Annotated in this window: 56 protein-coding genes, 2 tRNA genes, 1 pseudogene and 1 riboswitch (1 of these 60 only partly in view); of the genes and pseudogenes, 22 read left to right on the forward strand and 37 right to left on the reverse strand. The window is 71.4% G+C overall.

From position 1 onward, the window contains the following. Positions 1-156 precede the first annotated feature (156 nt). Both ACFVYX_RS02300 and ACFVYX_RS02305 read right to left on the reverse strand, forming a co-directional pair. A complete protein-coding gene (locus ACFVYX_RS02300; RefSeq protein WP_389679378.1) occupies positions 157-1,020 on the reverse strand; it encodes an ABC transporter permease in 864 nt (287 codons plus the stop codon). Beyond that, entirely contained in the window at positions 1,013-1,813 is an 801-nt protein-coding gene (locus ACFVYX_RS02305) for an ABC transporter permease (protein ID WP_389679507.1), read from the reverse strand. The genes ACFVYX_RS02300 and ACFVYX_RS02305 overlap by 8 nt, the downstream gene beginning before the upstream one ends. A gap of 211 nt (positions 1,814-2,024) precedes the next feature. On the opposite strand from ACFVYX_RS02305, the gene ACFVYX_RS02310 reads away from it, so the two are divergent. Then, positions 2,025-4,262 carry a transglycosylase domain-containing protein gene (locus tag ACFVYX_RS02310; RefSeq protein WP_389679379.1) on the forward strand — a complete coding sequence of 746 codons (2,238 nt, stop codon included), beginning with the start codon at positions 2,025-2,027 and terminating at the stop codon, positions 4,260-4,262. Here ACFVYX_RS02310 and ACFVYX_RS02315 read toward each other — a convergent pair. From ACFVYX_RS02315 to ACFVYX_RS02325, 3 genes are all read right to left on the reverse strand, one after another. After that, a complete protein-coding gene (locus tag ACFVYX_RS02315) occupies positions 4,256-4,576 on the reverse strand; it encodes a DMT family transporter (protein WP_389679380.1) in 321 nt (106 codons plus the stop codon). The genes ACFVYX_RS02310 and ACFVYX_RS02315 overlap by 7 nt on opposite strands. 33 nt (positions 4,577-4,609) lie before the next feature. Continuing rightward, positions 4,610-4,683: riboswitch (guanidine-III (ykkC-III) riboswitch) on the reverse strand. A 56-nt stretch (positions 4,684-4,739) separates the two neighbouring features. Then, a complete protein-coding gene (locus ACFVYX_RS02320) occupies positions 4,740-5,078 on the reverse strand; it encodes a GroES family chaperonin (RefSeq protein ID WP_389679381.1) in 339 nt (112 codons plus the stop codon). 46 nt (positions 5,079-5,124) lie between these two features. After that, the gene (locus ACFVYX_RS02325) at positions 5,125-5,445 is read right to left on the reverse strand and encodes a DUF3618 domain-containing protein (protein WP_389679382.1); all 321 of its coding nucleotides are present in this window, start codon (positions 5,443-5,445) and stop codon (positions 5,125-5,127) included. A 136-nt stretch (positions 5,446-5,581) separates the two neighbouring features. On the opposite strand from ACFVYX_RS02325, the gene bcp reads away from it, so the two are divergent. Beyond that, on the forward strand, positions 5,582-6,049 hold the full coding sequence (bcp, locus tag ACFVYX_RS02330; protein WP_266892300.1) for a thioredoxin-dependent thiol peroxidase: 468 nt from the start codon (positions 5,582-5,584) through the stop codon (positions 6,047-6,049). 106 nt (positions 6,050-6,155) lie between these two features. Then, a tRNA-Leu gene (locus tag ACFVYX_RS02335) sits at positions 6,156-6,239 on the forward strand. Positions 6,240-6,302: 63 nt separating this feature from the next. Here ACFVYX_RS02335 and rdgB read toward each other — a convergent pair. The 4 genes from rdgB to ACFVYX_RS02355 form a co-directional block, all read right to left on the reverse strand. Continuing rightward, a complete protein-coding gene (rdgB, locus tag ACFVYX_RS02340) occupies positions 6,303-6,905 on the reverse strand; it encodes an RdgB/HAM1 family non-canonical purine NTP pyrophosphatase (RefSeq protein WP_389679383.1) in 603 nt (200 codons plus the stop codon). A 26-nt stretch (positions 6,906-6,931) separates the two neighbouring features. After that, positions 6,932-7,312, reverse strand: a complete 381-nt coding sequence (locus ACFVYX_RS02345) for a hypothetical protein (RefSeq protein WP_389679384.1) — start codon at positions 7,310-7,312, stop codon at positions 6,932-6,934. A 99-nt stretch (positions 7,313-7,411) separates the two neighbouring features. Next, entirely contained in the window at positions 7,412-8,143 is a 732-nt protein-coding gene (rph, locus tag ACFVYX_RS02350; RefSeq protein WP_389679385.1) for a ribonuclease PH, read from the reverse strand. Positions 8,144-8,232: 89 nt separating this feature from the next. Next, entirely contained in the window at positions 8,233-8,466 is a 234-nt protein-coding gene (locus ACFVYX_RS02355; protein ID WP_189829817.1) for a PTS glucose/sucrose transporter subunit IIB, read from the reverse strand. Between the two features lie 233 nt (positions 8,467-8,699). On the opposite strand from ACFVYX_RS02355, the gene ACFVYX_RS02360 reads away from it, so the two are divergent. Then, positions 8,700-10,001, forward strand: a complete 1,302-nt coding sequence (locus ACFVYX_RS02360; RefSeq protein WP_389679386.1) for a PTS transporter subunit EIIC — start codon at positions 8,700-8,702, stop codon at positions 9,999-10,001. A 299-nt stretch (positions 10,002-10,300) separates the two neighbouring features. Beyond that, positions 10,301-11,566, forward strand: coding sequence for a PTS transporter subunit EIIC (locus ACFVYX_RS02365; protein WP_389679387.1), 1,266 nt, complete (start codon positions 10,301-10,303; stop codon positions 11,564-11,566). A gap of 70 nt (positions 11,567-11,636) precedes the next feature. Here ACFVYX_RS02365 and ACFVYX_RS02370 read toward each other — a convergent pair whose 3' ends face one another. Then, positions 11,637-12,389 carry an MBL fold metallo-hydrolase gene (locus tag ACFVYX_RS02370; protein WP_389679388.1) on the reverse strand — a complete coding sequence of 251 codons (753 nt, stop codon included), beginning with the start codon at positions 12,387-12,389 and terminating at the stop codon, positions 11,637-11,639. A gap of 203 nt (positions 12,390-12,592) precedes the next feature. Between ACFVYX_RS02370 and ACFVYX_RS02375 the strand changes: the two genes are divergently transcribed. After that, on the forward strand, positions 12,593-13,087 hold the full coding sequence (locus tag ACFVYX_RS02375) for a type II toxin-antitoxin system PemK/MazF family toxin (RefSeq protein WP_389679389.1): 495 nt from the start codon (positions 12,593-12,595) through the stop codon (positions 13,085-13,087). A gap of 123 nt (positions 13,088-13,210) precedes the next feature. Here the strand turns inward: ACFVYX_RS02375 and ACFVYX_RS02380 are convergent, their stop codons facing one another. The 4 genes from ACFVYX_RS02380 to ACFVYX_RS02395 all read right to left on the reverse strand — a co-directional run bounded on the left by ACFVYX_RS02380 (position 13,211) and on the right by ACFVYX_RS02395 (position 15,408). Further along, complete coding sequence (locus ACFVYX_RS02380; RefSeq protein ID WP_389679390.1) at positions 13,211-14,161, reverse strand: PLP-dependent cysteine synthase family protein; 951 nt, start codon at positions 14,159-14,161, stop codon at positions 13,211-13,213. 5 nt (positions 14,162-14,166) lie between these two features. After that, positions 14,167-14,445, reverse strand: coding sequence for a MoaD/ThiS family protein (locus tag ACFVYX_RS02385; protein WP_389679391.1), 279 nt, complete (start codon positions 14,443-14,445; stop codon positions 14,167-14,169). A 93-nt stretch (positions 14,446-14,538) separates the two neighbouring features. Continuing rightward, a complete protein-coding gene (locus tag ACFVYX_RS02390) occupies positions 14,539-14,655 on the reverse strand; it encodes a putative leader peptide (protein WP_389679392.1) in 117 nt (38 codons plus the stop codon). 114 nt (positions 14,656-14,769) lie between these two features. Next, positions 14,770-15,408, reverse strand: coding sequence for an HD domain-containing protein (locus ACFVYX_RS02395; RefSeq protein WP_389679393.1), 639 nt, complete (start codon positions 15,406-15,408; stop codon positions 14,770-14,772). A gap of 72 nt (positions 15,409-15,480) precedes the next feature. On the opposite strand from ACFVYX_RS02395, the gene ACFVYX_RS02400 reads away from it, so the two are divergent. Next, a complete protein-coding gene (locus ACFVYX_RS02400) occupies positions 15,481-16,422 on the forward strand; it encodes a GlxA family transcriptional regulator (protein WP_389679394.1) in 942 nt (313 codons plus the stop codon). Positions 16,423-16,446: 24 nt separating this feature from the next. On the opposite strand, the gene ACFVYX_RS02405 is transcribed toward ACFVYX_RS02400, so the two are convergent. The 4 genes from ACFVYX_RS02405 to clpS all read right to left on the reverse strand — a co-directional run bounded on the left by ACFVYX_RS02405 (position 16,447) and on the right by clpS (position 19,629). Beyond that, positions 16,447-16,872, reverse strand: coding sequence for a Mov34/MPN/PAD-1 family protein (locus ACFVYX_RS02405; RefSeq protein ID WP_389679395.1), 426 nt, complete (start codon positions 16,870-16,872; stop codon positions 16,447-16,449). Positions 16,873-16,979: 107 nt separating this feature from the next. Then, positions 16,980-18,407, reverse strand: coding sequence for an amino acid permease (locus ACFVYX_RS02410; protein WP_389679396.1), 1,428 nt, complete (start codon positions 18,405-18,407; stop codon positions 16,980-16,982). Positions 18,408-18,730: 323 nt separating this feature from the next. Beyond that, the gene (locus ACFVYX_RS02415; RefSeq protein WP_389679397.1) at positions 18,731-19,324 is read right to left on the reverse strand and encodes a DUF2017 domain-containing protein; all 594 of its coding nucleotides are present in this window, start codon (positions 19,322-19,324) and stop codon (positions 18,731-18,733) included. After that, the gene (clpS, locus tag ACFVYX_RS02420) at positions 19,324-19,629 is read right to left on the reverse strand and encodes an ATP-dependent Clp protease adapter ClpS (protein ID WP_073807902.1); all 306 of its coding nucleotides are present in this window, start codon (positions 19,627-19,629) and stop codon (positions 19,324-19,326) included. Before clpS ends, ACFVYX_RS02415 begins: the two co-directional genes overlap by 1 nt. A 101-nt stretch (positions 19,630-19,730) precedes the next feature. Here clpS and ACFVYX_RS02425 point away from each other — a divergent pair, with 101 nt between their 5' ends. Together ACFVYX_RS02425 and ACFVYX_RS02430 are read left to right on the forward strand one after the other, a co-directional pair. Next, positions 19,731-21,059, forward strand: coding sequence for a nicotinate phosphoribosyltransferase (locus ACFVYX_RS02425; RefSeq protein WP_389679399.1), 1,329 nt, complete (start codon positions 19,731-19,733; stop codon positions 21,057-21,059). A gap of 97 nt (positions 21,060-21,156) precedes the next feature. After that, positions 21,157-21,756, forward strand: a complete 600-nt coding sequence (locus ACFVYX_RS02430; protein WP_389679400.1) for a nicotinamidase — start codon at positions 21,157-21,159, stop codon at positions 21,754-21,756. A 76-nt stretch (positions 21,757-21,832) separates the two neighbouring features. On the opposite strand, the gene ACFVYX_RS02435 is transcribed toward ACFVYX_RS02430, so the two are convergent. Next, positions 21,833-22,144, reverse strand: coding sequence for a hypothetical protein (locus tag ACFVYX_RS02435; protein ID WP_389679401.1), 312 nt, complete (start codon positions 22,142-22,144; stop codon positions 21,833-21,835). Positions 22,145-22,266: 122 nt separating this feature from the next. Further along, entirely contained in the window at positions 22,267-24,729 is a 2,463-nt protein-coding gene (locus tag ACFVYX_RS02440; protein ID WP_389679402.1) for an immune inhibitor A domain-containing protein, read from the reverse strand. Between the two features lie 330 nt (positions 24,730-25,059). On the opposite strand from ACFVYX_RS02440, the gene ACFVYX_RS02445 reads away from it, so the two are divergent. Further along, positions 25,060-25,338 carry a hypothetical protein gene (locus ACFVYX_RS02445; protein ID WP_389679403.1) on the forward strand — a complete coding sequence of 93 codons (279 nt, stop codon included), beginning with the start codon at positions 25,060-25,062 and terminating at the stop codon, positions 25,336-25,338. Positions 25,339-25,356: 18 nt separating this feature from the next. Here the strand turns inward: ACFVYX_RS02445 and ACFVYX_RS02450 are convergent, their stop codons facing one another. From ACFVYX_RS02450 to ACFVYX_RS02460, 3 genes and pseudogenes are all read right to left on the reverse strand, one after another. Next, entirely contained in the window at positions 25,357-26,100 is a 744-nt protein-coding gene (locus tag ACFVYX_RS02450; RefSeq protein ID WP_389679404.1) for an RDD family protein, read from the reverse strand. 104 nt (positions 26,101-26,204) lie between these two features. Beyond that, on the reverse strand, positions 26,205-27,329 hold the full coding sequence (locus ACFVYX_RS02455; RefSeq protein ID WP_389679508.1) for an RDD family protein: 1,125 nt from the start codon (positions 27,327-27,329) through the stop codon (positions 26,205-26,207). Positions 27,330-27,593: 264 nt separating this feature from the next. Continuing rightward, positions 27,594-27,713 (reverse strand): annotated as a pseudogene (locus ACFVYX_RS02460) (DUF2510 domain-containing protein); the annotation flags it as partial. A gap of 311 nt (positions 27,714-28,024) precedes the next feature. Between ACFVYX_RS02460 and ACFVYX_RS02465 the strand changes: the two are divergent. After that, complete coding sequence (locus ACFVYX_RS02465) at positions 28,025-28,516, forward strand: SsgA family sporulation/cell division regulator (RefSeq protein WP_389679405.1); 492 nt, start codon at positions 28,025-28,027, stop codon at positions 28,514-28,516. Between the two features lie 29 nt (positions 28,517-28,545). Here the strand turns inward: ACFVYX_RS02465 and ACFVYX_RS02470 are convergent, their stop codons facing one another. Then, a complete protein-coding gene (locus ACFVYX_RS02470) occupies positions 28,546-29,913 on the reverse strand; it encodes an FAD-binding oxidoreductase (protein WP_389679406.1) in 1,368 nt (455 codons plus the stop codon). A gap of 98 nt (positions 29,914-30,011) precedes the next feature. Here ACFVYX_RS02470 and ACFVYX_RS02475 point away from each other — a divergent pair, with 98 nt between their 5' ends. Further along, positions 30,012-31,472, forward strand: coding sequence for a tetratricopeptide repeat protein (locus tag ACFVYX_RS02475; protein WP_389679407.1), 1,461 nt, complete (start codon positions 30,012-30,014; stop codon positions 31,470-31,472). Between the two features lie 202 nt (positions 31,473-31,674). Here the strand turns inward: ACFVYX_RS02475 and hppD are convergent, their stop codons facing one another. Then, entirely contained in the window at positions 31,675-32,820 is a 1,146-nt protein-coding gene (hppD, locus tag ACFVYX_RS02480; RefSeq protein WP_389679408.1) for a 4-hydroxyphenylpyruvate dioxygenase, read from the reverse strand. A 121-nt stretch (positions 32,821-32,941) separates the two neighbouring features. Here hppD and ACFVYX_RS02485 point away from each other — a divergent pair, with 121 nt between their 5' ends. The 4 genes from ACFVYX_RS02485 to ACFVYX_RS02500 all read left to right on the forward strand — a co-directional run bounded on the left by ACFVYX_RS02485 (position 32,942) and on the right by ACFVYX_RS02500 (position 35,784). Next, positions 32,942-33,415, forward strand: a complete 474-nt coding sequence (locus ACFVYX_RS02485) for an Lrp/AsnC family transcriptional regulator (protein WP_389679409.1) — start codon at positions 32,942-32,944, stop codon at positions 33,413-33,415. Between the two features lie 77 nt (positions 33,416-33,492). Next, positions 33,493-34,074: an ArsR/SmtB family transcription factor gene (locus ACFVYX_RS02490; RefSeq protein ID WP_389679410.1), complete on the forward strand. Its 582-nt coding sequence runs from the start codon at positions 33,493-33,495 to the stop codon at positions 34,072-34,074. Positions 34,075-34,267: 193 nt separating this feature from the next. Further along, complete coding sequence (locus tag ACFVYX_RS02495) at positions 34,268-34,459, forward strand: hypothetical protein (RefSeq protein WP_389679411.1); 192 nt, start codon at positions 34,268-34,270, stop codon at positions 34,457-34,459. Next, positions 34,456-35,784, forward strand: coding sequence for an MFS transporter (locus tag ACFVYX_RS02500; RefSeq protein WP_389679412.1), 1,329 nt, complete (start codon positions 34,456-34,458; stop codon positions 35,782-35,784). Before ACFVYX_RS02495 ends, ACFVYX_RS02500 begins: the two co-directional genes overlap by 4 nt. Here the strand turns inward: ACFVYX_RS02500 and ACFVYX_RS02505 are convergent. Then, entirely contained in the window at positions 35,717-36,511 is a 795-nt protein-coding gene (locus tag ACFVYX_RS02505; protein WP_389679413.1) for a S16 family serine protease, read from the reverse strand. The genes ACFVYX_RS02500 and ACFVYX_RS02505 overlap by 68 nt on opposite strands. 9 nt (positions 36,512-36,520) lie before the next feature. Continuing rightward, on the reverse strand, positions 36,521-37,684 hold the full coding sequence (locus ACFVYX_RS02510) for an alpha/beta fold hydrolase (RefSeq protein ID WP_389679414.1): 1,164 nt from the start codon (positions 37,682-37,684) through the stop codon (positions 36,521-36,523). Between the two features lie 86 nt (positions 37,685-37,770). Here ACFVYX_RS02510 and ACFVYX_RS02515 point away from each other — a divergent pair, with 86 nt between their 5' ends. Then, positions 37,771-38,748 (forward strand): ArsR/SmtB family transcription factor, encoded by a 978-nt coding sequence (locus ACFVYX_RS02515; RefSeq protein WP_389679415.1) that lies wholly within the window; start codon positions 37,771-37,773, stop codon positions 38,746-38,748. Positions 38,749-39,114: 366 nt separating this feature from the next. On the opposite strand, the gene ACFVYX_RS02520 is transcribed toward ACFVYX_RS02515, so the two are convergent. The 5 genes from ACFVYX_RS02520 to ACFVYX_RS02540 form a co-directional block, all read right to left on the reverse strand. Further along, a complete protein-coding gene (locus tag ACFVYX_RS02520) occupies positions 39,115-39,756 on the reverse strand; it encodes an IclR family transcriptional regulator (RefSeq protein ID WP_015033894.1) in 642 nt (213 codons plus the stop codon). A 472-nt stretch (positions 39,757-40,228) separates the two neighbouring features. Next, complete coding sequence (locus tag ACFVYX_RS02525) at positions 40,229-42,022, reverse strand: DEAD/DEAH box helicase (protein ID WP_389679509.1); 1,794 nt, start codon at positions 42,020-42,022, stop codon at positions 40,229-40,231. 129 nt (positions 42,023-42,151) lie between these two features. Continuing rightward, positions 42,152-42,523 (reverse strand): type II toxin-antitoxin system death-on-curing family toxin, encoded by a 372-nt coding sequence (locus tag ACFVYX_RS02530; protein WP_389679416.1) that lies wholly within the window; start codon positions 42,521-42,523, stop codon positions 42,152-42,154. Continuing rightward, positions 42,520-42,717 (reverse strand): hypothetical protein, encoded by a 198-nt coding sequence (locus tag ACFVYX_RS02535; protein ID WP_389679417.1) that lies wholly within the window; start codon positions 42,715-42,717, stop codon positions 42,520-42,522. Before ACFVYX_RS02535 ends, ACFVYX_RS02530 begins: the two co-directional genes overlap by 4 nt. A gap of 48 nt (positions 42,718-42,765) precedes the next feature. After that, the gene (locus ACFVYX_RS02540; protein WP_389679418.1) at positions 42,766-44,241 is read right to left on the reverse strand and encodes an MFS transporter; all 1,476 of its coding nucleotides are present in this window, start codon (positions 44,239-44,241) and stop codon (positions 42,766-42,768) included. A gap of 181 nt (positions 44,242-44,422) precedes the next feature. Between ACFVYX_RS02540 and ACFVYX_RS02545 the strand changes: the two genes are divergently transcribed. Further along, a tRNA-Cys gene (locus ACFVYX_RS02545) sits at positions 44,423-44,494 on the forward strand. Positions 44,495-44,555: 61 nt separating this feature from the next. Then, the gene (locus tag ACFVYX_RS02550) at positions 44,556-44,939 is read left to right on the forward strand and encodes a hypothetical protein (protein WP_389679419.1); all 384 of its coding nucleotides are present in this window, start codon (positions 44,556-44,558) and stop codon (positions 44,937-44,939) included. A gap of 9 nt (positions 44,940-44,948) precedes the next feature. On the opposite strand, the gene ACFVYX_RS02555 is transcribed toward ACFVYX_RS02550, so the two are convergent. Genes ACFVYX_RS02555 through ACFVYX_RS02570 form a run of 4 tightly spaced genes read right to left on the reverse strand, consistent with a single transcriptional unit; the run spans position 44,949 to position 49,066 of the window. Continuing rightward, positions 44,949-45,569, reverse strand: coding sequence for a hypothetical protein (locus ACFVYX_RS02555; protein ID WP_389679420.1), 621 nt, complete (start codon positions 45,567-45,569; stop codon positions 44,949-44,951). A gap of 55 nt (positions 45,570-45,624) precedes the next feature. Then, positions 45,625-46,302, reverse strand: a complete 678-nt coding sequence (locus tag ACFVYX_RS02560) for a hypothetical protein (protein WP_389679421.1) — start codon at positions 46,300-46,302, stop codon at positions 45,625-45,627. Beyond that, complete coding sequence (locus ACFVYX_RS02565; RefSeq protein WP_389679422.1) at positions 46,299-48,623, reverse strand: hypothetical protein; 2,325 nt, start codon at positions 48,621-48,623, stop codon at positions 46,299-46,301. Before ACFVYX_RS02565 ends, ACFVYX_RS02560 begins: the two co-directional genes overlap by 4 nt. A 14-nt stretch (positions 48,624-48,637) precedes the next feature. Continuing rightward, positions 48,638-49,066 (reverse strand): hypothetical protein, encoded by a 429-nt coding sequence (locus tag ACFVYX_RS02570; protein ID WP_389679423.1) that lies wholly within the window; start codon positions 49,064-49,066, stop codon positions 48,638-48,640. 320 nt (positions 49,067-49,386) lie between these two features. On the opposite strand from ACFVYX_RS02570, the gene ACFVYX_RS02575 reads away from it, so the two are divergent. The 3 genes from ACFVYX_RS02575 to ACFVYX_RS02585 are packed head-to-tail and all read left to right on the forward strand — an operon-like array spanning position 49,387 to position 54,675. Beyond that, a complete protein-coding gene (locus ACFVYX_RS02575; protein WP_389679424.1) occupies positions 49,387-50,277 on the forward strand; it encodes a serine/threonine protein kinase in 891 nt (296 codons plus the stop codon). Positions 50,278-50,325: 48 nt separating this feature from the next. Continuing rightward, a complete protein-coding gene (locus ACFVYX_RS02580) occupies positions 50,326-52,512 on the forward strand; it encodes a protein kinase (protein WP_389679425.1) in 2,187 nt (728 codons plus the stop codon). 60 nt (positions 52,513-52,572) lie between these two features. Continuing rightward, positions 52,573-54,675, forward strand: coding sequence for a PQQ-binding-like beta-propeller repeat protein (locus tag ACFVYX_RS02585; protein WP_389679426.1), 2,103 nt, complete (start codon positions 52,573-52,575; stop codon positions 54,673-54,675). Between the two features lie 95 nt (positions 54,676-54,770). On the opposite strand, the gene mycP is transcribed toward ACFVYX_RS02585, so the two are convergent. After that, positions 54,771-54,792: the final stretch of a type VII secretion-associated serine protease mycosin gene (mycP, locus tag ACFVYX_RS02590; RefSeq protein ID WP_389679427.1), read on the reverse strand. It continues 1,214 nt past the right edge of the window; the window shows 22 of its 1,236 coding nt (coding positions 1,215-1,236); the start codon falls outside the window, past its right edge; it ends in the stop codon at positions 54,771-54,773.

A 54,792-nucleotide genomic window follows, 5' to 3' on the forward strand; every position in this document is an offset into this window, starting at 1 on the left:
GGCTCCTTTCAGTCCTGCGGATTCCTTCGGCTTGCTTGGGCTTGCTCGGGCTTGCTCGGGCTTGCTCGGGCTTGCTTCGGCTTGCCTGGGCTTGCTTCGGCTGCCCAAGCAAGCCCTCTGCTGCCCTCAACTGCCTTCAGCTGCCTTCAGCTGCCTTCAGCTGCCTGTCGAGCGGTACGAGCGGATTCCCGCCCGCCACGCGAGGCCCGCCACCCCGCAGCAGGCCATCGCCACCAGCGGCGAGGCGAACACCGCCCAGCCCGGGACCCCCGCCGGGGCCGGCCGGCCGAGCACGTACAGGGCGGGCAGCCAGTTCACGAACGCCAGCGGTACGACGAACACGACCCCCCGCACCAGCTCCTGCGCGAAGATCGTCGGCGGGTACTGGAGGAGGGTGTTCCCGCCGTACGTGAACGCGTTCGTCACCTCCGCCGCGTCCTGTATCCAGAAGAGCGTCGACGCGCCGAGCACCATCAGCGCCGCGAAGATCACCGCCCCGGAGACCAGCGTCACCGGCAGCAGCACCACCTTCACCGCCGTCCACTCCACGTCCAGCAGAAGCAGCCCCCAGACCAGGACGAACAGGCCCTGCGCGACCCGGCCGAGCCTCCGCAGCGCGAACTTGTCCGCCGCGACCTGGGCGAGGAGCGGCGCCGGGCGCATCAGGAACGTGTCGAGCGAGCCGTCCCTGACCCGTTTCCCCATCCGCTGCAGCGAGCCCATCGTGAGGTCCGCGATCCCGAACGACGTGCCGGCCGTCCCGTACAGGAAGGCGACCTCCGCGAAGCCGAAGCCGCCGAGGCCCCTCACCTGACCGAACATCAGGAGGATGACGACGAAGTCGAAGAAGGTGACGCAGAAGCTGGTCACGAGCGTGAGCACGAAGGAGGAGCGGTACGTCATCGTGGACCGGATCCACATGCCCGCCACCATCCGGTACGTACGCCAGGAGTCCCGGAGCGGGCCGGGGCGTGTCACCTCAGCCGCCCGCACCGCCGCGTTCCGCGTCGTCTCAGCCACCCTGCACCACCACCTTCCGCGTCGCCGCCGCCTGCACCAGCCGGCCCACCCCGAGCAGCACCAGCGCCCAGCTGCCCTGGAAGGCGTACGCCCCCGCCAGCTCCCAGCCCTCGTACCTGCCGAGATACACATCGGCCGGCACCTGGAGCAGTGACGCCCAGGGCAGCATCCGCGCGATCTCGCCAAGGGCGCCAGGGAACACGGTCAGCGGAAGCAGCATCCCCGAGAAGAACAGGCCGCTCAGCCACACCACCTGCACCACCCCCTGGCCGTCGAGAAGCCAGAACGCGCTCATCGCCGCCAGGTACCAGATCGCGAAGCCGACCGTCGAGCCCAGCGCCACCGACACCAGGAAGGCGAGCCAGGCGCCCGGTCCCGACGGGAGCGTGAAGCGGAAGGCGAGCGCGCCGACGGCCATCGGGACGACCCCGCGGCCGAGCAGCTGGAAGGCGGACCTGCCCGCGTTGGCCGCGAACCACCAGAGCTGGAGGTCCGCCGGGCGGTACAGGTCGACGGCGATGTCGCCGGTCCTGATCCGCTCGATCAGCTCGTCCTCGAAGCCGCCGCCCATCATCCCGCAGACCGTGATCAGCGCCTGCCCGATCCAGACGTACGCGAGGGCGTCGTCCATCGAGTAGCCACCGAGGTGCGGGCGTTCGTGCCAGAGGGCGATGTAGGTGTACGACAGGACGAAGCCGAAGACGCTGTTGGTGAACACCCCCGCCGCCGTCGCCACCCGGTAGGTGGCGTGGCGCCGGAAGCCGCCCGCGGCCACCGTCGCGTACAGCCGCAGCATGGGGCTCCCTCTCCGGTCACATGGCAGCTACTACCGGGGCACACGTCCGGTCCGGCAGACATGCCGATCCGACGCACACGCCGATCCGGTACGAATGACAGCGAAGCGCACGACCTTAGTGGGTGTGGCTCCGCGCCGCGAGCGGATTTCGCGTCAGATTCGGGTCGCAAACGAGAGTTTGGGTGACTTACGGGCAATATGAGATGCCATGTCCCCTTCCTCCGGCACGAGCGACGTTCCGAGCGACACCCCCCGGCCACCCCGCCCGGGCCCGGAAACCAGCTGGGAACCGCGGGACCCCACCCTCCCCGCACGGACGCCCCCGCCCCCGACCCGCCCCGCGAGACGCTCCCGACCCCGCCGCGTCCTGCGCACCCTCGCCGGGCTGTCCCTGCTCAGCGCCCTGCTGCTCGCCGGCGCCCTCGTCGCCGGCTACCTCCTGGTGGAGATCCCGCCCGCCAACGCCGCCGCCGTCGCCCAGTCCAACGTCTACCTCTACCGGGACGGCAGCCCCCTCGCCCGCGACGGCGAGGTCAACCGCGAGAACGTCCGGCTCGACCGCGTCCCGCTCACCGTCCGGCAGGCCGTCCTCGCCGCCGAGGACCGCGACTTCCACACCTCCCGCGCCGTCGACCCCAAGGCCATGCTCCGCGCCGCCTGGAACACCGTCACCGGCAAGGGCCGCCAGTCCGGCTCCACCATCACCCAGCAGTACGTCAAGAACTACTACCTCGGACAGGAACAGACCCTCACCCGCAAGGCGAAGGAGTTCTTCATCGCGATCAGGCTCGGCCGCGAGAAGACCAAGGAGGAGATCCTCCAGGGCTACCTGAACACCAGCTACTTCGGCCGGAACGCGTACGGCGTCCAGGCCGCCGCCCGCGCCTACTACGGCAAGGACGTCGAACACCTCGACACCGCCGAGGGCGCGTACCTCGCCTCCCTCCTCAAGGCCCCCAGCGCCTACGACGTCACCACCCACCCCGAGAACCGCGCCAAGGCCGTCGCCCGCTGGAACTACGTCCTCGACGGCATGGTCACCGAGGGCTGGCTGGCCCGCGCCGAGCGCGCCGCCGCCCGCTTCCCCGCCCCGCAGACCGCCCGCCCCGCCACCGGCCTCTCCGGACAGCGCGGCTACCTCGTGCAGGCCGTCGAGGAGTACCTGACCAGCCGCGGGATCGTCGACGAGAAGACCCTCGCCGGCGGCGGCTTCCGCATCACCACCACCCTCGAACCCGCCAAACAGGAGGCCCTCGTCCAGGCCGTCGAGGACCGCGTCATCTCCCGCCTCGACCCGGAACGCGTCCCCGCCGACCGGTACGTCCGCGTCGGCGCGGCCGCCGTCGACCCGGAGGACGGGAAGGTGCTCGCCCTGTACGGCGGCATCGACTACACCCGGCAGTACGTCAACAACGCCACCCGCCGCGACTACCAGGTCGGCTCCACCTTCAAGCCCTTCGTCTTCACGGCGGCCGTACAGAGCGGGGCACAGACCCAGTACGGCGAACCCATCACCCCGTACACCCTCTACGACGGCAGCAACCGGCGCCCGGTGGAGGGCTGGAACGGCACCCCCTACGACCCCGCCAACGAGGACGACGAGAGCTACGGCGAGATCGCCGTCGGCGCCGCCACCGGCCTCTCCGTGAACGCCGTGTACGCCCAGATGGCCGTCGACGTCGGCCCCGGGCACGTGCGCCGCACCGCCGTCGCCCTCGGCCTGCCCGGCTCCACACCCGACCTCACCGCCTCCCCCTCCATCGCGCTCGGCCCCGCCACGGCCAGCGTCCTCGACATGGCGACGGCGTACGCCACCCTCGCCGCCCACGGCCGGCACGGCGGGCACACCCTCGTCGCCCACCTCAGCAGGGACGGCCACGAGCTGACACCGCCCGCCGCCCCGGCCCGGCAGGCCGTGACCCGGGAGGCCGCCGACACGACCACGTCGATCCTGCGGAGCGTCGTCGAGGCGGGCACGGGAACGGCAGCGCAGACCGCCGGACGCCCCGCGGCCGGAAAGACGGGCACGGCGGAGGACGACAAGGCGGCCTGGTTCGCCGGCTACACCCCGGAGCTCGCGACCGTCGTCGCGCTGATGGGCCAGGACCCGGAGACGGGACGCCAGGAACCGCTGTACGGGGCGCTCGGACTGCCCCGGATCAACGGAGGCGGGGCGCCCGCCGAGATCTGGGGCCAGTTCACCCGGGACGCCCTGGCCGGGACACCGCCACGGGACTTCGAGCTCCAGCTGATGCCCGGAGCGGAGGAACCGCCCCCCGTACCACCGATGGCGGACGGGCCGGAGGGAACGGAAGGGGCGCAGGAGCCGCCGTACGAGACGGGCGAGGCGGGTCCGGGCGCGATGGTGTCCCGCAGCCCCGAGCCCGGCCCCCGCACCGCGGTGACGCACGGCCCCGTGCCCACCGGCGGCACCCCGCCTCAGTGACCCGAGGTCGCCTTCAGACCCACCACCGCGACCAGCAGCAGACAGACGAAGAAGATCCGGGCGGCGGTCGCCGGCTCACCGAGCACCACCATGCCGAGCACCGCCGCACCGGCCGCGCCGATCCCGACCCACACGCCGTACGCCGTACCGATCGGCAGCGTCCTGGCGGCATGCGACAGCAGCATCATCGAGGCGACGATCCCGGCGCCGGTGAACACGCTCGGCCAGAGGCGGGTGAAACCGTCGGTGTACTTCATACCGATCGACCAGCCGACTTCGAGCAGACCCGCGACGACAAGAAGAACCCAGGCCATGACGACGACACCTCCGCGAGACGGAACAACAGGAGTGCGTCGTCTTGTCGAAAACCCGGTACGGCGCGTCTCGTCGGGGTCCACCCAGGCTAGCAAAGGACGAACGAAAGCCCTGGTGACGGTCGTCACCAGGGCCTCAGGTGGCCTTCGCCCACAGGCTCGCCTACAGATACAGACCGGTCGAGTCCGTGGCGCCCGCGAACCGGTCCGCGGCCACCGCGTGCAGGTCGCGCTCCCGCATCAGGACGTACGCGACACCCCGCACCTCGACCTCGGCACGGTCCTCGGGGTCGTACAGCACCCGGTCACCGATCTCGACGGTACGGACGTTCTGCCCGACCGCGACCACCTCGGCCCAGGCCAGGCGCCGGCCGACGGCGGCGGTCGCCGGAATCAGGATGCCGCCGCCGGAGCGCCGCTCCCCCTCCGGGGAGTCCGTGCGGACCAGGACCCGGTCGTGCAGCATCCGGATGGGCAGCTTGTCGTGCGTGTTCTCGCTCACGGGGTGAACCTACCTGCCCGGGCGGGACGCCCCCGGCGGGGAGGGGTCATCGCCTGCCCTTGCGGGAGGACCTGGCGAGCAGCCCGATGACCGCCACGGCCACGAGCGCCACCGGCACCACGCGCTCCAGGCGGGGAGCGCCGTCCTCATGGGTGAAACGTGCCTTCACATCCGAGACGGCCCGGTTGACGGCCACGAAGGCGCGTCCCGCGGTCTGGTCGACCGTCGAGGCGACCTTGGCCTTCGCGTCCCCGATGATCGTCTTCGGATGCATCCGAATGCCGATCTCGTCGAGAGTGACGGCGAGCTGCTCGCGCCGGCGGACGATGTCCGCCTCGATCTGCGCAGGGGTCCTGGACTCCGACACCGCGCTGCCTCCGTAGTCGTATTCCGGTCGTTGACGGACAGTCTGTCAGCTCCGCCGCGGTTGGGCCGTCCCCGACCCCCCTCAGTCTTCCCCCATTAGGCTCTGATCGCGTACGCGAACCATCCCGAGGAGAGCCATGAGCGAGCGACTTCAGCCCGGCGACACCGCCCCCGCCTTCACCCTTCCCGACGCGGACGGCAACGAGGTCTCCCTCGCGGACCACAAGGGCCGCAAGGTCATCGTCTACTTCTACCCGGCGGCGCTGACCCCCGGCTGCACGAAGCAGGCCTGCGACTTCACGGACAACCTGGACGTGCTGGCCGCCGCGGGCTACGACGTCATCGGCGTCTCGCCGGACAAGCCGGAGAAGCTGGCGAAGTTCCGCGAGAAGGAGAACCTGAAGGTCACGCTGGTCGGCGACCCGTCGAAGGAGACCCTGGAGGCGTACGGCGCCTTCGGCGAGAAGAAGCTGTACGGCAAGACGGTGACGGGCGTGATCCGCTCGACGGTCGTCGTCGACGAGGACGGCAAGGTGGAACACGCCTTCTACAACGTGAAGGCGACGGGCCACGTGGCCAAGATCATCAGGGACCTGGGCGTCTGAGCGCCGGCCTCCGCCGCGGAACGGTCCGCACCGCGTACCGCGGGTGTGGACCGTACCGCCGTACCCCTCGGGCGGTCGGAGCCGGACCGCTACGATGGCCGTGCATGCGGCCGTGTCGTAACTGGCAGCCGAGCTGGGTTTAGGTCCCAGTGGGAGAAATCCCGTGTGGGTTCGAGTCCCACCGGCCGCACATGCGCGAAGGGCCGCCCCACCGGCGGCCCTTCGCTCTGTGCTGACTCTCTTCGGGGGGCCCTCAGCCCAGCAGTTCCCTCACCACCGGTACCAGCGCCCTGAACGCCTTGCCCCGGTGGCTGATCGCGTTCTTCTCCGCCGGGGTCAGTTCCGCGCACGTCACGTCGTGGGCCTTCGGCTGGAGGATCGGGTCGTAGCCGAAGCCGTTCGTGCCGGTCGGGGTGTGGCGGAGGGTGCCTTCCAGGCGGCCTTCGACCACGCGTTCCGTGCCGTCCGGGAGGGCGAGGGCCGCCGCGCACGCGAAGTGGGCGGCTCGGTGTTCGTCCGCGATGTCCGCGAGCTGGGCCAGGAGGAGGTTCAGGTTCGCGCGGTCGTCTCCGTGGGTGCCGGACCAGCGGGCCGAGAAGATGCCCGGGGCGCCGTTGAGGACGTCCACGCACAGGCCCGAGTCGTCGGCCACGGCCGGCAGGCCGGTCGCCCGGGCCAGGGCGTGGGCCTTGAGGAGGGCGTTCTCGGCGAAGGTGACGCCGGTTTCCTTGACGTCGGGGACCTCCGGGAACGCGTCCGCGCCGACGAGTTCCAGGTCGAGACCTGCGTCGGCGAGGATCGCGTGGAGTTCGGTGATCTTGCCCGCGTTGCGGGTGGCGAGGACTAGACGGGTCATGTCCTCGATTATCCGGGGTGGGCCGGTCAGCCCGGCGTGCAGACCTTCGCCACCTCACCCGCCGCGTCCGTGATCGGCTGGATGTCCGGGGTCGTGTCGCCGTTCTTCACAGCCGTACGGACGGAGTCGACGCCCTTCGTGAGGTCGTCCACCGCCTTCGCCAGGTCGGCGTTGTCGGTCGTGTCCTTGAGGTTGCCCAGCTCCGTGGAGATGGAGTTCAGGGACTCCTCTATCTGCGTCACGTCGTTCGAGGCGTTGGAGACGGCCTGCTGGAGCTTGTCGACCGACGTGGCTATCGCGTCGGCGGTCTTGACGCAGTCCATGGCGGTGTCGAGGGCTCCGCAGCCGCTCAGGACGGTGGTGAGCGTGGCGGCCGTGGCCACGGCGAGTGCGAGACGGCGCTTCAAGGCGGGTCCTCCCCAGATTCGTAGACGCGTACGGGCGCACGGATCGTATCCGTGCGCCCGTTGTCCGTCAGGACGCCGTACGAAGTCGGGGGGTTGCGACTACAGCGTTCCTTCGAGGGCCTTGCGCTGGATCTCGGCCAGGTCGGCGCAGCCGCCGGAGGCGAGGTCGAGGAGGGCGTTGAGCTCCTTGCGGTCGAAGGGCTCGGCCTCGGCGGTGCCCTGGACCTCGACGAAGCGGCCGTCGCCGGTGCAGACGACGTTCATGTCGGTGTCGGCGCGGACGTCCTCCTCGTAGCAGAGGTCGAGGAGGGGGGTGCCGTCGACGATGCCGACGGAGACGGCGGCGACGGTGCCGGTGAGGGGCTTGCGGCCGGCCTTGACGAGCTTCTTGGTCTGGGCCCAGGCGACGGCGTCCGCGAGGGCGACGTAGGCGCCGGTGATCGCGGCGGTGCGGGTGCCGCCGTCGGCCTGGAGGACGTCGCAGTCGAGGACGATGGTGTTCTCGCCGAGGGCCCTGTAGTCGATGACGGCTCGGAGGGAGCGGCCGATGAGGCGGGAGATCTCGTGGGTGCGGCCGCCGATCTTGCCGCGGACGGATTCGCGGTCGCCGCGGGTGTTGGTGGCGCGGGGCAGCATGGAGTACTCGCCGGTGACCCAGCCTTCTCCGCTTCCCTTGCGCCAGCGCGGGACGCCTTCGGTGACGGAGGCGGTGCAGAAGACCTTGGTGTCGCCGAAGGAGATGAGGACGGAGCCCTCGGCGTGCTTGCTCCATCCGCGTTCGATGGTGACGGGGCGGAGCTGTTCGGGGGTACGGCCGTCGATTCGAGACATGGGTCGAGCCTAGCGGGACACGGGGAAGGGCCCGTCCCCTGCCGGAACGGGCCCTCGGGTGGTGCGTCGGTGCTGACGGGGTCAGCTGCTCACATCATGTCTTCGATGTCGGCGGCGATGGGGTCGGCGTCGGTGCCGATGACGACCTGGATCGCGGTGCCCATCTTCACGACGCCGTGGGCACCGGCGGCCTTGAGTGCGGCTTCGTCGACCAGGGCGGGGTCCACGACCTCGGTGCGCAGGCGGGTGATGCAGCCTTCGACCTCTTCGATGTTGCCGATGCCGCCGAGCCCGGCGACGATCTTCTCAGCCTTGGTGGCCATGTGTCTCTCCCTGTCCGTTCCGTTCGCGAGCACGCGAATCTCGGCGCACCTGTGGTCCGCCTTGTCACGGTAACCCACGGTTGGCCCAACTTCGCGAGCGAGTGCCGCCGTTCTGTCGAATGATGACGATCACCGGCGGCCTGTCCTCAGCGGGCTCCCGGAGCCTACCGCAACTGGTCTACACCAGTGCAATGAGACGCGGACCCGGTTTGTTCCGGGCAGGGAGGACGCCGATGACCACCGAAAGCGCCGCGGCCGCACCGAGGAAGAAGTCCCGGGGGAGCGCGCTCTTCCAGGGGCTTCAGAAGATGGGGCGCAGCCTCCAGCTCCCCATCGCCGTCCTGCCGGCCGCGGGCATCATCAACCGCCTCGGGCAGGACGACGTCTTCGGTTCCGACGGTCTCGGCTGGGACAACGTCGCCAAGGTGATGATGGGCGCGGGCGGGGCGCTGCTCGACGGCGGTCTCGGTCTGCCGCTGCTGTTCTGCATCGGTGTCGCGATCGGCATGGCGAAGAAGTCGGACGGTTCGACGGCGCTCGCGGCGGTCGTCGGCTTTCTCGTGTACTACACGGTCCTGCGTCAGTTCCCGAAGGACTGCCCGACGGGTACGAGGGACATCAGCGGCGGCTGCCTCGGCGTCGACGACTCGTTCGCGGGATACACGTACCAGAACCCTGGGGTCTTCGGCGGCATCGTCATGGGTCTGCTCACCGCGTACCTGTGGCAGCGGTTCCACCGCGTGAAGCTGGTCGACTGGCTCGGCTTCTTCAACGGCCGGCGACTCGTACCGATCATCATGGCCTTCGTCGCGATCGCGTTCGCGGCGATCTGTCTGTGGATCTGGCCGCCGATCGGTGACGCCCTGGAGAGCTTCAGCGACTGGCTCGTCGGTCTGGGCGCCTGGGGTTCGGGCATCTTCGGTGTCGCCAACCGCGCGCTGCTCGTGATCGGTCTGCATCAGTTCCTGAACGTGCCCGTGTGGTTCCAGTTCGGTTCGTACGAGAAACCGGACGGTTCGGTGGTCCACGGTGACATCACCATGTTCCTGGCGGGCGACCCGAACGCCGGTCAGTTCACGACGGGCTTCTTCCCCATCATGATGTTCGCCCTGCCGGCGGCGGCGCTCGCGATCACGCACTGCGCGAGGCCGCACCGACGCAAGGTGGTCGGTGGTCTGATGCTGTCGGTGGCCCTGACCTCGTTCGTCACGGGCATCACGGAGCCGCTGGAGTACTCGTTCCTCTTCATCGCGCCCGTGCTGTACGCGATCCACGCGGTGCTGACGGGCGTCTCCATGGCGGTGACGTGGGCACTGGGGGTGAAGGACGGCTTCAGCTTCTCGGCCGGTCTGATCGACTACGTGATCAACTGGAACCTGGCGACGAAGCCGTGGCTGATCATTCCGATCGGTCTGGCGTTCGCGGTGGTGTACTACGCGATCTTCCGGTTCGCGATCATCAAGTTCGACCTTCCGACCCCGGGCCGTGAGCCGGAGGAGATCGAGGAGGAGATGGAACGGGACAACGTCAAGTGACCTGACCGTTCCGGGGCTTCCGCCCCGCTCCCCAGGCCACCGAAAGCCGACCCGAAGCCTCCCGGGAGACCCCCCGACAGGCCCCTGGACCTCACCGTCCGGGGGCCTTGCCGTGTTCACTCCCCGTCACGGCCGAGCACGCAGAATTCACAGGTTCCTTATCTAAGTCTCACGTGCTAAAACTGGTCTACACCACTCATTGGTGTAGACCACGCGGTCCAGACCACCGCGTTCCACGAGACGCCGCCGTCCCCCGTGACACCTGTCCTCCGGCGGCGCCTTGCCCACTGGAGGAAGTTGTGTCCACGGCTAGCGCCGCTCCCGCGGCCGACAAGAAGAAGGGCGCCGGCGCGATGGCTGTCATGCAGCGCATCGGCCGCAGCCTCATGCTGCCGGTCGCGGTGCTGCCCGCCGCCGCGCTTCTGGTGCGTTTCGGTCAGCCCGACATGCTCGGCAGGGAGTCGTTCCCGACCGTCATCACCAAGATCGCCGGTTACATGGCCGCCGGTGGCGGCGCCCTGCTCGACAACATGGCACTGCTGTTCGCCGTCGGCATCGCGATCGGCTTCGCCAAGAAGTCCGACGGCTCCACCGCGCTCGCCGCCGTGGCCGGCTATCTGGTCTTCAAGAGCGTGCTCGGCACCTTCACGGACAGCAGCCTGCCGAAGAAGGAAGCCATAGTCGGCGGCAAGATCGTCATGGTGGAGCAGGCAGTCGACGCCAAGGTGCTCGGCGGCGTGGTCATGGGCATCATCGTGGCGCTGCTCTACCAGCGCTTCTACCGCACCAAGCTGCCCGACTGGGCGGGCTTCTTCGGCGGTCGCCGCCTCGTCCCGATCCTCTCCGCCTTCGCCGGCCTCCTCGCCGGCATCGTGTTCGGTCTGATCTGGCCGTGGCTGGGCTCGGGCCTGCACTGGTTCGGTGAGAGCCTGGTCAACTCCGGCGCCGTCGGCGCGGGCATCTTCGGTATCGCCAACCGCGCGCTGATCCCGGTCGGCATGCACCACCTGCTGAACTCGTTCCCCTGGTTCCAGGCCGGCTCGTACGAGGGCAAGAGCGGCGACATCGCCCGCTTCCTCGCCGGCGACCCGAGCGCCGGACAGTTCATGACCGGCTTCTTCCCGATCATGATGTTCGCCCTTCCGGCGGCCTGCCTCGCGATCGTCCACTGCGCCCGCCCGGAGCGCCGCAAGGTCGTCGGCGGCATGATGTTCTCGCTCGCGGCCACCTCCTTCGTCACCGGTGTGACCGAGCCGATCGAGTTCACCTTCATGTTCATCGCGCCGGTGCTGTACGCGATCCACGCCGTCCTGACCGGTGTCTCGATGGCACTGACCTGGGCGCTCGGCATGAAGGACGGCTTCGGCTTCTCCGCCGGCGCGGTCGACTTCGCCCTGAACCTGGGCATCGCGTCCAACCCGTGGGGCCTGGCCCTGGTCGGCCTCTGCTTCGCGGCGGTCTACTACGTGGTCTTCCGCTTCGCGATCACCAAGTTCAACCTTCCGACGCCGGGCCGCGAGTCCGACGAGGAGCTCGCCGAGCTCCTGAAGGCCGAGGCGAAGTAGGCCGTACGCGGCACACGCCGGAGCCCCCGCCCTTCTGCGCGAAGGACGGGGGCTCCGGCCGTTCCCGGGCTCAGATCTCGTAGACCGCGCCCGGTCTCGCCAGCTCCGAAGGCCCCCCGTACACCTCGCGCGCGTCCGCCAGGTTCCGCTCGCCGTCGGTCCACGGCGGGATGTGGGTGAGGACGAGCCGGCCCACGGACGCGCGGGACGCCTCCGCGCCCGCCTCCCGGCCGTTGAGGTGGAGCGCCGGGATGTCCTCCTTGCCGTGGGTGAAGGAGGCCTCGCAGAGGAACAGGTCGGTGCCCCGGGCGAGCTCGTGCAGCGACTCGCAGACCCCGGTGTCGCCGGAGTACGTCAGCGAGCGGCCGCCGTGCTCGATCCGGATGCCGTACGCCTCGACCGGGTGGCACACCTTCTCCGTACGGACGGAGAACGGGCCGATCTCGAAGGCGCCCGAGGTCAGGGTGCGGAAGTCGAAGACCTCGCTCATCGAGGTGGCGGAGGGGGTGTCCGCGTACGCCGTGGTCAGCCGCTGCTCGGCGCCCTCGGGTGCGTAGACGGGGATCGCGTCGCAGCGTCCGCCCTCGTGCCGGTAGTAGCGGGCGACGAAGTACCCGCACATGTCGATGCAGTGGTCGGCGTGCAGGTGGCTGAGGAAGATCGCGTCGAGGTCGTACAGACCGATGTGTCGCTGCAGCTCGCCCAGGGCGCCGTTGCCCATGTCGAGGAGCAGCCGGAAGCCGTCGGCCTCGACGAGGTAGCTCGAACAGGCCGAGTCCGCGGACGGGAACGACCCGGAGCAGCCGACGACGGTGAGCTTCATGGAGCGGGAACCTCCGTGGACGGATACGGAAAGCGCGCTGGGGAGGGGGGAGGCTGTGCGGCTTGTCGAGCGTAAGGCGCTCCTGGGCCTGTCGCTCCTTCGTGGTGGCCCGTTGTGGGCGAACTCACGGGCTCTGTCACCGGTTCGGATGGATGGCGGGCCGCCTCGGCGGAGTGAGGCACCCGCCGGTACCGTCTTGGGGTATGGACACGTCGTGGTGGCCCGCGCTGGTCGCGGTCGTGGTGATCGCCCTGGTCGTGGCGCTGGCCGATGGGTGGAGGCGTTCGTCGCGGCCGTCGTCCGCGCGGCGACCCTCGCCGCGGGGGCGGGCGCCGGAGCGGACGCGGCCGCCCGGTCGGCCCGCCGGGCCCCGTCAGGCGCCCTCGCGGCCGCCGAAGCCGACGGAGATCTGGTGGGCGGCCGTGCCGTTCGAGGACGGGCCCGGGTCGAAGGACCGGCCGTGTCTGGTGCTGTCCGTGCGGGGGGACTGCGCGCTGGTCGTCAAGATCACCAGTAAGTACCACGACGAGCGGCCGGGAGTGATCGCGCTGCCGCCGGGGGCGGTGGGCGACGCGCAGGGGCGGCCGAGCTTCCTGGAGACGGACGAGCTGCGGGAGGTGCCGGTGGCGGACTTCCGGCGGAGAGCGGGGACGGCGGACCCGGTCGTGTGGGACCGGGTCCGCCATCTCGCGCGCTAGCTTTCCGCAGCCTACGGGTGCGGGTCGGAAGCCTGGGCGCGGCTGAGCGCGCCGTCCCGTGTGCCCACCCGTCCCGCCCTGCGGGACGATTGCCCACACGGGGGGCGGTAGCGGGAGGGAGGCTTACGCCCAGAGCTGGCCCTGGACCGCTGCGATGGCCTCTTCCGTCGTCTTCGCCGTGTAGAGGCCCGTGGACAGGTACTTCCAGCCGCCGTCGGCGACGACGAAGGCGATGTCCGCGCTCTCGCCGGCCTTGACGGCCTTGTTGCCGACGCCGATGGCGGCGTGCAGGGCGGCGCCCGTGGAGACGCCCGCGAAGATGCCCTCCTGCTGAAGGAGTTCGCGGGTACGGGTGACGGCGTCGGCCGAGCCGACCGAGAAGCGGGTGGTGAGGACGGAGGCGTCGTACAGCTCGGGTACGAAGCCCTCGTCGAGGTTCCGGAGGCCGTAGACGAGGTCGTCGTAGCGCGGTTCGGCGGCGACGATCTTGACGTCGGGCTTCTGCTCGCGCAGGTAGCGGCCGACGCCCATGAGCGTTCCGGTGGTGCCGAGGCCGGCCACGAAGTGGGTGATCGAGGGCAGGTCGGCGAGGATCTCGGGACCGGTGGTGGCGTAGTGGGCGCCCGCGTTGTGTGGGTTGCCGTACTGGTAGAGCATCACCCAGGCCGGGTTCTCGGCGGCGAGTTCCTTGGCGACGCGTACCGCCGTGTTCGATCCGCCCGCGGCGGGGGACGAGATGATCTCGGCGCCCCACATGGCGAGCAGCTGGCGGCGCTCCTCGCTGGTGTTCTCGGGCATGACGCAGACGATGCGGTAGCCCTTGAGCTTGGCGGCCATGGCGAGGGAGATGCCGGTGTTGCCGCTGGTCGGCTCCAGGATGGTGCAGCCGGGGGTGAGCCGGCCGTCCTTCTCGGCCTGCTCGATCATGTGGAGCGCGGGGCGGTCCTTGACCGAGCCGGTCGGGTTGCGGTCCTCCAGCTTCGCCCAGATGCGGACGTCGTCCGAGGGCGAGAGCCGGGGGAGGCGGACCAGCGGCGTGTTGCCGACCGCGGCCAGCGAGGAGTCGTAGCGCATGTGGATCAGACCATGCCACCGGCGACGGCCGGCAGGATCGTGACGTTGTCGCCGTCGGTGAGCTTGGTGTCGATGCCGTCGAGGAAGCGGACGTCCTCGTCGTTCAGGTAGACGTTGACGAAGCGGCGGAGCTTGCCCTCGTCGACGATGCGGGCCTCGATCCCGTTGTGGCGGGACTCCAGGTCGGCGAAGAGCTCGGCGAGGGTCGCGCCGCTGCCCTCGACGGCCTTCTCGCCGTCGGTGTAGGTGCGGAGGATGGTCGGGATGCGGACCTCGATGGCCATGGCGTGGGCTCCTGTCGGAAGTGACGTGGTGGGCGCGCGGCTGGGGCCCCCGCGCGGAGGGGGGTGGTGCTGGAAGTGCGCTCGACCGGTCGTTCAGAGCGCGGCGCGGGAGGTACAGATCGCGCTGGCGAGGCGGCACAGGTCGACGTGCAGGCGGCCTACGAGCATGACTGTGCCCGGAGTCTCTTCGCTCACGTCGTGGGAAACCATGGGCTCATCGTATCGATTCCCGGTCCGGGTTTCGGAATGTGATCTCACATGATGGATGCTTTCTGCCCGCCTGCCGGACGGAACCCCGGGTGACCTCGCTTTCCTTCCCTCCGCTCACTCGGGCCAGGCGGAGTTCTGGATGGTCTTCACGAAGTCTCCGGGGGTGAAGCCGGGGACGAAGTGGCGCAGGACGTCGGCCTTCACGTTGCCGAAGGTGGTGTCGGGCCGGGGCGCGATGCCCTCGGTGAAGGCGGCGAGGATCCGCTTCTTGAAGTCGGGCCGGGGGTGGGCGGCGATGATCGCGGCCCGGTCCTCGGGGGTGACGGCGGCGGGGTCGTCGTAGCCGATGCCGAGGACGTCGTACTCGACGCCGGCCGTGACGAGTGCGACCTCGGGCTCCATGAACTCCGGGACCCCGGGGGTGGTGTGGAGGGCGATGGCGGTCCAGACGCGGCGGACGGCGTCCTCGTCGGCCCCGTGGGAGCGGAGGAAGGCGGCGGCCTCCTCGGCGCCGTCGACCTCGAAGCGGCGGCCGCTGCCCCGGTGCTCCTCCCCCAGGCCGAGGTCGTGGAACAGGGCGCCGACGTAGAGGAGTTCGGGGTCGAAGGAGAGTCCGCGGGCGCGGCCCTGGAGGGCGCCGAAGAGGTAGACGCGGCGGGAGTGGTCGTAGATCAGCTCGCTCGTGGTGTCGCGGACGAGTTCGGTGGCGGCGGTGGCGAGCCGGCTGTCGGGGATCAGTGCGAGAGCGTTCATGGGGCAAGCCTCGCCGTCGGAGCACCGGCCCCGCCATGTCCCTGCGGACAGGCATCCCACAGAATCGGACACATGACGGTGCACTCGGTGGTGGTGTTCGCTTTCGACGGCGTCCGGCTGCTCGACGTCTCGGCCCCCCTTGAGGTGTTCTCCACGGCGTGGGCGGGCTACGAGGTACGGGTGTGCTCGCCCGGCGGGCGGGACGTCCGCACCTCCTGCGGGCTGCGGATCGGGGCGGACCTCTCGGCGGACGCGGTGACGGCGGCGGACACGCTGATCGTGCCGGGGGCGGTGGACGTGGGGCGGTGCGCGGCGGTCGCTCCGGGGGTCGCGGCGCTCGCGGCGCGCTCGGGCCGGGTGGCGTCCGTGTGTACGGGGGCGTTCGCGCTCGCGGCGGCCGGGCTGCTCGCCGGGCGGCGGGCAACGACCCACTGGGAGCACGCGGCGGAGCTGGCCCGCCGCTACCCGGACGTGGCGGTGACCCCGGACGCGATCCATGTGCGGGACGGGGAGGTGTGGAGTTCGGCGGGGGTGACGGCCGGGATCGATCTGTGTCTGGCCCTGGTGGAGGAGGACCGGGGGCCGGGGGCGGCCCGTGCGGTCGCGCGGGACCTGGTGGTCTTCCTCCAGCGGCCGGGCGGGCAGTCGCAGTTCTCGGCGGCCTCGCGCGTTCCCCCGACCGGGCATCCGGTGGTCCGGCCGCTGCTCGACGCGGTCGTGGCGGATCCGGCGGCGGACCACAGCGCGCAGGCGCTGGCGCGGCGGGCGGGGGTGAGTGCCCGGCATCTGACCCGGCTGTTCCGGGAGCAGGTGGGGGTGACGCCGGCGGCCTGTGTGGAGCGGGTGCGGGTGGAGGCGGCCCGGATGCTGCTGGAGGGCGGGGCCGGGGTGACCCGGGCGGCGGCGCGGAGCGGGCTCGGGAGCGACGAGAGCCTGCGGAGGGCGTTCGCCCGGCATTTCGGGGTCACGCCCTCCGCGTACCTCGCGCGTTTCCGTACGTCCGTCTCCGTGTGAGCGGCGGCGCCGGGGTCCGCTCGCTTACGCGTACGCCTCGACGACCTTGACCTCTTCCTCGGTCACGACGCCCTCGACGATGGTGAAGGAGCGGAACTGGAAGGGGCCGGCGCCGTCGCTGTCGGCGGTGGAGACGAGGACGTAGTGGGCCTGGGGCTCGTTCGCGTACGAGATGTCCGTGCGGGACGGGTAGGCCTCGGTCGCGGTGTGGGAGTGGTAGACGATGACGGGCTCCTCGTCCCGGTCGTCCATCTCGCGGTAGAGCTTGAGCAGGTCCGCGGAGTCGAACTCGTAGAACGTGGGCGAGCGGGCCGCGTTCAGCATCGGGATGAAGCGCTCGGGGCGGCCGCTGCCGGCCGGGCCCGCGACCACGCCGCAGGCCTCGTCGGGGTGGTCCGCGCGGGAGTGTTCCACGATCTGGTCGTACAGGGCCCGGGTGATGGTCAGCATGCCGACAGGATAAGCAGACGGGCCGTTCCGTACCGAGGAGTGGTACGGAACGGCCCGGATGCTGGGACGTGCGAGGTCAGGAGCTCAGCGGCCAGGAGGCCTGGAGGTCAGGACCGCTTGGCGAAGGCCGCACCCTCCGGGTCGCGGGCCTTCAGGACCAGGTAGGAGACGCCGAGGATCAGGCCCCAGACCGGCGCGGCGTAGAGGGCGGTGCGGGCACCCTCGTCGACGCCCATCATGACGATGACCATGCCGATGAAGAGGAGCGCGAACCAGCTGGTGTACGGGGCTCCCGGGGCCTTGAAGGTGGACGCGGGGAGCTCGCCGCGGTCGGCCTTGGCGCGGTAGCGGATCTGGCAGACCAGGATCATGATCCAGGCCCACATGCCGGAGATGGTGGCGAAGGAGACGACGTACTCGAAGGCCTTGCCGGGGGCGACGTAGTTGATCCAGACGCCGACGAGCATCAGCGAGGCCGAGAAGGTCAGGCCGAGGAGCGGGGTGCCGCTCTTGGTCAGCCTGGTGAAGACCTTCGGGCCCTGGCCGTTGAGCGCGAGGTCGCGCAGCATGCGGCCGGTGGAGTACATGCCCGAGTTGCAGGAGGAGAGGGCGGCGGTCAGCACCACGAAGTTGACGATGGCGGCGCCGACGCCGAGGCCCATCTTCTCGAAGGCGGCGACGAACGGGGAGATGCCCGGCTGGAACTCGGTCCACGGGACGACCGACAGGATCATGATCAGCGCGCCGACGTAGAAGACGGCGATGCGCCACGGCACGGTGTTGATGGCCTTGGGCAGGACGGTCTTCGGGTCCTTCGACTCGCCCGCGGTGACGCCGACGAGCTCGACGGCGAGGAAGGCGAACATCACGATCTGCAGGGTCATCAGCGTGCTGCCGATGCCGTTCGGGAAGAAGCCGCCCTGGTTCCACAGGTGGGCGACGGTGGCGGTGTCGCCGGCGTCGGAGAAGCCGATGGTGAGGATGCCGGCGCAGATCAGGATCATGCCGATGATCGCGGTGACCTTGACCATGGAGAACCAGAACTCCAGCTCACCGAAGAGCTTCACGGAGATCAGGTTGGCGCCGTAGAGGATGACGGTGAAGACCAGCGCGGAGATCCACTGCGGGATGTTCCACCAGTACGTCATGTAGGTGGCGGCGGCGGTGACCTCGGTGATGCCGGTGACGACCCAGAAGAGCCAGTACGTCCAGCCGGTGACGAAGCCCCAGAAGGGGCCGACGAACTCACGGGCGTACTCGGCGAAGGAGCCGGACACCGGGCGGTACATGAGCAGTTCGCCCAGGGCCCGCATGATGAAGAAGATGACCAGGCCCGCGATGGCGTACGCGAGGATGAGGCTGGGGCCCGCCTTGGCGATGGCCTTGCCGGCGCCGAGGAAGAGGCCGGTGCCGATGGCGCCGCCGATCGCGATCATCTGGATCTGCCGGGCGCCGAGGCCTCGCTGGTAGCCCTCGCCGCCGTCCACGGCCCCGTCGGTGCCGTCGTTCTGCTTGTCGACCTGCACAGAGGTCATGGTGGTGCGCCTTTCTCCATGCTGATCCGCGCGACTGCGAGTGCGTCTGCCGCGGATCAGATCCTGATCCCCCCGGATGTGGATGGAGTGCCACCGGCGGTCAGCCGGTCGGAGCGCCCTCGGGGACAGGGGTGGCGTCCCCGAGCGGTCGTGAAGATTTATCACGGGCCGGGACGCGATCGAGGGAGTTGGGCGTGGCGCAGGTCACGGAAAACGGCGGACAAAAGACGCTCAACACGGCAAGACGGACGCCTCGGTAACGTATTCGTTATCCGGATTTGAGCGTCCGCTGAGCGAACATCAGGTGGTCGCGCGGTGCCGTGTCACGACATCAGCGTCTCGATGAGGGACTCCTGGAGCGCCCCCAGCCAGAGGTACGCCATCACCATCGGCTTGCGCGGGTCGGAGTCCGGCAGCCAGTACAGCTGCTCGCTCTCCTCGTCGTCGGTGACGTCGAGCCGGGTACCGATGGTGAGCCGGAGGTCGTTCAGCGCGCCGAGCCAGGCCCTGGCCTCGTCCGGGCTCAGCTTCAGGACCGCGCCGCCCTCGCCGGCCGCGTCGGCGGAGAGCGCGTCGAGGGCGCGCACCACGACGAGGGCGTCCTCGCGCTTGCGGGCCCGCAGGTCGTTCTCGGTGTAGCGGCGGAAGTCGGAGGCGGCCGCCCGCAGCTCCTCGCTGTCGTCCCCGTACGCGTCGGGGAAGAGGCGCCTGAGGGCGGGGTCGGACGGCGGCTTGCTCGGGCCCTCGGCGAAGAGCGCGGCGAGCGGGTCCTCGTCCTTGGCGGGCTCGTCGCCCGGCCCGATCAGCTCCATGAGCTGGACGGCGAGGGAGCGGAGGATGGAGATCTCGACGTCGTCGAGGGCGACGGCGGCGCCGCCGCCGGGCAGGGCCACGAAGCTGCTGGTGGTCCCGGCCATCAGAAGCGGTCCTGGGAGAGCGTCGCCCACAGTCCGTAGCCGTGCATCGCCTGCACGTCGCGTTCCATCTCCTCGCGGGTGCCACTGGAGACCACCGCGCGGCCCTTGTGGTGGACGTCGAGCATCAGCTTGTGCGCCTTGTCCTTGGAGTATCCGAAGTACGACTGGAAGACGTAGGTCACGTAGCTCATCAGGTTGACCGGGTCGTTGTGCACGAGGGTCACCCAGGGCACGTCCGGCTCGACGACGGCGGAGACCTCCTCGGCCGATTCCGTACGTTCGATCTCAATAGGCGCGACGCTCACTCACCCCATGCTGCCACCCCGGGGGCCCTGTCGCACAAACGGGGTCACCCGGTCGACCCACTATTCGTCACTCTGACGATTTCTGCGCTAGCATCGCTGACATGAACGCTGCGGACCTTGGGCTCCCGGTGGACGTGCCGTCGACCGCGCTCTTCACCGACCAGTACGAGCTGACCATGCTCCAGGCCGCCCTCAGGGGCGGCACCGCCGACCGGCGGTCCGTCTTCGAGGTCTTCACCCGGCGGCTGCCCGAGGGGCGGCGCTACGGCGTCCTCGCGGGCGTCGGCCGGGTCCTGGACGCCGTCGAGAACTTCCGCTTCGACCCCGCGGTGCTGGGCTTCCTCCGCGAGCGCGGCATCGTCGACGAGCCGACCCTGGAGTGGCTGGCCCGCTACCGCTTCTCCGGTGACATCTGGGGCTACCCCGAGGGCGAGGTGTACTTCCCCGGCTCCCCCGTCCTGCGCGTCGAGGGCTCCTTCGCGGAGTGCGTGCTCCTGGAGACCGTGATCCTCTCGATCCTCAACCACGACTCGGCCATCGCCGCCGCCGCCTCCCGCATGTCGGCCGCGGCCGGCGGGCGCCGCCTCATCGAGATGGGCGCCCGGCGCACCCACGAGCTGGCGGCCGTCGCCGCCTCCCGTGCCGCGTACGTCGGCGGCTTCGACTCGACCTCGGACCTCGCGGCCGGCTTCCGCTACGGCATCCCGACCGTCGGCACCTCCGCCCACGCCTTCACGCTCGTCCACGACAGCGAGCGGGACGCCTTCCAGGCGCAGGTCGAGAGCCTCGGGCGCGGGACGACCCTGCTCGTCGACACCTACGACGTGGCCGAGGCCGTCCGTACCGCCGTGGAGGTGGCGGGGCCCGAGCTCGGCGCCGTCCGCATCGACTCCGGCGACCTGCTGCTCGTCGCGCACCGGGTGCGGGCGCAGCTCGACGAGCTGGGGGCGCGGGACACGAAGATCGTCGTCACCTCGGACCTCGACGAGTACGCCATCGCCTCGCTCGCGGCGGCCCCGGTCGACGCGTACGGGGTGGGCACGCAGCTGGTCACCGGCAGCGGCCACCCCACCTGCTCGATGGTCTACAAGCTGGTGGCGCGGGCGGCCTCGGCCGACCTGAAGGCGCCGCTCGTGCCGGTCGCCAAGAAGTCCCTGGGCGGCAAGGCCTCGGTCGGCGGACGCAAGTGGGCGGCGCGCCGGCCCGACGCGTACGGGGTCGCGGAGGCGGAGGTCGTGGGGACGGGCCCGGTGCCGCCGGAGCTCACCGACCGGCAGCTCCTGGTCGAGCTGGTCAAGGGCGGTGACGTGGTGGCGAGGGAGCCGCTCGAGGCCGCGAGGGCCCGGCACATCACGGCCCGTGCCGGGCTGCCGATGTCGGCGATCCAGCTCTCCCGGGGCGAGCCGGTGCTGCCGACGGAGTACATGTAGAAGCCTCCGGACGGAGGATCGGGACGCCCCCTCCCGGTGGGAGGGCGGAGTCTCTAGGCTCGAACCCACCCCTCCCGACCCGCTAAGGACACCCGCCATGCACCGCGCATTGATCGTTGTGGACGTTCAGAACGACTTCTGCGAGGGCGGCAGCCTCGCGGTGACCGGCGGCGCGGACGTCGCCGCCGCCATCACCGACCTGGTCGGCCAGACGGCGGGCACCTCCTACCGGCACGTGGTCGCGACCCGTGACCACCATGTCGACCCGGGCGCGCACTTCGCCCCGGCGGGCGAGGAGCCGGACTACGTCACCTCCTGGCCGGTGCACTGCGTGGCCGGTACGGAGGGGGTGGGCTTCCACCCGAACTTCGCGCCCGCCGTCGCCAGCGGGGCGATCGACGCCGTCTTCGACAAGGGCGCGTACGACGCGGCGTACAGCGGCTTCGAGGGACACGACGAGAACGGGCGGACGCTCGCGGAGTGGCTGCGCGAGCGGGAGGTCACCGAGGTCGACGTGGTCGGTGTCGCCACCGACCACTGCGTCCGGGCGACGGCCCTGGACGCGGCCCGTGAGGGCTTCCGCACCCATGTGCTGCTCGACCTGACGGCAGGCGTCGCGAAGGAGACGACGGACCGGGCCCTGGAGGAGCTGCGGGCGGCGGGCGTGGAGCTGACGGGCCGGCCGGTGGTGGCCTGAACCGTGCCGGACGGGCCCTGGGGGGGCCGTGTCGGTCGGTCACGCCGCGAGCCCGGCCTGATCGACAAGACGCCCCCTAGGCGGCGGGCGCCCTGGGGAGGGACCGTACGGGGTGCCAGAGCTCCTGGGCGGCTCCTGGGGTGGATCTCCACAGCAGGCCGTCGGGGTGGTGCAGCACGGCCGTGACCTCGTCCGGGGTGGGGGGCTCGCTGTTGCCGCGGAGGTAGACGGCCCGCAGCCCCAGGTTCCGCAGCCGGGTGAGGGCACGGGCCCGGTTCGCCGCGTGGACCAGGAAGCGGACGGTGACGCCGTCGCGGGCCGGGCTCGGCAGCCCTATCGCGACGACCACGCTGCCTCCGGGCAACTTGCAGAACCCTCCGTTGGGCATGCGGAACCACTCCCCCGTGGATTGAATGTCAATAAGAAAAGCGTCAGACGCACCTAAACACGATCGGCCGCCGCCCGCTAGAGGGCGACGGCCGATCATGCTTTGACCTGCGGTTTTACCGATTACTTGACAGACGGACCCACGCGGACCGTGATCGTCTGGCCGTTCTTCGGCTCCTTGACGACCTCGATCTTGGTGTTGGTGTCAGTTACCTTGACGCCCGCGCGCTCGGTCTCCGGGTACCAGTAGGTGCCCTTGCGGTCGTCGAAGACCGGGTTGCCCCGCTGCGAGTGCACCCACGTCGGGACGTCCGCCTTGTGGAGCAGGAGGGAGTCGGTCCGGTAGGTGCCGAAGGTGGAGTCGTACGCCTGGACGCGGTTGCGCATCAGGGTGCCGTCCTTCCACTTCAGCGGGGTGGCGTGGGAGTCGACCGGAAGGATCAGGCCCTGGCCCGGGTGGACCGCCGTGTTGTTGTCCTTCTGGGAGAGGTCCCACTTCCAGATGAGCAGACCGTTCTGGTACGGGTAGTGCTCGACCCAGCTGGACTTGTCACCCGCGAAACCGAAGTTGTACGGGCCGACCTTGAGGGTGGCGTCGTACGAGACGTACTGGCGGTTCTCCGCGATGTAGTACTGCTCGTACTCCTTGGTGAAGCCCTTGCCGACCCGCGAGAAGCCCTTGGCGGTCCAGCCGTTGTCACCGTTCTCGGCGTTGTCCGAGAAGACGGTGGCACCGTCGGCGGTCAGGGTGATGGCGTCGGCGGTGAAGCCCTTGCCGCCCGCGCCGCCGTCCGTCTGGTAGCGGAAGCGGAGGTCGAACTTCTTGCCCGCGTAGGCGTCGAGGCCGTAGACGAGCTTCTTGTGGGTGCCGGAGACGTCCGTCAGCGCCGGGGCGCCGCTGGCGTCGCGCGGGAGCGCCTTGCCGTCGGCGGTGCCGTCGAGGGCCGTCCAGCTGGCGCCGCCGTCGGTCGACACCTCGGTGTAGAGGTAGTCGTAGTCGAGCTCGATGTCGTACCAGCCCTGGAGCTCCAGGGAGGCGGACGTCCTGCCCGTCAGGTCGACGGAGCGGGTGAGGGTGTTCTTGAGGTCGTCACCCATGTTGCTCCACCACTGCGTGGCGCCTTCGGCGGGCGCGACGACGTCGGTGGTGACGGCCTTCTTCGGCAGCTCGACGATGAGCGCCTGCGGGTTCTTGGTGTTGTACTCGGCCACACCCAGCTTGTGCGTGGAGTTCCACGCACGGGCCTCGTTCGCCACCTTGGTGTAGTTGAGCCAGCCGAGCTGCAGCTTGTCCCAGGCGTTCATGTCGCCGGGCAGGTCGCCGATGGCGTCCTTGCCGCGGCCGAGCCAGGAACCGGACGACATGAGCGACCAGAAGCCGGTCGAGTTCTCGGCGCCGGGGCGGCCGGAGGTGTCGTACAGGTCCGGGAGGCCGAGGTCGTGGCCGTACTCGTGCGCGAAGACGCCGAGGCCGCCGTTCTCGGGCTGCATCGTGTAGTCGCCGACCCAGATGCCGGAGTCGCCGATCTGCGTGCCGCCGGCCTTGTTGCCGGCCGGGCCGGTCTTGCCGGCGTTGGTGCCGTACGCGTACCAGCGGTGGGCCCACAGGGCGTCGCCGCCCTGGGCGCCGCCGCCCGCCGACTCGTCCTCGCCCGCGTGGACGATCTGGAAGTGGTCGATGTAGCCGTCGGGCTCGTTGAAGTTGCCGTCGGCGTCGAAGTCGTACCGGTCCCAGAGGTCGTACTGGGCCATGTCGGCCTTGATCTGGGCGTCGGTGCGGCCCTTGGCCTTCTGGTCGGCGACGAAGGCGGTGACGCCGTCGCGGACCGCGTCCCAGACGTTGGCGCAGTTGCTGTTGCCGCAGTAGTTCGAGCCGTAACGGGCCTCGTTGTACTCGACCTTGACCCAGTCGGAGACTCCGCCCTCGACCGAGTACCGGCCGGACGAGGTCTTCTCGTAGTAGGTCTTCAGCGACTGCTTGGGCTGTCCCTTGGCGTCCTTGCCGGTGCCGAAGTACAGGTCCTGGAAGTGCTTCTGGTCGTAGTCCGCCTGCCAGGCCGTGGAGTTGTCCTTGGCGCGGTCGGGCTGGGCTATCTGGTTGTGCAGCGGGCCGGGCGTGCCGCCGAACTTCGGCTTCAGCTCGTCCGTGTCGTCGTCGGCGCGGTCCACCAGGGTGGTGTTGTCCACCTTGTCGCCGAACTCGACGAGGATCGTGAAGATCTTGTCGGTCTTCTCGCGGCCGAGCTCGACGTACTTCTTGCTGTCGAGCTTGACGACCTGCGAGCCGCCACGGCGCTCGACCTTGGCCTCGCCGCTCAGCACCTGCTCCAGGGCAGCCTTGCGCTGCTGCTCCTGCTGCTTGCTGAAGGGGCCTTCGAGGTCGTGGTCCACGGCGGTCTTGTCGACGCCGTGCCCGTGTCCGTGTCCGTCGACGGCGCCGGGCGCCGGGTCGTGACGGACGTCGGCCGGCGTCACGCTGCCGTGATTGTCGGCCCAGGCGGTGGTGAAGGTCGAGGCGGTGGCGGCGGTAGCCGCGAGCGCCACGACGACTGCGGACGTTCTGATCGCCCGTCGTCTGTTGGTCACTTGATGTAGTCCTCCCCGGCGCCCGCGCCTCGGACCGAAGGTGGGGTGTCCGTCCGGCGGGGGTCGCGCGTCACAAGTGACGACATTCGACCGGAGAGAGACAAGAAAAGACAGACCTTGACTTGCACAGACCAACTGCACTATGCGGAAGGCAGATTCCGATAATCGGACGGATGGGCGGCGCACACGCGGGGAAAGTGGGGGCTTTCGTGCCCCCGTGCGCCCCTCTGTGCACCGGCGCCGTGGGTAAGGTCACGCTTGCCCCGCATCCGCCACGGGCATCGAGCGTCGTAGAGTCGACCCGAATGTCCGGAGGGGACGGTATCCGTCATGCAGCGTCCGAACGCCGCGCAGCTCGCCTACGGTTCGGCCACCGTCGTCCTCGCGACCGTCGCCCTCCTGCTGCTCACCCGCACGACGACCACGTGGGGCATCACGGTGATCAGCCTCGCCGGACTGCTGCTCGGACTGCTCGTGGCGGTGACGATGCCGGTGCGGACGGCGCCCGTCAAGGTTCTGGAGCGGGTTCCCGCGCCCCGGGGGAACGAAGAGATCCGGGTACCGACCGCGCGCGTGGGCGCGGGGGCGGACACCCGGACCGGTTCGTGAACCTTCCCTCGTGACGGCTCACCGCGGGACGGACACCACCACCGTCTTCGCCGCCTTGTCGTGCAGACCCTGCTTGTAGGGCTTGTCGACCAGGATCAGGATCAGGATCAGCAGCGGCCACAGACAGGCGCAGCAGATCAGCGCCGGCAGCCACAGGACGAGGGCCCGCAGCAGCGACTGGCTCATCGGGGGCGTCGAGCCGTCGTTGAGCATCGCGACCCGCAGCTTCATCAGCTTCTTGCCGAGGGTCTGGCCGTTCCTCGCCGTCATCACCGTGTCGTAGGCGACGTACGCGACGATCGTGATGAGCTGGAAGACCAGCTGGCTCCCGCCGTTGAGGCTGTTGACCGTGTCACCGAAGTCGTTGCCGTCCTCGGTCGCCCGCGTGTAGATGTCGAACGGGATGCCGATGACCGCCAGCGGAATCGCGATGATCAGCCAGTCGATGATCCGGGCGAGGATGCGCTTGCCGGACTCGGCGAGCGGCGGCATCCCGGCGAGCGGATCCGTCCCGCCGTACCCCCCGCCGTAGCCGCCGTACGGAGGCGGCTGCATGCCGCCGTCGTACGGGGAGCCGCCCCCGGGACCGTAGGGGCTACCGCCCGAGGGGCCGTACGGACTCCCCGGCGGGGGCTCTCCCGGCGGTGGCTGGCCACCGGACGGGGGCGGCTGTCCCGCGGAGGGCGGCGGGGGCTCCTGGGGCCTCTTGAGGAACGGGTCCTCCTCGGGCGGCTGGCCGGGCGGCGGCTGGTCGGTGCTCATGGGGGCAGTGCATCCCGGGCACGGCGCCCCCGCAAGGAATCACCGCCCGTTCGGGGGACCCCCCGTCACCGTGCCGGAGCTGACGCCGCCGGCCGGCCGCCGCCTCAGCGCGCCACGAAGGTGCGGGCCGCCTTGTCGTGCCAGCACTGGCGCCAGGGACGGTCGAACAGACACCACAGGACGTTGAACACGCCGATGACCAGGAGCCCCAGGACGCTGTACACGAGCCAGCGGCGCAGGGCCGCCCCGAACCGCGGCGGCTGGTGCGCCTCGATGTCCCGCACCTCGATCCCGCACAGCTTCTTGCCGAGGGTGCGGCCCCACTTGGCCGTGGGCAGCGCCTCGTACAGGACACCGATGACGAACAGCGAGGCCAGCGCGATGCCGAACTGGACGGACGTGGTCCCGTCGAGCAGCCAGACCTGGACGGTGACGCCCGACTGCCTGGCCGCCTCGATCTTGCCGTCGATGTGGTCCAGGGCCGCGGTCACGAACGGGAACGAGGCACCGCCCACGAGCGCGCCCAGGACCACGCTGTCGATCAGCCGGGCGAGCAGGCGCCTGCCGAGCCCGGCGGGACGCGCGGAGGCCTGCGCGCGGGCCGCCTGGACGAACAGGTCGTCGACGGGCGGCTTCCAGGGGACGACGGGCTGACCCTGCTCCTGGGCGCTGCCCGGGGCCTGGGCCGCGGGCTGCGGTTGCTGGGCCCAGGAGGGCGCCGCGGGGGCGGGGGCGGGGGACTGCTGCACGGGGGCGGGGGCGTGCTGTACGGGGGCGGGAGCGGGCGACTGCTGTACGGGGGCCGGGGCCGCAGGGGCGGGGGCCGGCCGGGGTGGAGCCATGTGCTGTGTCGGCGGCGTCGTGGCGGGCGTCGGGATCGGCGTGACCGGCATCCCGCCGAGCCGCGCCGCTCCCCCGGCCGTCCGGGGGTCGGCGGCCCGCGCGGGGGCGGCCGACGGCTCCTCGGCGGGCTCGCTCGCGCCCGCGACCGGCCAGTCCGCCGGGGTGCGCGGGTCGGGGGCCGGGGGCGCGCCCCAGGAGACCTTCTGGTCGCGCTCGCCGCCGAAGCCGGTCTGGCGGGAGCTGTCCGCCTGCCACGCGGATGCGGGCTCCGGGTCGGCCGGCTCCTCGTCGAAGAAGACGGGCCCGGTCTCCTCCACCGCCGGTACGGGGGCGGGGGCGTGGGCCCGCACGGGTACGGGCGCGGACGCCCGGGCCTGGGCCGGCACGGAGGTCTCGGGCCGCGTGGGAGCGGGCGCCGGGGGCGACGGCTCGGGCGAGGGCTGCCGTACGGACTCGGCGTGCGCCGGATCGGGCTGTACGGGTTCGGCGTGTGCGGGTCCGGCGTGTGCGGGTCCGGCGTGTGCGGGTTCGGGCCGTGCCGGTGCGGGGGGCGCGGCCGGGGCCGGGGCAGGGCCCGAGGCCAGGTTCGGACCGGCCGGGACCGCCGAGGCGGGCGGATGCGGCGGAACCTCACCTTCCGAGGGGGCGGGCCGGCTCGTGCCGGGAACCCACGCGCCCCCGTTCCAGTACCGGATGTACCCGGGAATGGACGGGTCCGGGTAGTACCCCGCCTGCGGTACCTCTCCGCCGCCTCCAGGAGGAGTAGCCACTGCCCCGACTCCGTTCAGTCACAACGCCTTTGATCCGCACGGCCGCGCGCCGGGCGTGCCGCGCCCAAGGAGGACAGTAACGAAGAACGTCCCCGAGGGGACAAGGAGCCCGCGAGAAAGCCCCGCCTTCGGGCGACACGTACCGGAATCGATCACTCATGGTGATGTTCGGGCCGATGGATCCCTGCCCGGGACACCCCCGGAGAAAACTTCCCGAAAAAACTTCCCGAAGTCGCGTAATGAGCCGGGGGTACCCCGCTCTCTCCTCGTGAAGGCCCGTCCGGGGCCGGTCCACGAGAGGAAGTACGGCCATGCAGAACACCGACAACACCACGGTCGAGCGCGAGCTGGAGCTGAAGCTGGTGCTCTCCCCCGAGCGCGCGGTCCCCGTCCCCGCCCGGCTCGCCTACCGCACCGACGACCCGTACGCCGTCCACATCACCTTCCACATCGGCACGGACCACCCCGTCAACTGGACGTTCGCACGCGAACTCCTCGTCGAGGGGGTCTTCCGGGCCTGCGGGCACGGCGACGTCCGCATCTGGCCCACCAAGGTCGAGGGCCGCGGCGTCGTCCTGATGGCGCTCTCCTCCCCCGACGGCGACGCCCTGCTCGAAGCCCCGTCCGCGCAGGTGTCCGCCTGGCTGGAGCGGACCCTGCGCGCGGTCCCGCCGGGCACCGAGTCCGAGCGGCTCGGCATCGACGACGGGCTCGCCGATCTCCTGGCGACCACCGTGATCTCCGACGAGCTGTGGCTGCGCGAGCCGTGGCCGTCGGACGAGTCGCAGGACGGCGAGCTGTGATCCCCCACCTGACCCTCGTACCGCTGCTCTCAGAAGAGCTTCCCGGGGTTGAGCAGCCCCAGCGGGTCGAACGCGGCCTTGATCCCCCGCTGGAGTTCCAGGCCGACCGGCCCCAGCTCCCGCGCCAGCCACTCCTTCTTGAGCACGCCCACGCCGTGCTCGCCGGTGATCGTGCCACCGAGCGCGAGCCCGAGCGCCATGATCTCGTCGAAGGACTCCCGCGCGCGCCGCGACTCGTCCTCGTCGGTGTGGTCGAAGCAGACCACGGGATGGGTGTTGCCGTCCCCGGCGTGCGCGCAGACGCCGATGGTCAGGTCGTACTTCTCCGCGATCGCCGCCGTGCCGTCGAGCATCTCGGCGAGCCGCGTCCGCGGCACGCACACGTCGTCGATCATCGTCGCGGACTTGATGGCCTCCAGGGCCGTGAGGGACAGCCGGCGTGCTTGGAGGAGGAGTTCGGACTCGGCGGCGTCCGCGGCCGGGACGACCTCGGTGGCACCCGCCGCCGCGCACAGCTCCCCGACGGCGGCCAGATCGGCCGCCGGGTCCGCGGTGTCGAAGGCGCACAGGAGCAGCGCCTCGGTCGTGTCGGGCAGACCCATGCGCGCCAGCTCGTTGACCGCCCGAACGGTGGTGCGGTCCATGAGTTCGAGCAGCGACGGGGTGTGCCCCGCCTCCATGACCGCGCAGACGGCCGCGCACGCGGCGGCGGCGGAGGGGAACTCGGCGGCGAGCGCGAGCTGCGCGGGAGGCTGCGGCCTGAGCGAGAGCACGGCCTTGACGACGATGCCGAGGCTGCCCTCCGAACCGACGAAGAGCCTGGTCAGGTCATAACCGGCGACGCCCTTGGCGGTGCGGCGTCCGGTGGTCAGGAGCCGGCCGTCGGCGAGGACGACGTCGAGACCGAGGACGTACTCGGCGGTCACCCCGTACTTCACACAGCACAGACCTCCGGAGGCGGTGCCGATGTTCCCGCCGATGGTGCACATCTCCCAGCTGGAGGGGTCCGGCGGGTAGAAGAGGCCGTGTTCGGCGACGGCCCGTGACAGCACGGCGTTGACGACACCCGGTTCGACGACGGCGATCCGGTCGACCGGGTTGATCTCCAGGACACGGTCCATCCTGACCAGGGAGAGCACGATGCAGCCCTCGGAGGCGTTGGCACCCCCGGACAGGCCGGTACGGGCCCCCTGGGGGACGACGGGGACCCGGAGTTCGGTCGCGGTGCGCATGACGTGCTGGACCTGCTCGACGGTGCGCGGCAGCACGACGACGGCGGGAACGCCGGCCGCGCAGAAGCTCGCCATGTCGTTCGCGTAGGAGGCGGTCACGTCCGGGTCGGTGAGGACCGCGTCGGCGGGGAGCCCGGCGCGCAGCCGCGTCAGAAGATCGTCCATGCGTCCAGCGTGGCACCCGGGGCCATCGGTGTGAACCCGCCGGGGCGGGCGCTTCGTGTGCTCTTCGTACAGGTGCGGGCGGGCGCACAGTGAGCGCCATGAAGACGCAGAACGTGTCGAGGACGGTCCTCGCGGCCGGAGTGGGCGCGGTGCTCGCGGCGACGGCCCTGCTGTACGTCCCCGAGCTCGTCGGCCAACGCCCGCCGCGCGCGCCGGGTCCGGCGGAACGGGCGACGATCGCGGCCCACGCGGGCGCGCAGGCCGCGCTGCCCGACCTGGCGGCGCTGATCACCGACCGGGAGAAGTGGCTGCGCGCCCACCCGGACGACGACGCGTCCTGGGCGGAGCTCGGCGCGGCCTACACGGAGCGGGGCACCCGGCTCGGAGACGTACGGGACTACCCGCGGGCCGAGCGGGCGCTGCGCCGCTCGCTCGCCGAACGGCCCGCCGCGCGCGGCAATCCGGCCGCCCAGCTGGGGCTCGGGGCGCTCGCGGGGGCGCGCGGCGACTGGCGGACGGCGAAGGAGTGGGGCGAGAAGGTACGGAAGGCGGAGCCGCGGCGCTGGCCGGTCTACCCGGTCCTGATGGACGCGTACAACGGCCTCGGGGACTACCAGGCGGCCCAGAAGGCGATGGAGACCCTGGAGAAGCTCCACGCGGGCGCGGTGGTCCGCACCCGGGCCTCGCAGACGTACCGCGACCGGGGCTGGCGCGAGGACGCGGACGCGGCGGCCCTCGACGCGGCGGCGCTCGCCGAGACGGACGCGGAGAAGGCGGCGTCCCTCGCGCGCCTCGGCGACCTGGCGTGGGAGCGGGGCGAACCGGAGGAGGCGGTGGCGCGGTTCGCGTCGGCGCTCCGGCTCGTACGCGACCACGGGCCCTCACTCGCGGGCCGGGCGCGGGCCCTCGCGGCCCTCGGCCGCACCGGCGAGGCGCTGCGGGACTGGCGGGCGGCACTGGCCCGGCTGCCGCTGCCGGAGTACGTCCTCGAGGCCGGTGAACTGTACGAGTCGCTGGGCCTGGACGGGGACGCGCGAGCCCTGTACGAGCGGCTGCGGACCGGCACGTGGGCGCGCGGGGAAGTGGCCCTCGCCCTTCTCGACGCGGACCACGGCGACCCGGCGGCCGCGGTGACCCGGATGCGGGCGGAGTGGGCGCGCGGGCACCGCTCGGTGCGGGTCGCGGACGCGCTGGGCTGGGCGCTGTACCGGTCGGGGCAGCCGAAGGAGGCGCTGGAGTACGCGAAACGGGCCACGGACGAGGGGCTGCGGAGCGCGCTCTTCTCGTACCACCTGGGCGAGATCGAACGCGCCCTGGAACAGCGGGGCCCGGCCCGCCGCCACCTGGCGGAGGCCCTGCGGATCAACCCGGACTTCTCCCCGCTGCTCGCGCCGAAGGCGACGGAGGCGCTGGCGGCGGTGGGCGAGCCGCCGGACGAACTGCCGAAGGAGCTGCGGCGGGAGCCGGCGGGGGCGGCTGAGGCGCCGGGGACAGCGGGGGCGCCGGGGACGGCTGAGGCGCCGAACCCTGCCGAGTCGCCTGCGGCGCGACAGCCCTGAGGTCCCGACAGCCCTGAGGCCCCGACGCCGAGGGCAGGCCCGGCCCGCGACGGGGTGGCGTCGACGGGCGCGGCACGCGGCGGGGGCGCGGGCGGGGTGGTGGCAGGCGCACCGCCGTGGGCGCGGGCGGGTGGTGGCAGGCGCACCGCCGGGGGCGCGGGCGGGTGGCCCGGGGCCCTCGGCGGCGCCGACCGGCCGCGGGCTACAGGTTGCCGCGCTTCTCCTGCTCGCGCTCGATCGCCTCGAACAGGGCCTTGAAGTTGCCCTTGCCGAAGCCCATGGAACCGTGACGCTCGATCATCTCGAAGAAGACGGTCGGGCGGTCCTGGACCGGCTTGGTGAAGATCTGCAGCAGGTAGCCGTCCTCGTCGCGGTCGACGAGGATCTTCAGCTCGCGCAGGGTCTCGACCGGCACCCGGGTCTCGCCGGCCCACTCGCCGAGCGTGTCGTAGTACGAGTCGGGGGTGTCGAGGAAGGAGACGCCGGCGGCCCGCATCGCGCGCACGGTGGCGACGATGTCGTTGGTGGCGAGGGCGATGTGCTGGACACCCGCGCCGCCGTAGAACTCCAGGTACTCGTCGATCTGCGACTTCTTCTTCGCGATCGCCGGCTCGTTGATCGGGAACTTCACCTTGAGGGTGCCGTCCGCCACGACCTTCGACATCAGCGCCGAGTACTCGGTCGCGATGTCGTCGCCCACGAACTCCTTCATGTTCGTGAAGCCCATGACCTTGTTGTAGAAGCCGACCCAGTCGTTCATCTTGCCGAGCTCGACGTTGCCGACGCAGTGGTCGATGGCCTGGAAGGTGCGCTTGGCCGGCGGCTCGACGATCGGGTTCGCGGCGACGAAGCCGGGGAGGTACGGGCCGTCGTAGCCGGAGCGCTCGACGAGGGTGTGGCGGGTCTTGCCGTACGTCGCGATGGCGGCGAGGACGACAACCCCGTGGTCGTCCTTGACCTCGTACGGCTCGGTGAGACCGGTGGCGCCGTGCTCGACGGCGTACGCGTACGCGGCGCGCGCGTCCGGCACCTCGATCGCCAGGTCGACGACGCCGTCGCCGTGCTCGGCGACGTGGTCGGCGAGGAAGCGGCCGTGGTCGGTCGTGACCTTGATGACGGAGGTGAACACGAAACGGGCGGAGCCGTTGGTGAGGACGTAGCTGGCGGTCTCGCGGCTGCCGTTCTCCGGTCCGGAGTAGGCGACGAGCTTCATGCCGAAGGCCGTGGAGTAGTAGTGCGCGGCCTGCTTGGCGTTGCCGACGGCGAAGACGACCGCGTCCATTCCCTTCACGGGGAAGGGATCGGCCTGCCGCGCCGTGGAGGGGGTGTGATCGATGGTCTCAGTCATAGGAGCAGCGTCGCGCCGTCCCGCAAGGTGCGCAATAGTTTGCTCGGAGGCTGGTCAATGTGTACAGCCATCGGGCAGCATCGGCGGGCGACTTGTACATGGTGACCATCGGGAGGCCCTCGTGGCGATCGATCATTTGGACGGCCGGCTGATCGTGCTGCTCGCCCGGGAACCGCGCATCGGGGTCCTGGAGGCCTCGCGCCGGCTCGGAGTGGCACGCGGGACCGTGCAGGCGCGGCTCGACCGGCTCCAGGCGAGCGGGGTGATCCGGGGGTTCGGTCCGCAGGTGGATCCGGCGGCGCTGGGCTACCCGGTGACGGCCTTCGCGACGCTTGAGATCAAGCAGGGACAGGGCGCGGACGTGCGGGGGCATCTGGCGACGGTTCCGGAGGTGCTCGAGCTGCACACGACGACGGGTCACGGCGACATGCTGTGCCGGCTCGTGGCCCGCTCGAACGCGGATCTCCAGCGGGTGATCGACAAGGTGGTGGCCTTCGAGGGGATCGTGCGGGCGTCGACGGCGATCGTGATGGAGAACCCGGTGCCGCTGCGGATCATCCCGCTGGTGGAGCAGGCGGCGGAGGACGTCGACTGAGCCCTTGAGCGGACATGCAAAGAAGTACTTGCAAAGAACTCATTGCAAGTACTTCTTTGCATGCCTAGGATCGACCCATGCCCGCACCCGAGGAACGCGTCAGCCGCACGCTCGACCCGCGCTCACTGCGCGGACTCGCCCACCCGCTCCGCATCCAGCTGCTCCGCGCCCTGCGGCACCACGGGCCCGCCACCGCCTCCCAACTGGCCGAGCGCCTCGGCGAGTCCAGCGGCGCCACCAGCTACCACCTGCGGCAGCTCGCCGCCCACGGCTTCGTCGAGGACGACCCGACCCGGGGCAAGGGCCGGGAGCGGTGGTGGAAGGCGGCCCAGCAGGGCACGTCCGTCGACGCATCGCTGCACCTGCACGCGGATCCCGAGGTCCGGGGCGCCATGGAGGTCTATCTGCACGAGATCGCGACCATCCACACCCAGGAGCTGAACACCTGGCTCGGCATCCGCCACGACTGGGATCCGGCCTGGGCGGGCGCCTCCGACATGAGCGACTTCACCCTGCGCCTGCCGCCCGAGCGGCTGCGCGAGCTCAACGCCAGGATCCACGAGCTGATCGACGAGTACCACGAGACCTCCGATCCGGACGCGCCCGGCGCCGCCCGCGTACGGATGCATCTGCACGCGTTCCCCCAGCACGAGGACTGAGCGGTCCGGGCCGACTCGTCCCCCAGCACGAGGACCGAACGGCTCCGGGCCACTCGCCCCTCAGCACGAGGACTGAGCGGTCCGGGCCACTCGCCCCCCAGCACGAGGACCGAACGGGCCCCGGCCACTCGCCCCCCAGCACGAGGACCGAACGGGCCCCGGCCGCTCGTACCCCACGGAAGGAAGCCGCACCATGCACGCCGACATCCACCTCCAGCTGCACACCCTCACCGCCGCCGAACTCCACCGCGCCGCCGCCCACGCCGTCGAAGTCCCCACCACCCCCGCCCCACCCCTCCGCGTCCAACTGGGATGGCGACTCGTCGAGTTGGGTCTGCGACTCGCCACTCCCGCCGACCGCCGCCCGGTCACCCTGGCCGCATGAAAAATCCCGGGGGAGACAAACGGCCGCTGTTCACCGTCCTCGCCGCCAACGCCGTCTCGATCACCGGCAATTCGCTCACCCTCATCGGTGTCCCGTGGTTCGCGCTCGACACCACCGGAAGCCCCGGCAAGGCCGGGCTCGTCGCCTTCTGCGCCGCCCTCCCCGTCCTCGTCTCCGCCATCGCCGGCGGCCCCGTCATCGACCGGCTCGGCCGCCGCCGCGTCAGCATCGCCTCCGACCTGCTCTGCGGGCTCGCACTCGCCGCCATCCCGCTGCTGCACCGCGCCGGAGTCCTGGAGTTCTGGATGCTGTGCGCCCTGATGGCGCTCACCGGCCTCTTCCACGCGCCCGGGGAGATGGCCCGGCACGTCCTCGTCCCCGACCTCGCCCGGCAGGCGGGAACGTCACTCCCCCGGGCGGCCGGCCTGTACGACGCCGTGGCGCGCGGCGCCCGGATGACGGGCGCGGCGGCGGCCGGGCTGCTCGTCGCGTTCATGGGCGCCGAAACGGTCCTGCTCCTCGACGCGGTCACCTTCGGCGCCTCCGCGCTGCTCCTCGCCGCCGGCCTGCGCGGGGTCCCTGCGGCGGAGCCCGTACGCGACGGCCCCCGCCTCTCCCCCGCCCTCTACCGGGCCGATCTCCGCGAGGGGTACGCCTTCCTGTTCCGCGCCCGGCTGCTGCTCGGCATCACGGTCATGGTGATGGTCACCAACGGCCTGAGCCAGAGCTGGAGCGCCGTCCTGCTTCCGCTCCACGCCCGGGAGGAACTCGGCGGACCGGCCGCGCAGGGCCTGCTCGTCTCCGTCTTCGGCGGCTGCGCCCTCGTCGGTGCCCTGCTGTACGGGGCCGTCGGGGAGCGCTTCCCGCGCCGGACCGTGTTCACGGCGGGCTTCCTCCTGGGCGGCGCCCCGCTGTACGTGGTCGCCGCGCTCACCGACACCACCGCACCCCTGCTCGTGACGGCGGCGGCGGCCGGGTTCGGCGTCGGCACGCTCAACCCGATCCTGACCACGGTCATGTACGAGCAGGTGCCCGACGGGCTGCGCAGCCGGGTCATGGGCGCTAGCACCGCCGGAGTGCTGCTCACGACCCCGCTCGGGGGCCTGTCGGCCGGTCTCCTGGTCGAGCGGGCCGGACTGACGGCGACGCTGCTCGGCATCGGCGCGCTCTACTTCCTCGCCACGCTCTCGCCCCTGCTCTTCCCCGCCTGGCGGGGCATGGACGCGCCGCCTGTGGACCACACGTCCGAGGAAACGGTCAGCAGGTCGGAACCTTCGACTCCTGGCCCTGTCCCAGGGCCCGCAGGGACGCCACCGCGTCGCTGAGCGCGGTGACGGGAACGAGCCGCAGCCCCTTCGGCTGCTCCGCGCGGGCCTCCGCGCACTCGTCCTTCGGCACGAGGAAGACGGTGGCCCCGTCCCGGGCTGCGGCCTGGGTCTTCAGGGACACCCCGCCGACCGCGCCGACGCTGCCGTCCGCCTCGATCGTGCCCGTACCGGCGACGATCCGGCCACCCGTGAGGTCTCCGCCGTCACCGTCCCCGGCGAGCTTGTCGACGATGCCGAGGGAGAAGAGCAGCCCGGCGCTCGGCCCGCCGATGTCGGCGAGGTGCAGAGTCACCTTCACCTCCTCGGGGTCCTTCTTCAGATATCCGAGGGCGGCGAGTGTGGCGGTGTCCTGCGACTTCTTCATCTGGCCGAGATTGTGCTTCTCGATCTCGGCGTCGGACTTCCCCGGCGGGTAGACGGAGTCGTGCGGGAGCACGGCCCGGTCGGTGCGGAACCAGGCCTCGGTCACGTCCGCGAGGTCCACGTCCGTGGACGGCCCGGTCGCCACGATCGTCGTCATCCGCAGCTGTCCCTCGGTGGGAAGGACGGGAGCGCCGGTGATGGTGATGACCTCCCGCCCCTTGTCCTTGCCGAGCACGTCGGCGGTGGAGCCGGGCTGGGCGATCGCGTACGGCAGCGGCGCGAGCCCGGCGACGGCGAAGAGCGCGGCGACGGGCAGGGCGCAGACAGCGAGCGCACGGGGGCGGGAGAGACCTGAGAGCACGCCCCCAATCTACTGGGACACGAGCGGCCGCCGGCCCGGGGGCACGGTCCCCCGTACGGGCAGGTGGCGGCCGAAGAAGGACCGCAGGAGCCTTCGTACGGCGGGTACGGACGCCCCGGGAGCGATCGTGCCGACCATGTCGGCGCGTCCTTCGGCGGTCATCAGACCGGCCTCGTGGAGCTGCGGGACGAGGGCCGCGTAGTCGGTGAAGACCCAGTGGTCACTGTCGTCGAGCTGCCGCCGGACGACGGGCCCGCCGTGCGCGAGCAGCGCCGACCAGGACCGGTCGATGCGGTCGTCGCGGAAGCCGTCGGTGCCGGCGAGGAGCACGGGCCGGTCCACGCCGTCGCGGGCCACGGGCAGGAGTGCGCCGTCCATCCCGTCCAGGTATCCCTCCAGGACGGCGGCGGCTGCGATCCGCCGGTCCTCGTGGAGGGCCTGCGCGACGGCGGTGCCGCCTGCGGAGTGCCCGTACAGGCCGACCCGTTCGAGACCGAGGGCGTCGAGGACGAAGCGGAGGTCGGCGACCCGGGTGTCGACCATGGTGGAGAAGGTCGCCGCGTCGTTGTCGGGGCGCAGCGCGGTCTCCCGGACCCGGTCGCGTCCCGGCCGCGCGTCGGGGAACTCCACCTCGCTCGCGTCGCCCGGGTGGTCGACGGTGACGACGGTCCAGCCGTACGAGGCGAGGTCGATCGCCAGGGAACTGCCCATGGCGCGGGAGTCACCGCCGCCGGGGCTGTACAGGAGGACGGGCCGCCGTCCGGGCAGCGGCGGGGCCCCGAGGCGAGCATGGGTGAGGGTCGCCGCCCAGTCGACACCCTCGCGCGGCAGGTGCGGGCGGATCAGCGGACCGAGGAACGCGAACAAGCCGGCGGCGTCCGGGGTGAGCTGCGGCATGCGCGGGAAGCCACGGGCGGGGGCGGCGGGCGTGAGGACGGTGACCATCACCTCCCGTACGCCGATCGCGGGCACCCAGGGGTCGGTGCGGGTGGGGTCGACGAGATGACGGACCACGGCGCCGACGGCGTACGGGCCGGTGGGCGCGGGCAGCCGGAGCGCCGGACCTGCCGGGCGGGCGGAGGCGGTTCCTGCGGCGGAGCCGAGGAGCAGGGCGGCGGCACCGGCGAGGGCGCCCTTGGTGACGGCACGGCGGCCGGGGGTGCGGAAGGTCATGCACGGCATCCTGGGGCGGACGGGAGAGACGGGCGAAGCTTGCGGCCTCACCCGAAAGGCTTGCGGTGGACAGGGGGTTGTGGGCGATGAGGGTCCGATTCACGGAGGGCGACTACACGCGGGTGCGGTTCGCGGCCCGGCCCTCGCCCGTGCCCGAACTCCACGCGGCCCTGCTGATGCTCGGCGCCCCGCACGAGGAGCTGCTCTTCGGACGCTGGCGCGGCAGGCTCCTGCGGGCCCTGCCGGGCGCGGCGGCACCCCTCGCCGACCTGGCGCCGGACGGGGCGGCGCCGGCCTTCCTCGACGTGCTCGGCGAGACACGGGAGGACGGCTTCTCGCTGATCCGGTCGGCGCCGCCCGCGCTCGTACGGTCCGGGATCACACGGGTGTACGCGGGGCGGCGGCGGGTTCCGGCCTGGGTGCGGGGCCTGTACGACGGGGACGCCGACGCCTGGCGGACCCTGGAGCGGGCCCAGCGGGCCGCGTACGAGACGGTCCTCGCGCCGGTGTGGCCGCTGGTCCAGGACCTGCACCGGGCGGAGTTCACCCGGCACGCGCTCGCCGTCGCCGAGGAGGGCCTGGGGGCGGCCCTGGCGGCGGTGGCGCCGGGGTCGCGGCTGCGGGAGGGGGTCTGGTCGTGGCCCGGGCGGGACGGGCGCGAGATCCGGCTCGGCGGACGCGGTCTCGTCCTGCTGCCGACGTTCCACTGGCGTGGCGGCCCGCTGGTCCAGGACCTGCCGGACCGGCCGGTTGTCCTCACGTACCCGGCGGGCCGGGGCCTGCCGCCTGCCCCGTCCTGCGGCGCTCCCGACGAGGCCCTCGCGGGGGTCCTCGGCCGTACGAGGACGGAGCTGCTGCGGGCGCTGACGGAGCCCCGTACGACGACGGAGCTGGCGCGGCGCACGGGCGTCAGCAACGCCACGGCGTCGGCCCACGCGTCGGCCCTGCGGGCGGCGGGCCTGATCACGACGACCCGCACGGGCCGCACGGTCCACCACGAACGAACCCCACTGGGCGCACTGTTGATTTCCCCGTCCACGGGACCTGCGCTGATTTCCCCGTAGAACGGGACCTGCGCCGCACGGCGCCGGTTGGGGCGTCTGTTCGGCGGGGCCGGGTGCGGGCGCGGCCCGGCGGGCGGGTTCGGGCGAGGGCGTTGCCCCCGGCGCGCGGGGTCGACGCGGGCCGGGGTCCGGGGGCGGGTGCGGGCGGGTGCGGGCGTGGCCCGGGCAGGTGCGGGCGAGGCCCGGGCGGGTGCGGGCGAGGCCCGAGGCGGGCACGGGCGCGGCCCGGGGGCGGGTTCGGCGTGGGCCGGGCCGCGTTTGCCTCGCTCGTCGGCCTCGCGAAGTCCGACGTGGGTGCGGACGCCGGCCGTAGCCCGGGCAGGTCCCGGGGCGGGCCCGGGTCTCGGCGTGGGGGCGTCGCGCGCTCTAGCGCAGCGCGTCCGCGACCTCTCTCGCCGCGTCCACCACCCTCGGTCCCACCCGCTCCGGCACCGCGTCCGCGAGCATCACCACGCCCACGCTGCCCTCGACCCCCGTCACGCCGACGAGCGGCGCGGCGGCGCCGCTCGCGCCGGCCTCCAGTTCGCCGTGGGTGAGGGTGAAGCCCGGTTCGATCAGCCCGCCCTGCCGGGCGGCGAGGATCGCGCGTCCGGCCGCGCCCCGGTCGAGGGGGTGACGGAAGCCGGCCCGGTAGGCGACGTGGTAGTCGGTCCAGGTCGGTTCGACGACCGCGACGGCGAGCGCCTCGGCCCCGTCGACGAGCGTCAGGTGGGCCGTCGCCCCTATGTCCTCGGCGAGCGAGCGCAGCGCGGGCAGCGCGGCCTCGCGGACCAGGGGGTGGACCTGGCGGCCGAGCCGGAGCACGCCGAGGCCGACGCGGGCGCGTCCGCCGAGGTCGCGGCGGACCAGCGCGTGCTGTTCGAGGGTCGCGAGCAGCCGGTAGACCACGGTCCGGTTGACGCCGAGTTTGTTGGACAACTCGGTGACCGTCAGGCCGTGGTCGGTGTCGGCGAGCAGTTTGAGGACTCTGAGTCCCCGGTCGAGCGTCTGGGAGGTCTCCGCGGTCACGACGCCCTCTCCTTCGGAGTGAGTGGTGGGCGGGACTCTCACGGGGTCTGCGTCACCGGTCCCGTCGGCGACGCACGTCAGAGGCCGCCGGCAGGAAGGGGTACACCGGCTGCGCTCCGCGGCGGCGCTGCCACGGGGCGAATGCTTTTGAGCCGGGACAGTAGCGACCCGCTCCGCTCAGCGGAAGACCTCGTCCAGAATCCGGGCGCCGACGACCGTATACAGACGGTTGGGGACCTTCGCCGGTCGCAGGCGGGACTTCGGCGGACAAGATCGGCTTTGTCGTGCCCGTGGCGTGGAGGGCGCCCGGAGGCCGGCCGTGGGGGCCGGTCCGCGGTGCCGGTCTGCGCCGGTCCGCGATGCCGGTCCGCGGTGCCGGTCTGCGCCGGTCCGCGGTGCCGGTCCCGCCGCCGCGGGACGACAGAGGCCCGTACGACCGCTGTCGTACGGGCCTCGGTGACATCCGGAGCGGTCACCGCATCCGGGTGGCCCACTCCTGCACCTTCTTGATCCGTTCCCGGATCTGGCCTGCGGTGGCCTCCGCGCTCGGCGGCCCGCCGCACACCCGGCGCAGCTCGGTGTGGATCACACCGTGGGGCTTGCCGGTCTGGTGGACGTAGGCGCCGACCATCGTGTTGAGCTGCTTGCGCAGTTCGAGCAGTTCCTTGTGGGAAACGACGGGACGCCGCTCCGCCGGAAGCTCCAACAGGTCCGCCTCGTCGTCCGGCTTCTTGCGGCTGTGCGCGATCTGCCGGGCCTGGCGCTTCTGCAGAAGGAGCTGGACCTGGTCGGGTTCGAGAAGGCCGGGGATGCCGAGGTAGTCCTGCTCCTCGGCGCTGCCGGGGTGGGCCTGCATGCCGAACTCGGCGCTGTTGTAGAGGACGCGGTCGAAGACGGCGTCGGACTCGAGGGCCTCGAACGGCAGCATGTCCTGCTCGCCGGTGTCCTCGTCCTGCTGCTTCTCCGCCTCCGCCAGCTCCTTCTCGGATTCGGCGTACGGGTCCTCCTCGCCCTGCTTCTTGGGCTTGTCGAGGACGTGGTCGCGCTCGACCTCCATCTCGTTGGCGAAGCCGAGGAGGCTGGGGATCGTGGGAAGGAACACGGAGGCGGTCTCGCCGCGCCTGCGTGAACGTACGAAACGGCCGACGGCCTGCGCGAAGAACAGCGGCGTCGAGATCGTCGTCGCGTACACGCCGACGGAGAGGCGGGGTACGTCGACGCCCTCGGACACCATGCGGACGGCGACCATCCAGCGGTCGGTGCTCTCGCTGAACTCGTCGATGCGGTTCGAGGCGCCGGTGTCGTCGGAGAGGACGACGGTGGGCCTGGTGCCGGTGATCTCGCGGATCAGCTTGGCGTACGAGCGGGCCGAGTCCTGGTCGGAGGCGATGACGAGGCCACCGGCGTCGGGAATCGACTTCCTGACCTCGGTGAGGCGCTGGTCGGCGGCGCGCAGGACGTTCGGCATCCAGTCGCCCTTCGCGTCGAGCGCGGTGCGCCAGGCCTGCGAGACGGCGTCCTTGGTCATCGGCTCGCCGAGGCGGGCGGCGATCTCGTCGCCCGCCTTGGTGCGCCAGCGCATGTTGCCGCTGTAGGAGAGGAAGATGACCGGCCGGACGACACCGTCGCCGAGGGCGTTGCCGTAGCCGTACGTGTAGTCGGCGGAGGACCGCCGGATGCCGTCGTTCCCCTCCTCGTACGTGACGAAGGGGATCGGGTTGGTGTCCGACCGGAAGGGCGTACCGGTCAGCGCGAGGCGCCGGGTGGCGGGCTCGAACGCCTCCAGGCAGGCCTCGCCCCACGACTTGGAGTCTCCGGCGTGGTGGATCTCGTCGAGGATGACGAGGGTCTTGCGCTGTTCACAGCGGTTGCGGTGGAGCATGGGCCGGACTCCGACGCCGGCGTAGGTGATGGCGACCCCGTCGTACTCCTTGCTGAGCGGCCCGGCGCTGTACTCCGGGTCCAGCTTGATCCCTATGCGCGCGGCGGCGGCGGCCCACTGCTTCTTCAGGTGCTCGGTGGGCGCGACGACGGTGATCTGCTGCACGACGTGGTGGTGCATCAGCCAGGACGCCAGGGTCAGGGCGAAGGTCGTCTTGCCGGCGCCGGGGGTGGCGACGGCGAGGAAGTCTCGGGGCTGCTCCTGGAGGTACCTGTCCATGGCGCCCTGCTGCCAGGCTCGCAGCTTGCCGGCGGTACCCCAGGGGGCCCGGCCGGGGAAGGCGGGAGAGAGGTGATGGGAGGAGGTGGTGGTAGTAGTCACGATCTCCGGGTTCGACGCTCGTCCAGATATGACAACCGGGCCACCTTACCGGTGGCCCGGTCGGAACCTCGTACGAAACGGGGCGGGGGTGGCCCTGACCTCGCGCCGTGCGGTGAGCGTCACATCCTCGGCTCAGCGCGCGAACCTCGGCAGATGTGCGGCGATCTTGGGGACGTCGAGAGCGCCTTGGCAGACATCCAGGACGAACGACTCGGCTTCGTCCACGTCGAAGCCGGAGTCCAGCGGGTGGCCGTTCATGTGCAGGAAGACCCAGGTCGCGTACCAGGCGATGCGCTTGTTCCCATCCACGAGCCCATGGTTGCGCGCCAGCGATTCCATGAGCGCCGCGGCCTTCTGCCAGATGTCGGGGTAGGCGTCCTGCCCGAACACGCTCGACTGCGGGCGCGCGAGAGCGGAGTCGAGGAGGCCGTAGTCCCGTACCTCGTCCGCCCCGAGCCGACCGGCGAGGTTCAGCAACTCGGGAAGCGTGAGGTAGTACGTCACGCAAGCCTCCGGTTCAGCTCCTCGCTGGCCTTCAGGACGTGCTCCGCCGCCTCGTTGAAGAGACGGGAGTGTTCATTTATGGCCCGGATCACGGCGTCGTGCGCGAAGGTCTGCATGCTGCTGCCCTCCGCCTCGGCCCGCTCGCGCAGGGCATTCAGCTCTTCCTCGGTGAACCTGACATTCAGACCAGCCATAACGCCATGGTACCGGGCGGTACCACGTGGTGCCATGGGTTGCCGCCCTCAGGTCCGCTCCGGCGCCGGCTCCAGCCGCGTCGCGACCCACGCCCCCACCGCCGCCACCCCCGCCATGGGAAGGAAGACCACCGCGAAGGCGGCGGGGTGGGAGCCGGTCGCCGCGTGCGAGGTCACCGCGTGGCCGACCGCGCCGCCGCCGAGCGCCGCGAAGGCCGCGCCGCCCGCGGCGAGGAGGAGGACGTTGGAGAGGCCGTCGGAGATCTGCAGGGCGGCCGAGTTCGCGCCCACCTCCTCGGGCGCGGAGAGCTTCATGAGCAGCACGCTCGTCGAGGAGATCACGGCTCCCATGCCGAGGCAGCCGACGCCCCAGGCCGCCGCGAGCACCCAGACCGGCACCGCCGTGATCAGCACACTCGGGGCCACCGCGATGGCGAGGGCCACGAGGACCATGCCGAGGACGACGAGCCGCTCCCGGTACGGCTCCGTCCACGGGCGGGCCTGGATGTACGAGCCGAGCGCCCAGGTGAGGCCGCCGAGGGCCAGGGAGAGGCCGGCGAGGGTGGGGCTCAGGCCCCGCTGGGTGACCAGCATCAGCGGTACGAAGGACTCGGCCGCGATGAACGCGCCGGCGGCGATGCCCCGGAGCAGGACCACGGAGGGCAGGCCGCGGGCCGCCCGCCAGGTGCCGCGCGGCAGCAGCCCGCGGACGGTGGGCACGAGGAGCGCGGCGCCCGCGGTGGCCGGGAGCAGGGAGAGCCAGCGCAGCTCCTGGCCGCCGTACTGGAGGAGCGCGGCGCCGGCGGACAGGCCGAGCGCCAGCCGGATCCGGGGGCCGTCCCAGGGGACGGCGGGGGCGTCCGGGTCCGCGGGGCCCGAGGCGGTGCGGCGGATCGCGGGCAGGGCGAGGGCCAGCGGGAAGACGACGAGGACGGGGATGCCGAGGAAGACCCAGCGCCAGCCGAGGTGCTCGGTGACCGTTCCGGAGGCGAGGGGTCCGACGACGGAGGGGATGACCCAGCTGGCGGCGAACGCGGCCATGATCGCGGGCCTGAGGTGTTCCGCGTAGGCGCGCCCGACGATCACGTACAGCGCGACGATGACGAGGCCGCCGCCGAGGCCCTGGACGGCCCGGCCGAGGATGAACAGCCACATGGCGCCGGCGGTCCCGGAGAGGAGCAGCCCTGCGGCGAAGGCGCTGATGCCGGCGGTCAGGGGCGCGAGGGGGCCCTGCCGGTCGGACCACTGCCCGGCGAGGACCATGCCGAAGAGGCTGGTGGTGAAGTACGCGGAGAAGGCGAAGGCGTAGAGGGAGACGCCGTTCAGCTCGCGGGCGGCGACGGGCATGGCGGTGCCGACGGCGGTCGCCTCGAAGGCGATGAGCAGGACGACGGAGACGATGCCGATACTGAGCGCCCGATGGTCCGGGTCGAGAACGGACCCCCTGGTGTCGTCTTTCGCTGCACGGGGTCCGGGAGTGCCGTCGACGTCGGCGTCGGCGTCACGGGGTTCGAGGGCGCTCATTCCCCCAGAGTAAGTGGTGAAGCGTCGGATGACCCCTGTCAGGAGTCCCGGTCCTGCTCGGCCCTTGGACGTAGGACTGTGAACGCGGTGTGGCAGCGGCATGGCAGTCGCATGGCACGGCCTCCGGAACCCTTGAGCCCCTCCCGGCCCCCGCCCTACCGTCGTACTCGCTGCACCGCACGACCGTGTGCCCGAGTGGTTGAGGGGCCGGCCTGCAAAGCCGGTTACGTCGGTTCGAATCCGATCACGGTCTCCGAGCGATCTCCCTTATGAGATCTTCACAAGCGCCCGCCGGGTGTGCGAAAGTCCGCCGCATGAGCGATCAAGGCAGACGCAAGCTGGGCGTCCTCGTGGGCGTGGGCGCCGCCGGCGCCCTGCTGCCCGGCATCACCCTGGGCGCGGAGACGACGATGGTGATCCTCTCCGTCCTCGTCGCCACCCTGGTGATCGTGGTGCTCACCCAGCTGATCCACATCGGCCCGTCCGGCCGCGTCCCGCTCCCCGTCCTGGCCGTCTTCGGCCTCATCGGCTTCGCCCAGGACGCCCTCATCTGGTGGCTCCTGTCCTGGCTGGGCCCGAAGATGTCGGAACTGCGTATCGAGGGCGTCGCGACGATCCTCCTCGCGGCGCTGATCACCCGCGCGACGGTGCTGCTCCTGTCCCAGCTGACGCCGGGGGCCGCGACGGCGGAGGACTGAGCCGGAAGGTCAGCGGGACAGCAGTTTCTCCGGCACGGTGACCTTCTCGGCGCACCCGAGCAGCTCCCGGGTGCTCTCCGCGAGCGCCTTCAGCAGCTGATCCGTGGACACGGACCGGTCCGTGCGGTCCGTGTCGGCCACGGAGACCTGGAGCGGTAGTTCCTCACCCTGTCCGGGCCGGGTGCCAGGGACCGTGCACGGCATGATGAGGGGGCGGCCGTCGACCCCCTCTCGGCGGTCGAGGTAGACCCCCTTCGCCACCTCGCGGAAGTCGCGCGAGTGCTTCCCGTCGGTCACGAAGGTCACGTCGTACGTCGACCAGCCGACCGTGGCGTTGACCCAGGCTTCCTTCCCGTCGACCCGGCCCTCGATCTGGCAGGGACGGAAGGTCGTTCGCGAGAGCTTGTCCGTATCGGGATCCCAGACCTGTGCCTCCTCGAGCATCCGCTCCTTCATCTCGGTGAGCGAGCGGTCGTGCGGCTGGAAACCTGCCCCGAGGTCGGTCCGGAGCGCTTCGACGTTCCGCTCCCCGAAGAGCAGCTCGCACGCCCCCGGAGCGGCTGCCGACGCGGAGTGCTCCCCATCGGTGCCCCCGCCCGCGCCCGAGGAACAGGCCGACAGGGCAAACAACAGGGCAACGGTCCCGGCCGTCCTCACGCGTCGCGCCCCTCCCGGACCGCCCATGTCACTTCGGCAGCAGCGAGGTGGGCACCGCAACCGCGTTCTCGCAGCCGAGCCGCTTCTGCGTGTCCCGCACGAGAGGCGTCAGCAGGCTGCCGGCCAGGGCTTCCCCGTCGCCGATCCCTTGGCTTCGCGCAGACACCTGGAGCGGCAGTTCCCGCTCCTGCCCGGAGGCCGCCCCGGGAACCCGACAGGGAATCACGGCGACAAGGGCGGTCATCGGCTGCCGCTCCCACTGGACGTACACGTCCTCGGCGACCTTGGTCCACTTCCGTTCCTTGTCGTCCACGGTGACGGAGTCCATGGTGAAGACAGACCACTGGACCCGCGCGTCGACCCGCTTGACGTTCTCTCCGTCCGCCGTGGACATCCGGCACGGCTCGTACTTGGAACGTGACAGGTCCTCGCTACCGGGGACGTACGCCCGCGCTTCCTTGAGCATCGACTCCCGGACGTCCTCCAAGGGCCGACTCTCGGCCCGGAAGTCGGAGTCGCCCAGGACCGCACGAGCCGCGGACACGCCTTCGGCTCCGAAGACCTCCTCGCAGACCTTCAGCGCGGTCGCCGTCTCCGGGTCGGTCCCACCGGACTCCCCTTCCCCGGAGCACGCCGTCAGTGCGAGCGCCAGCACCGCGACGAAGGCAGTCGCGGCACCCGGTGTCTTCCTCGTTCTCTGCGTCACTTGTTCCTCGTCAGGTTCTGGACGTCCAGGCGGCCCGCGTCGTAGGAGTGCTCGACCGCCGCCATCAGGTCCCGCCTCTCCTGTTGTGTCATACCGTGCGTCTCGGCCAGGTTCAGGAGGGGGACGGCCGCGGCGGCCTCCCCCGCCTTGCTCACGTCCAGGACGGCGCCGTCGGCCTCGTCGTCGTTCTTGTACTCGTTGTCCTTCAGATATTGCAGTGTGTCCGCGGCGTAGCCCGTGCTGACCGTGGAACCCACGGTCTCCATGACCAGCGGGACAGCGGTCGCCGCCACGAGACCGGCGGCAGGGCCGAGGACCACGGCCGAACCTACGCCGACCACCACGGCGACGCTGCCGCTGACGGCCGATTTGCGCCACTCCGCCTGCTGCTCGAGCGCCAGGTTCTTGGCGTCTTCCTGGTCCTTGTAGTCCATGGAGATCTGCGCGACACGCGATTCGTCGAGGATTCCGTGGACCTTGGTGGCGTTGTGCGCGAAGCTGAGAGCGGAGTCCTTGTCACTTTCCAGCGCCTTGATCCCACTGGCCTCGAAGACCTGCTGCGCGGCGGACATCGTCTTGTACCCGTCCTCGTCACTCGCCACGGCGTTCATGAACCGGAGACTCGCGGCCTCTCCGAAGTCCGTGCGGGAGCTGCCGTCGCTGCTCGCCGGGAAAAGCTGGTCCCGGCCCAAGGAGTCGCCGGTGCCGCCGAAGTTGTACGTCGAGTAGTTCAGGTCGTCGATGTAGGCCGCGCCCATGTTGGCCAGGCTGTCCATCAGCGGCTTGTGCTGCTCGCGCAGTTCGGTGTTCGTCCCGTACGAGTCGATGACCTGCTTCATGATCTCGGCGGACTTCTCGTCGCGGTGCAGCTGGGGGCTGGGGTCGTCCCAGCCGTGGCCCGTGGTCGCCGCCTCCAGGGCGTGGCCGAGGGCGTCCGGCATGTACTCGGCGGTCTTCGTCCAGTCGTCCGGGTTGTGCCCCTCGACGTCGGGGAAGAACTCGTACTCCTTGTTCTGGAAGTACTTCAGGTAGCCGTCGTTCTGGTTCCCGTCCTTCTTCGGGTCCAGGTCGATCGTGCCCCCGACGCTGCCGTCCTTGTTGTAGGACGTCGGCTCCTTCGAGAAGAAGTCCTTCGCCGCCTCCGGGCTGTGCCCGAGCGCCTCCAGCATCGAGATCATCGGATCGAAGCCGGAGCCGTTGACGCCCGACGGGTTGTACTGGTTCTTGAGCCAGCCGCCGCCCAACGGCTTGCTGTCGGCGAACATGTACGGGTCCTTCGCGTGGAGCTGCGTCACATGCTCCGCGATCGGGACCAGGAACTTCTTGTCGTAGTCGCCGTAGCGCATGATGCCGCCGAGCAACTGGTACCCGAAGGCCGGGTTGTTGTCGTACTTGACCAGCGGGATCCGCTCCGTGCCCAGCTTGCGCATCTCCGTCGACCACTTGTCGGTCCACGCGTCGCCGCCCTGCGTCGCCGTCGCCAGGTTCATGCCCAGGTTCCTCTGGAGGTCCTGGACGTCCGCGAGGCGCTGCTTGTCGACCTTCGAGTAGTCGTACGTGTCCGTGGACAGCTGGCCGAAGAACTCCAGCGCGCCCTTCGGCGTCATGCCGTCGTAGAAGGTCCGGGAGAACTCCTTCGAGCCGCTGTTGTCCTTCAGCAGCTCGTTGAGGCGCATCAGCTCCTCGTGGGAGATGTCCCGGCCCTTCTTCGCCAGGTCGACGGCGCGCTGCGCCTCCTCGGCGTCGAGGCTGGTGTACTTCGGGGCGCTGAAGTTGTGCTTGTCCCCGGTGATGTTGGCCTTGAGCGCGTTGGAGCAGGACACGTCGGCGTCGTCGCAGGTCTCGACGATCGCGTCGATCCGCCGCTGCATCGCCTCGATGTCGGCGCGCTCCTTGCGGACCATGTCCTGGAAGTCGGGGTCGTGCCGCATCCCCTGGTCCTTGGTCGAGGACAGCGGTTCGAGGGCCACCACCCTGCCGTCGGACTGCACCTTGAAGCCCTTCGAGGGGGCCTCCGTCTCGACGATCTTCTTCAGGTCGTCCTTCGCCTTCTTGAAGGCGTTGTAGCCGTCCTGGAGGACCTTGTGGATGCCGTCCGCCGCCTTGGCCGCGTCGTCGAACTCCTTCGCGGTCTTGTCCACGAACGGCTTCGTGACCTCGGCGTTCACCCCGCGCCAGTAGTCGTCCTTGGCCTTGGCCGCCATCGTCGTACGGGCGTCGTCGGCGAGCCTGTCCAGCTTGCCCTTCATCGCCGACCAGTCGTCGGCCGAGGCCTTCATCTTGTCGAGCGGCGCCTGGTACACGTTGTCAAAGGTCAGCACAGCAGGTCCCCCGACTACTTGAGGTATTCGTTGATCTTGGAAGCCGAGAAGGCCGCCTTGATGTCCGCCTCTTCCCTGGCGTGCGAGGCAGCGCTGTAGTCGAGGTGGTTGGAGATGTTGGCGCAGGCGTCGAGCAGCGTGTTCAGCTGCGAGCTCCACGTCTCCTGGACGGTCGACATCGCGGAACCGGTGAGGAAGCCGTGGCTGGACATGCCGGTCGCCGCTTCCGTGGTGTTCGTACGCGCGTGGTTCCCGTCCTTGACCAGCCGGCCGTGCAGGGCGTAGGCGGCGCTGCCGATGGCTCCGAGCTTGTCCTGGTCGACGCCGAGGTCGGCGTTCCCGCCGCCTCCGCCGCCGGGCTCGGGGGCGACCTGGTTGAGTCTCATGCTCACGGTGTCCGTGGATGTGGACCGGACCGACGCCCACTCCTGATCGAACGACATGCTCTCCCCCGCGACGGTGATCATTCCTACTTCGCCTCAGCAAGTTCCGTGCCCACGGAAACATGGCGATCGTAGTCCCATGGGCCACCGTGCGAGCCACACCCATGGGGAATCGGCCTCGCCCCGGGTTCTTCACAGGTGTCGCACGCCGGCTTCACCATCGCAACCCGGACAGCCCGGACTTCCCAGACCACACCGCGGCCCGCACACTGCGGAACCCGCCCCCGCGGCGCTCCCGGGCACGGCCCCGCGCCCTCGCCTCGGTAGGCTCGGCCCGCCCCCGTCACCACGGGGCGCACGGACGACGGGGGGCGGTACCGGTGGAACAGTCGCGCACACAGCAGGAGTCCGCGCGGCGGATCGGCCCGTTCCGGCTGATCACCCGGCTCGACCCGCCCCACGCCGCGACGCCCTGCCGCCGGTTCGTGGCCCGCACCGAGGACGGCATGCACACCGTGCTCCTGAGCACCCCGCTACCCGGCACAGACCCCGGCCGGTTCGCCGCCGAGGCCGACGCCGCCCGGTACCTCCTCGGCCCCTGGATCGCCCCGGTGACCGACGTGTCGGGCCCCGGCGAAGCCCCCTGGTACGCGAGCCCGTACGTCCCGGCGCTTCCGCTCCCGGTGGCCCTGGCCGTCCACGGCGGCCCGCTGCCCGAGGCCACCGTCCGGGCCATCGGCGCCACCCTCGCCGAGGCGCTGTCCGCCGCGCACGGCCAGGGCCTCACGCACGCCGGGGTGTCCCCGGCCGCCGTCCTGCTCACCGCCGACGGCCCCCGGCTCACCTGTTACGGCGCGGTACGGGCCGCCTCGGCCGACGGCGAGCCGCGCACCGGACTGCCGGGCCTCGACCCGGGGGCGCTCGCCCCGGAACAGGCGTCGGGGGGCCGCCCCCGGCCGCCGGGTGACGTCTTCGCGCTGGGCGCCGTCCTCGCGTACGCCGCCACCGGGCACACCGTCCCCGAGCGGGACGAGATCCCGCCCGCCCTGCGCGCGTCGATCGCCGCCTGCCTGGCCCGCGACCCAGCCGACCGGCCCACCGCCGCCGCCCTGATGGCCTCGCTGACCCCGCCGACCGCCCACGCGACGGTGCTGAACTCCGCCGGCTCCCTCCTCGCACCCGGCTGGCTGCCGGGCCGGGTGGTCGCCGCGCTGGCCCGCCAGTCCGCCGAACTCCTCGCCGTCGAACTCCCGGCGCCGGCCCGGGTCTGAAAGCCCCCGATCACCTCTCCTCTCCCTGGATCTGACGGACCTGACCTCATGCTGTCGCCCCTGACCCACGACGACCCCGCCGCCGTCGCCACGTACCGTCTCCTCGCCCGCCTCGGCTCCGGCGGCATGGGCACGGTCTACCTGGCCCGCACTCCCGGCGGCCGTACCGTCGCCCTCAAGACCGTGCACGCGCGGCTCGCCACCGACCCCGCCTTCCGTACCCGTTTCCGCCTGGAGACGGACGCGGCTCGGATCATCGGCGCCCGGCACGGCGCGGCCGTCGTCGACGCCGACCCGCTGGCCGAGACTCCGTGGCTGGCCACCGAGTACGTCCTCGGGCCGCCGCTCGACGACGCCGTCGCCCTCGGCGGCCCGCTCCCCGAGCCGACCGTCCGCGCGCTGGGCGCCGCGCTCGCCGGGGCCCTCGCCCAGCTCCACTCCTCGGACGTGGTCCACCGCGACCTCAAGCCGTCGAACGTCCTCGTCACCGCGTACGGCCCGAAGATCATCGACTTCGGCATCGCCCGCGCGGCCGGCGACGACCACCTGACGCGTACCGGAGCGGCGGCCGGCACGCCCGCCTTCATGTCGCCGGAGCAGGCGAGCGGCCAGGAACACCCGCCGGCGGGTGACGTGTTCGCGCTCGCCGGCGTCCTCGTCTTCGCGGCCACCGGCCACGGCCCCTTCGGTACGGGCTCCCCCGCCGACCTCCTCTACCGCGTCCGCTATGCCGATCCCGACCTCACCGGCGTACCGGAGGCTCTTCTTCCGCTCCTGACGGCCTGCCTCGCCAAGGACCCGGCCGCACGCCCCACCACCGGCACGCTGATCAACCACCTCCACGACGGCCACGGCGAGTTCGCGGACCACCTCCCGCCCCTGCTCCTCACCGACATCGCCCGCCGCGCGACGGACGTCTGGCTGCACGCCCCGTACCGCCTCCCGGCCCCGGCGGGCCCGGCCGTCGCGGAGACCGCCCCGAGCACCCCGCTCTCCCGCCGCCGCGCCCTCACCCTGGGCGGCGGCTCCCTCCTCGGCCTCGCGGGAGCGGGCGCCGGAGTGTGGGCATGGCTCGGCTCCCGCGACACCTCCCAGGGCGCAGGCGGCTCTCCCGCCCCGACCGGCCCCACCGCGATCCCCGCCACGACCGCCGCCGACGGCGCGCCCGCCGCGCTGTGGCAGGACTCGGTCCTCGACCGCGAACAGAGCACCACGCAGCTGCTCGCCGGAGACGACGTCGTCGGCTTCGCCGAGACCATCTCCTTCCGCGCCGTCGACACGAAGGACGGCAGCGAACTCTGGTCCGAATCCGCGGTCATGGAACCCCACCAGGTCACCACGGACGGCACGAACTTCTACCTCTCCGACGGCCCGTTCGAGGGCCCCGGCGTCCTCAAGATCCGTACGCTCGCGCCGCGCACCGGGAAGGAGGCCGCCCGGACGATCGAGCTGAAGGGCATCGACGGAACGACCACGGAGCTCATCACCGCGGGCGGCGGACTCCTCTTCACCGCCTCGCGCCTGGGCAAGCGCGAGCTCGACCCGGACGCGGACAACATCGGCTGGCATCTGCTGACCGTCGATCTGCGAACGGGCAAGGAGGCGTGGCGGCATCCGTACGAGTGGGACGGCGTCCGACCCTGGCTCGCCCAGATCGTCGGGGACCGGCTGATCCTCGGCAAGAACAGCGGCGACCTCGACACCTTCCTCATCCAGGCGCGGGACGTGCGCACGGGCCGGCAACTGTGGCAGCGACGGCTCCCGCTGACGAAGTCCGCCTCGTTCATCCCCGGCCAGCTCGCCACCGACGACCGGCACGTCTACACGGGCGGCGACCGGCTCCGGGCGGTCCGCCTGACGGACGGGGCGGTCGCCTGGGAGTACGGCAGCGGCACCGACCCCCTGGCCTACGGGGTCCCCGCTGTCGCGGGCGACCTCGTCTACACGAACGTGAGCGGACAGGGGCTCGTGGCCGTCAGCGCCACCGCCGGCCTCGAGCGCTGGGCGGAGAAGGTCGGCGCCCGCCCGCTGACCCCGCTCGCCCTCACCACGCCGGTGATCGGCACGAAGTACGCGTACGGGCCCGTACGCGGCGGTCTGAGCGCCGTCGACCTGTCGACCCGCGTCTCTGCCTGGGTCTTCCCGACGGACGCCACGCGGTACGTCGTCGACAAGGAACGGGCCCGCATCATCGGGGCCGGGGAGTCGACCGTCGTGGCCATCCCCTTCGCCTGAACACCCGTCCCTCCCGGGCCCTCCCCGCCCGTCCCCGCCACCGAACCGGAAAGCATCCTCGTGACCACGCAGCCCCTCGCCACCGGCGACCCGCTCCGGCTCGGCCCGTACCGCCTTCTCGGCGTCCTCGGCGAGGGCGGCATGGGCAAGGTGTACGTCGGCAGGGACGCCCGAGGAGTCCCCGCCGCCGTCAAGGTCCTCCGCCCCGAGCTCGCCCACGACCTGCACCTCGCCCAGCGGTTCGTCCGCGAGGCCGACATGGCGCGGGCCGTCACGAGCCGTGGCGTTGCCCGGGTCCTCGCCGCGCAGACGGAGGGCGGGCGGCCGTGGATCGCCGCCGAGTTCCTCGCCGGCCCGACGCTCGACGTCGCCGTCCGTACGTACGGGCCGCTGAGCGTGCCGGCGGTCCGCGCCCTCGCCGCCCACCTCGCCCGCACGCTGCACGACATCCACACCGCCGGGCTCGTCCACCGCGACCTGAAGCCCGCGAACATCGTCCTCACCTCGACCGGCCCCCGGATCATCGACTTCGGCATCGCCCGCCCCGAGCACGGCCTGACTCTCACGACGACGGGCCAGATCCCGGTCACTCCCGGGTACGGGGCTCCCGAGCAGGTCCTCGGGCAGCGGGTCGGACCGGCGTCGGACGTCTTCTCCCTCGGCGCAGTCCTCGCGTATGCGGCGAGCGGCCGGCGCACCTTCGAGGGCGCGCACGTGGCGGCGGTCCAGTACGAGGTCGTGCACGGCGCGCCGGACCTGGGCCTGGTGCCGCCGGAGCTCCAGGAGCTCATCGGCCCGTGCCTGGCGAAGGACCCGGCGTTCCGCCCGGCACCGGCGCAGGTGGCCCAGGCCTTCGCCCCGCCGAAGGGCGCCGACCAGGCCTGGCGCAAGGGGCCGCTCGCCGAGGACATCAAGCGGCGCGAGACCGCCACGAAGCGCCTGGCGGCCCCCGAGGAGACCGCCGTACCCGGCGGCAGGCCGACCCGGCGCCGCTTCCTCACCGGCGCGGCCGTGGGCGTGGCGGTCCTGGGCGCCGGCGGCGGGACGGGCGCCTGGTGGCTGAACCGCGAGGGGAAGTCACCGACCGCCGACGTGCCACCCGCCGTGGCGACTCCCGAGGCGGCCTTCGTCTCGATCATCGACACCGCGTACGGCGAGGTCCCCAAGCCCCTGTGGGGACCCCAGGACCTCGCGGCGGCGAACGGTCAGCTGCCACTGCCCGTACGGGACGTGGTGATCCTGCAGGCGAAGACCGGCGGGCTGCTCGCGCTCTCCGTCAAGGACGGCAAGGAACGGTGGCGGGCGAAGACGATCGACGCCGACGCCGGTTACGTCTCCGTCGCCGACCGGCTCGTCGTGGGCGTCGACAGGAACGGCGTCGTGCGCGCCTTCGTCGCCTCCTCCGGCAAGCCCGTCTGGCAGTCCCAGGACGACGTCGAGGACGTCCTCGCAGCCGACGACACCCATGTCTACCTGGTGACCAAGAACAACGAACTCCGCGCGCTCGACGCCTGGACCCTCGCCACCACCTGGACACGCCCGATGACGTCCCCCCGCTCCCACAACGGCGCCGCGAAGGCCGCCGTGGGCCGAAAGCGGCTCGTGATCCACGGCAGGGACGGCTACGTCGCCGCGCTCTACACCGAGACGGGGGAGACGGACTGGGAGGTCAAGAACCAGGGCACCGACGGCCAGATCCCCGTCCTCGGCGACAACATCGCCTATCTCGGCGGCCGCACGCTCATGGCCCGCCGGCTCGACCGCGGCGACTTCCTGTGGGAGGAAGAGGCCAAGAGCGACACGGGTCCGGGCTGGGGGACGCCGGCCGCGGACGGCGACTTCGTCATCGCCGTCGACGGCTACCACGCGTATCGCTACAGCACCATGGTGGACATCCACCACCCGGTCCACGACTGGTACGAGGTCCTGGAGAGCGACGGGACGGGCACCGGCACCTTCAACCCGCCTGTCGTGGCGGGCGCCACGGTCTGGATCCACACACCCGACAACAGCGTGGTCGACGTCCGTCACAAGATCACCCACGAGCACCTGTTCACCGCGAAGATGCAGCGCCTGGGCCCCTACCAGATGGCGAGCGACGGCAACCGCGTCTTCATCGCCCGCGGCGGCCGGGTGTACGCCATGCCGGTCTACGGCACGTGAGCCGCCACCCTCGGGCCGCCCCGTGGTCGCCCCCGGAGGAACAGCCGTAAGGGCTGGTGCCGCGCGACTGGATGGGGCCGCTGCCTGACTTGAGTTCAGCCCCGGCGTGAACGGAGT

The sequence above is a fragment of the Streptomyces sp. NPDC058326 genome, from assembly GCF_042879855.1.
In the GTDB taxonomy this organism is placed as follows: Bacteria; Actinomycetota; Actinomycetes; order Streptomycetales; family Streptomycetaceae; genus Streptomyces.

Excerpts from the sequence above, each read along its gene's own strand:
- ACFVYX_RS02500 (WP_389679412.1), top strand. The coding sequence starts at position 34,456 with ATGAAAAATCCCGGGGGAGACAAACGGCCGCTGTTCACCGTCCTCGCC.
- bcp (WP_266892300.1), top strand. The coding sequence starts at position 5,582 with ATGAGCGAGCGACTTCAGCCCGGCGACACCGCCCCCGCCTTCACCCTT.
- ACFVYX_RS02370 (WP_389679388.1), bottom strand. The coding sequence starts at position 12,389 with ATGAAGCTCACCGTCGTCGGCTGCTCCGGGTCGTTCCCGTCCGCGGAC.
- ACFVYX_RS02410 (WP_389679396.1), bottom strand. The coding sequence starts at position 18,407 with ATGACCTCTGTGCAGGTCGACAAGCAGAACGACGGCACCGACGGGGCC.
- ACFVYX_RS02425 (WP_389679399.1), top strand. The coding sequence starts at position 19,731 with ATGAACGCTGCGGACCTTGGGCTCCCGGTGGACGTGCCGTCGACCGCG.
- ACFVYX_RS02515 (WP_389679415.1), top strand. The coding sequence starts at position 37,771 with ATGAGGGTCCGATTCACGGAGGGCGACTACACGCGGGTGCGGTTCGCG.
- hppD (WP_389679408.1), bottom strand. The coding sequence starts at position 32,820 with ATGACTGAGACCATCGATCACACCCCCTCCACGGCGCGGCAGGCCGAT.
- ACFVYX_RS02310 (WP_389679379.1), top strand. The coding sequence starts at position 2,025 with ATGTCCCCTTCCTCCGGCACGAGCGACGTTCCGAGCGACACCCCCCGG.
- rdgB (WP_389679383.1), bottom strand. The coding sequence starts at position 6,905 with ATGACCCGTCTAGTCCTCGCCACCCGCAACGCGGGCAAGATCACCGAA.
- ACFVYX_RS02450 (WP_389679404.1), bottom strand. The coding sequence starts at position 26,100 with ATGAGCACCGACCAGCCGCCGCCCGGCCAGCCGCCCGAGGAGGACCCG.
- ACFVYX_RS02380 (WP_389679390.1), bottom strand. The coding sequence starts at position 14,161 with ATGCGCTACGACTCCTCGCTGGCCGCGGTCGGCAACACGCCGCTGGTC.
- ACFVYX_RS02395 (WP_389679393.1), bottom strand. The coding sequence starts at position 15,408 with ATGAACGCTCTCGCACTGATCCCCGACAGCCGGCTCGCCACCGCCGCC.
- ACFVYX_RS02355 (WP_189829817.1), bottom strand. The coding sequence starts at position 8,466 with ATGGCCACCAAGGCTGAGAAGATCGTCGCCGGGCTCGGCGGCATCGGC.
- ACFVYX_RS02385 (WP_389679391.1), bottom strand. The coding sequence starts at position 14,445 with ATGGCCATCGAGGTCCGCATCCCGACCATCCTCCGCACCTACACCGAC.
- ACFVYX_RS02415 (WP_389679397.1), bottom strand. The coding sequence starts at position 19,324 with ATGGCCGGGACCACCAGCAGCTTCGTGGCCCTGCCCGGCGGCGGCGCC.
- ACFVYX_RS02465 (WP_389679405.1), top strand. The coding sequence starts at position 28,025 with ATGCAGAACACCGACAACACCACGGTCGAGCGCGAGCTGGAGCTGAAG.
- ACFVYX_RS02375 (WP_389679389.1), top strand. The coding sequence starts at position 12,593 with ATGGACACGTCGTGGTGGCCCGCGCTGGTCGCGGTCGTGGTGATCGCC.
- ACFVYX_RS02470 (WP_389679406.1), bottom strand. The coding sequence starts at position 29,913 with ATGGACGATCTTCTGACGCGGCTGCGCGCCGGGCTCCCCGCCGACGCG.
- ACFVYX_RS02360 (WP_389679386.1), top strand. The coding sequence starts at position 8,700 with ATGACCACCGAAAGCGCCGCGGCCGCACCGAGGAAGAAGTCCCGGGGG.
- rph (WP_389679385.1), bottom strand. The coding sequence starts at position 8,143 with ATGTCTCGAATCGACGGCCGTACCCCCGAACAGCTCCGCCCCGTCACC.
- ACFVYX_RS02580 (WP_389679425.1), top strand. The coding sequence starts at position 50,326 with ATGCTGTCGCCCCTGACCCACGACGACCCCGCCGCCGTCGCCACGTAC.
- ACFVYX_RS02430 (WP_389679400.1), top strand. The coding sequence starts at position 21,157 with ATGCACCGCGCATTGATCGTTGTGGACGTTCAGAACGACTTCTGCGAG.
- ACFVYX_RS02495 (WP_389679411.1), top strand. The coding sequence starts at position 34,268 with ATGCACGCCGACATCCACCTCCAGCTGCACACCCTCACCGCCGCCGAA.
- ACFVYX_RS02390 (WP_389679392.1), bottom strand. The coding sequence starts at position 14,655 with ATGGTTTCCCACGACGTGAGCGAAGAGACTCCGGGCACAGTCATGCTC.
- ACFVYX_RS02435 (WP_389679401.1), bottom strand. The coding sequence starts at position 22,144 with ATGCCCAACGGAGGGTTCTGCAAGTTGCCCGGAGGCAGCGTGGTCGTC.
- ACFVYX_RS02570 (WP_389679423.1), bottom strand. The coding sequence starts at position 49,066 with ATGTCGTTCGATCAGGAGTGGGCGTCGGTCCGGTCCACATCCACGGAC.
- ACFVYX_RS02535 (WP_389679417.1), bottom strand. The coding sequence starts at position 42,717 with ATGGCTGGTCTGAATGTCAGGTTCACCGAGGAAGAGCTGAATGCCCTG.
- ACFVYX_RS02510 (WP_389679414.1), bottom strand. The coding sequence starts at position 37,684 with ATGACCTTCCGCACCCCCGGCCGCCGTGCCGTCACCAAGGGCGCCCTC.
- ACFVYX_RS02490 (WP_389679410.1), top strand. The coding sequence starts at position 33,493 with ATGCCCGCACCCGAGGAACGCGTCAGCCGCACGCTCGACCCGCGCTCA.
- ACFVYX_RS02540 (WP_389679418.1), bottom strand. The coding sequence starts at position 44,241 with ATGAGCGCCCTCGAACCCCGTGACGCCGACGCCGACGTCGACGGCACT.
- ACFVYX_RS02405 (WP_389679395.1), bottom strand. The coding sequence starts at position 16,872 with ATGCTGACCATCACCCGGGCCCTGTACGACCAGATCGTGGAACACTCC.
- ACFVYX_RS02550 (WP_389679419.1), top strand. The coding sequence starts at position 44,556 with ATGAGCGATCAAGGCAGACGCAAGCTGGGCGTCCTCGTGGGCGTGGGC.
- ACFVYX_RS02315 (WP_389679380.1), bottom strand. The coding sequence starts at position 4,576 with ATGGCCTGGGTTCTTCTTGTCGTCGCGGGTCTGCTCGAAGTCGGCTGG.
- ACFVYX_RS02445 (WP_389679403.1), top strand. The coding sequence starts at position 25,060 with ATGCAGCGTCCGAACGCCGCGCAGCTCGCCTACGGTTCGGCCACCGTC.
- ACFVYX_RS02400 (WP_389679394.1), top strand. The coding sequence starts at position 15,481 with ATGACGGTGCACTCGGTGGTGGTGTTCGCTTTCGACGGCGTCCGGCTG.
- ACFVYX_RS02475 (WP_389679407.1), top strand. The coding sequence starts at position 30,012 with ATGAAGACGCAGAACGTGTCGAGGACGGTCCTCGCGGCCGGAGTGGGC.